53 protein-coding genes (2 of these 53 running past the window's edge) are annotated in these 57,671 nt (G+C 58.3%); 19 read left to right on the top strand and 34 right to left on the bottom strand.

What is annotated here, in order from left to right:
* Nucleotides 1–562, top strand: the 3' portion of a protein-coding gene (gene rapZ, locus BW43_RS16770) for an RNase adapter RapZ (RefSeq protein WP_032886275.1). It extends 296 nt beyond the left edge of the window; the window shows 562 of its 858 coding nt (coding positions 297–858); its start codon lies off the left edge, out of view; its stop codon occupies nucleotides 560–562.
* 16 nt (nucleotides 563–578) lie between these two features.
* On the top strand, nucleotides 579–851 hold the full coding sequence (locus tag BW43_RS16775) for an HPr family phosphocarrier protein (RefSeq protein ID WP_032886274.1): 273 nt from the start codon (nucleotides 579–581) through the stop codon (nucleotides 849–851).
* A gap of 37 nt (nucleotides 852–888) precedes the next feature.
* Here the strand turns inward: BW43_RS16775 and BW43_RS16780 are convergent, their stop codons facing one another.
* The 6 genes from BW43_RS16780 to pmbA form a co-directional block, all read right to left on the bottom strand.
* Nucleotides 889–1,782, bottom strand: a complete 894-nt coding sequence (locus BW43_RS16780; RefSeq protein ID WP_032886273.1) for a ZIP family metal transporter — start codon at nucleotides 1,780–1,782, stop codon at nucleotides 889–891.
* Nucleotides 1,783–1,815: 33 nt separating this feature from the next.
* A complete protein-coding gene (locus BW43_RS16785; RefSeq protein ID WP_032886272.1) occupies nucleotides 1,816–2,427 on the bottom strand; it encodes a superoxide dismutase in 612 nt (203 codons plus the stop codon).
* A 1-nt stretch (nucleotide 2,428) separates the two neighbouring features.
* Nucleotides 2,429–2,857 (bottom strand): hypothetical protein, encoded by a 429-nt coding sequence (locus tag BW43_RS16790; protein WP_032886271.1) that lies wholly within the window; start codon nucleotides 2,855–2,857, stop codon nucleotides 2,429–2,431.
* A 27-nt stretch (nucleotides 2,858–2,884) separates the two neighbouring features.
* Nucleotides 2,885–4,261 carry an aspartate ammonia-lyase gene (locus BW43_RS16795; protein WP_032886270.1) on the bottom strand — a complete coding sequence of 459 codons (1,377 nt, stop codon included), beginning with the start codon at nucleotides 4,259–4,261 and terminating at the stop codon, nucleotides 2,885–2,887.
* Nucleotides 4,254–4,649 (bottom strand): hypothetical protein, encoded by a 396-nt coding sequence (locus BW43_RS16800; RefSeq protein ID WP_032886269.1) that lies wholly within the window; start codon nucleotides 4,647–4,649, stop codon nucleotides 4,254–4,256. The genes BW43_RS16795 and BW43_RS16800 overlap by 8 nt, the downstream gene beginning before the upstream one ends.
* Before the next feature lie 141 nt (nucleotides 4,650–4,790).
* Nucleotides 4,791–6,137, bottom strand: a complete 1,347-nt coding sequence (gene pmbA / locus BW43_RS16805) for a metalloprotease PmbA (RefSeq protein WP_032886268.1) — start codon at nucleotides 6,135–6,137, stop codon at nucleotides 4,791–4,793.
* 108 nt (nucleotides 6,138–6,245) lie between these two features.
* On the opposite strand from pmbA, the gene yjgA reads away from it, so the two are divergent.
* Nucleotides 6,246–6,767: a ribosome biogenesis factor YjgA gene (gene yjgA, locus BW43_RS16810; RefSeq protein WP_017138246.1), complete on the top strand. Its 522-nt coding sequence runs from the start codon at nucleotides 6,246–6,248 to the stop codon at nucleotides 6,765–6,767.
* Between the two features lie 45 nt (nucleotides 6,768–6,812).
* Here the strand turns inward: yjgA and tldD are convergent, their stop codons facing one another.
* The 8 genes from tldD to mreB all read right to left on the bottom strand — a co-directional run bounded on the left by tldD (nucleotide 6,813) and on the right by mreB (nucleotide 18,037).
* A complete protein-coding gene (gene tldD / locus BW43_RS16815; protein WP_032886267.1) occupies nucleotides 6,813–8,255 on the bottom strand; it encodes a metalloprotease TldD in 1,443 nt (480 codons plus the stop codon).
* A gap of 16 nt (nucleotides 8,256–8,271) precedes the next feature.
* A complete protein-coding gene (locus tag BW43_RS16820; protein ID WP_032886266.1) occupies nucleotides 8,272–9,120 on the bottom strand; it encodes a carbon-nitrogen hydrolase family protein in 849 nt (282 codons plus the stop codon).
* Between the two features lie 63 nt (nucleotides 9,121–9,183).
* Nucleotides 9,184–12,999 (bottom strand): YhdP family protein, encoded by a 3,816-nt coding sequence (locus tag BW43_RS16825; RefSeq protein ID WP_032886265.1) that lies wholly within the window; start codon nucleotides 12,997–12,999, stop codon nucleotides 9,184–9,186.
* A gap of 76 nt (nucleotides 13,000–13,075) precedes the next feature.
* Nucleotides 13,076–14,533 carry a ribonuclease G gene (gene rng / locus BW43_RS16830; protein WP_032886264.1) on the bottom strand — a complete coding sequence of 486 codons (1,458 nt, stop codon included), beginning with the start codon at nucleotides 14,531–14,533 and terminating at the stop codon, nucleotides 13,076–13,078.
* 70 nt (nucleotides 14,534–14,603) lie between these two features.
* Nucleotides 14,604–15,200 (bottom strand): nucleoside triphosphate pyrophosphatase, encoded by a 597-nt coding sequence (locus tag BW43_RS16835; RefSeq protein WP_032886263.1) that lies wholly within the window; start codon nucleotides 15,198–15,200, stop codon nucleotides 14,604–14,606.
* A gap of 51 nt (nucleotides 15,201–15,251) precedes the next feature.
* Nucleotides 15,252–15,740, bottom strand: a complete 489-nt coding sequence (gene mreD, locus BW43_RS16840; protein WP_032886262.1) for a rod shape-determining protein MreD — start codon at nucleotides 15,738–15,740, stop codon at nucleotides 15,252–15,254.
* Entirely contained in the window at nucleotides 15,740–16,861 is a 1,122-nt protein-coding gene (mreC, locus tag BW43_RS16845; protein ID WP_081797680.1) for a rod shape-determining protein MreC, read from the bottom strand. The genes mreD and mreC overlap by 1 nt, the downstream gene beginning before the upstream one ends.
* 138 nt (nucleotides 16,862–16,999) lie before the next feature.
* Nucleotides 17,000–18,037, bottom strand: a complete 1,038-nt coding sequence (mreB, locus tag BW43_RS16850; RefSeq protein WP_002555108.1) for a rod shape-determining protein MreB — start codon at nucleotides 18,035–18,037, stop codon at nucleotides 17,000–17,002.
* 210 nt (nucleotides 18,038–18,247) lie between these two features.
* On the opposite strand from mreB, the gene gatC reads away from it, so the two are divergent.
* From gatC to BW43_RS16880, 6 genes are all read left to right on the top strand, one after another.
* The gene (gene gatC, locus BW43_RS16855; RefSeq protein WP_003188556.1) at nucleotides 18,248–18,535 is read left to right on the top strand and encodes an Asp-tRNA(Asn)/Glu-tRNA(Gln) amidotransferase subunit GatC; all 288 of its coding nucleotides are present in this window, start codon (nucleotides 18,248–18,250) and stop codon (nucleotides 18,533–18,535) included.
* A gap of 16 nt (nucleotides 18,536–18,551) precedes the next feature.
* Nucleotides 18,552–20,003 carry an Asp-tRNA(Asn)/Glu-tRNA(Gln) amidotransferase subunit GatA gene (gene gatA / locus BW43_RS16860; protein WP_032886260.1) on the top strand — a complete coding sequence of 484 codons (1,452 nt, stop codon included), beginning with the start codon at nucleotides 18,552–18,554 and terminating at the stop codon, nucleotides 20,001–20,003.
* Nucleotides 20,004–20,013: 10 nt separating this feature from the next.
* Nucleotides 20,014–21,459 carry an Asp-tRNA(Asn)/Glu-tRNA(Gln) amidotransferase subunit GatB gene (gene gatB, locus BW43_RS16865; protein WP_032886259.1) on the top strand — a complete coding sequence of 482 codons (1,446 nt, stop codon included), beginning with the start codon at nucleotides 20,014–20,016 and terminating at the stop codon, nucleotides 21,457–21,459.
* A gap of 159 nt (nucleotides 21,460–21,618) precedes the next feature.
* Complete coding sequence (locus BW43_RS16870) at nucleotides 21,619–21,990, top strand: septal ring lytic transglycosylase RlpA family protein (RefSeq protein WP_032886258.1); 372 nt, start codon at nucleotides 21,619–21,621, stop codon at nucleotides 21,988–21,990.
* A 58-nt stretch (nucleotides 21,991–22,048) separates the two neighbouring features.
* A complete protein-coding gene (locus BW43_RS16875) occupies nucleotides 22,049–23,095 on the top strand; it encodes a calcium/sodium antiporter (protein ID WP_032886257.1) in 1,047 nt (348 codons plus the stop codon).
* Nucleotides 23,092–23,472, top strand: coding sequence for a carboxymuconolactone decarboxylase family protein (locus BW43_RS16880; RefSeq protein WP_032886256.1), 381 nt, complete (start codon nucleotides 23,092–23,094; stop codon nucleotides 23,470–23,472). Before BW43_RS16875 ends, BW43_RS16880 begins: the two co-directional genes overlap by 4 nt.
* Here the strand turns inward: BW43_RS16880 and BW43_RS16885 are convergent.
* The 5 genes from BW43_RS16885 to kdgD form a co-directional block, all read right to left on the bottom strand.
* Entirely contained in the window at nucleotides 23,469–24,410 is a 942-nt protein-coding gene (locus BW43_RS16885) for an AEC family transporter (protein ID WP_032886255.1), read from the bottom strand. The genes BW43_RS16880 and BW43_RS16885 overlap by 4 nt on opposite strands.
* 191 nt (nucleotides 24,411–24,601) lie before the next feature.
* Nucleotides 24,602–26,155, bottom strand: a complete 1,554-nt coding sequence (garD, locus tag BW43_RS16890; RefSeq protein WP_032886254.1) for a galactarate dehydratase — start codon at nucleotides 26,153–26,155, stop codon at nucleotides 24,602–24,604.
* Nucleotides 26,156–26,166: 11 nt separating this feature from the next.
* Nucleotides 26,167–27,531 (bottom strand): MFS transporter, encoded by a 1,365-nt coding sequence (locus BW43_RS16895; RefSeq protein ID WP_032886253.1) that lies wholly within the window; start codon nucleotides 27,529–27,531, stop codon nucleotides 26,167–26,169.
* 97 nt (nucleotides 27,532–27,628) lie between these two features.
* Complete coding sequence (locus BW43_RS16900) at nucleotides 27,629–29,074, bottom strand: aldehyde dehydrogenase family protein (protein ID WP_032886252.1); 1,446 nt, start codon at nucleotides 29,072–29,074, stop codon at nucleotides 27,629–27,631.
* Nucleotides 29,075–29,128: 54 nt separating this feature from the next.
* A complete protein-coding gene (gene kdgD, locus BW43_RS16905) occupies nucleotides 29,129–30,040 on the bottom strand; it encodes a 5-dehydro-4-deoxyglucarate dehydratase (protein ID WP_032886251.1) in 912 nt (303 codons plus the stop codon).
* Nucleotides 30,041–30,274: 234 nt separating this feature from the next.
* On the opposite strand from kdgD, the gene BW43_RS16910 reads away from it, so the two are divergent.
* Together BW43_RS16910 and BW43_RS16915 are read left to right on the top strand one after the other, a co-directional pair.
* Nucleotides 30,275–31,429, top strand: a complete 1,155-nt coding sequence (locus BW43_RS16910) for a hypothetical protein (RefSeq protein WP_032886250.1) — start codon at nucleotides 30,275–30,277, stop codon at nucleotides 31,427–31,429.
* A 276-nt stretch (nucleotides 31,430–31,705) separates the two neighbouring features.
* Nucleotides 31,706–31,948, top strand: coding sequence for a hypothetical protein (locus BW43_RS16915; RefSeq protein ID WP_032886249.1), 243 nt, complete (start codon nucleotides 31,706–31,708; stop codon nucleotides 31,946–31,948).
* An 80-nt stretch (nucleotides 31,949–32,028) separates the two neighbouring features.
* On the opposite strand, the gene BW43_RS16920 is transcribed toward BW43_RS16915, so the two are convergent.
* The 8 genes from BW43_RS16920 to rplM all read right to left on the bottom strand — a co-directional run bounded on the left by BW43_RS16920 (nucleotide 32,029) and on the right by rplM (nucleotide 37,821).
* Entirely contained in the window at nucleotides 32,029–32,775 is a 747-nt protein-coding gene (locus tag BW43_RS16920; protein ID WP_032886248.1) for a FadR/GntR family transcriptional regulator, read from the bottom strand.
* A gap of 157 nt (nucleotides 32,776–32,932) precedes the next feature.
* Nucleotides 32,933–33,352 carry a ClpXP protease specificity-enhancing factor gene (locus BW43_RS16925; RefSeq protein ID WP_032886247.1) on the bottom strand — a complete coding sequence of 140 codons (420 nt, stop codon included), beginning with the start codon at nucleotides 33,350–33,352 and terminating at the stop codon, nucleotides 32,933–32,935.
* A 17-nt stretch (nucleotides 33,353–33,369) separates the two neighbouring features.
* Nucleotides 33,370–33,987: a glutathione S-transferase N-terminal domain-containing protein gene (locus tag BW43_RS16930; protein WP_032886246.1), complete on the bottom strand. Its 618-nt coding sequence runs from the start codon at nucleotides 33,985–33,987 to the stop codon at nucleotides 33,370–33,372.
* Nucleotides 33,988–34,135: 148 nt separating this feature from the next.
* A complete protein-coding gene (locus tag BW43_RS16935) occupies nucleotides 34,136–34,915 on the bottom strand; it encodes a cytochrome c1 (RefSeq protein ID WP_032886245.1) in 780 nt (259 codons plus the stop codon).
* Complete coding sequence (locus BW43_RS16940) at nucleotides 34,915–36,126, bottom strand: cytochrome bc complex cytochrome b subunit (protein WP_032886244.1); 1,212 nt, start codon at nucleotides 36,124–36,126, stop codon at nucleotides 34,915–34,917. Before BW43_RS16940 ends, BW43_RS16935 begins: the two co-directional genes overlap by 1 nt.
* Entirely contained in the window at nucleotides 36,126–36,719 is a 594-nt protein-coding gene (gene petA, locus BW43_RS16945; protein ID WP_032886243.1) for a ubiquinol-cytochrome c reductase iron-sulfur subunit, read from the bottom strand. Before petA ends, BW43_RS16940 begins: the two co-directional genes overlap by 1 nt.
* Before the next feature lie 266 nt (nucleotides 36,720–36,985).
* Nucleotides 36,986–37,378, bottom strand: a complete 393-nt coding sequence (rpsI, locus tag BW43_RS16950; RefSeq protein ID WP_003216038.1) for a 30S ribosomal protein S9 — start codon at nucleotides 37,376–37,378, stop codon at nucleotides 36,986–36,988.
* Between the two features lie 14 nt (nucleotides 37,379–37,392).
* Nucleotides 37,393–37,821 (bottom strand): 50S ribosomal protein L13, encoded by a 429-nt coding sequence (gene rplM, locus BW43_RS16955; RefSeq protein WP_003171742.1) that lies wholly within the window; start codon nucleotides 37,819–37,821, stop codon nucleotides 37,393–37,395.
* 248 nt (nucleotides 37,822–38,069) lie between these two features.
* Between rplM and BW43_RS16960 the strand changes: the two genes are divergently transcribed.
* The gene (locus BW43_RS16960; RefSeq protein WP_032886242.1) at nucleotides 38,070–39,110 is read left to right on the top strand and encodes an NADP(H)-dependent aldo-keto reductase; all 1,041 of its coding nucleotides are present in this window, start codon (nucleotides 38,070–38,072) and stop codon (nucleotides 39,108–39,110) included.
* Nucleotides 39,111–39,215: 105 nt separating this feature from the next.
* Here the strand turns inward: BW43_RS16960 and BW43_RS16965 are convergent, their stop codons facing one another.
* A complete protein-coding gene (locus tag BW43_RS16965; RefSeq protein WP_032886241.1) occupies nucleotides 39,216–40,352 on the bottom strand; it encodes an acyl-CoA dehydrogenase family protein in 1,137 nt (378 codons plus the stop codon).
* Between the two features lie 220 nt (nucleotides 40,353–40,572).
* Between BW43_RS16965 and BW43_RS16970 the strand changes: the two genes are divergently transcribed.
* Entirely contained in the window at nucleotides 40,573–41,493 is a 921-nt protein-coding gene (locus BW43_RS16970) for a GlxA family transcriptional regulator (protein WP_177326430.1), read from the top strand.
* A gap of 112 nt (nucleotides 41,494–41,605) precedes the next feature.
* On the opposite strand, the gene zapE is transcribed toward BW43_RS16970, so the two are convergent.
* The 3 genes from zapE to BW43_RS16985 form a co-directional block, all read right to left on the bottom strand.
* Nucleotides 41,606–42,700, bottom strand: a complete 1,095-nt coding sequence (gene zapE / locus BW43_RS16975; protein WP_032886239.1) for a cell division protein ZapE — start codon at nucleotides 42,698–42,700, stop codon at nucleotides 41,606–41,608.
* A gap of 79 nt (nucleotides 42,701–42,779) precedes the next feature.
* Nucleotides 42,780–44,135 (bottom strand): tryptophan--tRNA ligase, encoded by a 1,356-nt coding sequence (locus BW43_RS16980; protein WP_032886238.1) that lies wholly within the window; start codon nucleotides 44,133–44,135, stop codon nucleotides 42,780–42,782.
* A 24-nt stretch (nucleotides 44,136–44,159) separates the two neighbouring features.
* Nucleotides 44,160–44,789 carry an alpha/beta hydrolase gene (locus tag BW43_RS16985; RefSeq protein ID WP_032886237.1) on the bottom strand — a complete coding sequence of 210 codons (630 nt, stop codon included), beginning with the start codon at nucleotides 44,787–44,789 and terminating at the stop codon, nucleotides 44,160–44,162.
* A gap of 147 nt (nucleotides 44,790–44,936) precedes the next feature.
* Here BW43_RS16985 and BW43_RS16990 point away from each other — a divergent pair, with 147 nt between their 5' ends.
* Nucleotides 44,937–45,374 (top strand): YhcB family protein, encoded by a 438-nt coding sequence (locus BW43_RS16990; protein WP_032886236.1) that lies wholly within the window; start codon nucleotides 44,937–44,939, stop codon nucleotides 45,372–45,374.
* 167 nt (nucleotides 45,375–45,541) lie between these two features.
* On the opposite strand, the gene BW43_RS16995 is transcribed toward BW43_RS16990, so the two are convergent.
* From BW43_RS16995 to BW43_RS17005, 3 genes are all read right to left on the bottom strand, one after another.
* On the bottom strand, nucleotides 45,542–47,266 hold the full coding sequence (locus BW43_RS16995) for an ABC transporter ATP-binding protein/permease (RefSeq protein WP_032886235.1): 1,725 nt from the start codon (nucleotides 47,264–47,266) through the stop codon (nucleotides 45,542–45,544).
* Between the two features lie 97 nt (nucleotides 47,267–47,363).
* On the bottom strand, nucleotides 47,364–47,924 hold the full coding sequence (locus BW43_RS17000; RefSeq protein ID WP_003171731.1) for a response regulator transcription factor: 561 nt from the start codon (nucleotides 47,922–47,924) through the stop codon (nucleotides 47,364–47,366).
* Nucleotides 47,917–49,179: an ATP-binding protein gene (locus tag BW43_RS17005; protein ID WP_032886234.1), complete on the bottom strand. Its 1,263-nt coding sequence runs from the start codon at nucleotides 49,177–49,179 to the stop codon at nucleotides 47,917–47,919. Before BW43_RS17005 ends, BW43_RS17000 begins: the two co-directional genes overlap by 8 nt.
* A 396-nt stretch (nucleotides 49,180–49,575) precedes the next feature.
* Between BW43_RS17005 and BW43_RS17010 the strand changes: the two genes are divergently transcribed.
* From BW43_RS17010 to BW43_RS17030, 5 genes are all read left to right on the top strand, one after another.
* Nucleotides 49,576–50,280: an SIMPL domain-containing protein gene (locus tag BW43_RS17010; protein ID WP_032886233.1), complete on the top strand. Its 705-nt coding sequence runs from the start codon at nucleotides 49,576–49,578 to the stop codon at nucleotides 50,278–50,280.
* Nucleotides 50,281–51,164: 884 nt separating this feature from the next.
* Nucleotides 51,165–53,666, top strand: a complete 2,502-nt coding sequence (locus BW43_RS17015; protein ID WP_256226268.1) for a hypothetical protein — start codon at nucleotides 51,165–51,167, stop codon at nucleotides 53,664–53,666.
* Nucleotides 53,667–53,777: 111 nt separating this feature from the next.
* Nucleotides 53,778–55,379 (top strand): ABC transporter substrate-binding protein, encoded by a 1,602-nt coding sequence (locus BW43_RS17020; RefSeq protein ID WP_032886232.1) that lies wholly within the window; start codon nucleotides 53,778–53,780, stop codon nucleotides 55,377–55,379.
* A gap of 258 nt (nucleotides 55,380–55,637) precedes the next feature.
* Nucleotides 55,638–57,266, top strand: a complete 1,629-nt coding sequence (locus BW43_RS17025; protein ID WP_032886231.1) for an ABC transporter substrate-binding protein — start codon at nucleotides 55,638–55,640, stop codon at nucleotides 57,264–57,266.
* Between the two features lie 355 nt (nucleotides 57,267–57,621).
* A protein-coding gene (locus tag BW43_RS17030; protein WP_371260713.1) for an ABC transporter substrate-binding protein crosses the window boundary here: on the top strand, nucleotides 57,622–57,671 show its beginning. It continues 1,504 nt past the right edge of the window; 50 of the gene's 1,554 nt are visible here — the first part of the coding sequence; its start codon is at nucleotides 57,622–57,624; its stop codon lies beyond the right edge, outside the window.

Raw genomic sequence — 57,671 nt, 5'->3', positions numbered from 1 at the left:
ACGCTTCTCCGAAACCCGTCGACGCCACCCCCTCAGCAGCCCTCACCGTTCTCTGGCTGAAGCCATCGAGGACGAAACCAAGTTGCTGGGGCCGATCATTGACCTCGCCGACCTTAAGATCAACACCACCGGCCTTAACCTTTACCAGCTGCGCGATGCCATCAAACTGCGCCTGCTGAACCAGCCGGAGCCTGGCACGGCGTTTCTCGTCGAGTCTTTTGGCTTCAAACGTGGCATGCCGGTGGATGCCGATCTGGTGTTCGACGTGCGCTGCCTGCCCAACCCCTACTGGAAGCCAGAGTTACGCGACCAATCAGGGCTGGACCTACCTGTGGCTGAGTACCTAGCCGCACAGCCGGATGTGGAGGAGATGTTCCAGGACATTTCCAGCTATCTGCTGAAGTGGCTGCCGCGCTTTGCCGCGAGCAACCGGGCCTATGTCACTATTGCCATTGGATGCACCGGCGGTCATCACCGTTCGGTATACCTGACCGAGCGCTTGGGCCAAGCACTGCAACAAACCCTCAAGAACGTCCAGGTTCGCCACCGCGACCTTAGCTGAAAGGAACACCTGCGCGATGCCCGCTCTGGAAATTGAAATCATCAACAAGTTGGGCTTGCACGCCCGCGCCTCGGCCAAGTTTGTCGGAGTAGCCGGGCAGTTCCCCTGCCAGATCAGGGCTGGACGCACACCTGAAAGCATGGTCGACGGCAAAAGCATCATGGCGATGATGATGCTGGCGGCCGGCAAAGGCACCAAAATTCATTTGAAGACCGAAGGCGAGCAAGACCAGGAAGCGATGGAAGCTCTGGTGGCGTTGATCAACAACTACTTTGATGAGGGTGAGTAACCTCACCCTTTGACACAAACGTGAAGCCGCAACGGCTTCACCCCAATGCGGTATCCATCGCCATCATCAAGCAAAATCCAATGCAGAGCCCCAAGCTGGCGAGCTTTTCGTGGCCATTGCGCCGCGACTCCGGGATCACCTCATGGGTCACTACCAACAGCATCGCCCCGGCAGCCAGCGCCAGCCCCAAAGGCAACAACACCTCGGCCAGGCTCACCAGCCAAGCGCAGAGCACGGCAAACACCGGTTCCACCAAGCCTGAAGCAGCACCAATCAGGAATGCCTTGGCCCGCGACATCCCTGCCCCGGCCAACACCAACGCAATCACAAGACCTTCGGGCACATCCTGCAAGGCGATGCCCATGGCCAAGCTGTCGGCATCCGGCATGCCGCCGCCGGCAGAGACGCCAACCGCCATGCCTTCCGGAATGTTGTGAGCAATGATAGCGAACACGAATAGCCAGATGCGCGGCGGTATCACCGGCTTGTCCGGTGTGCCCACCAGCATTTCCGGACTCGCGCCGGAGACCCTGCGGTCAACCAGATAGAGCCCGAACGCTCCCAACATAATGCCGAAACTGATCAGCCCGCTCGCGCCCCAGGACGTAAGCCCCAGGCTTTCTGCAGCAGCGATACCCGGTACCACCAGTGAAAAGGCGGTTGCAGCCAGCATCACGCCAGCCCCAAAGCCCAGCAAGGTATCGCTCACGGCCACCGGCATCCGCCGAATCACCAATACCGGAACCGCGCCCAGCGCAGTACCGAGCGCGCAGATCGCCCCGCCCTGCAAAGCACGCAGGATGCGCGGTTCAAGGTCCAGCCAGGCCAGCCCGTGGGCCACCAGCAATGCAGTACCTGCCAGTAGCAGTAGCGAGCCAAGCGCATAGCGAAACAGTCGCACGCTGCCGATCGCCAGTGTATCAGTGCCCATAGTCGGCCTTAGATCTTGTTATAGAGGTAAATGTCAGGCCATAGCAGCCTGATAGCGTGCGGCAACTTCTGGCCAGTTAATAACACTGTAGAAGGCATTGATGTATTCCGGGCGGCGGTTCTGGTAGCGCAAATAGTAAGCATGCTCCCATACGTCCAGGCCGAGGATCGGCGTGTTGCCGCTCATCAGCGGGCTGTCTTGGTTACCGCTGCTTTCCACGACCAAGGTCTTTTGCGGCGTAACGCTCAGCCAAGCCCAGCCGCTGCCGAAGCGGGTCAATGCGGCTTTGGTGAAGGCCTCCTTGAAACTATCAAAACCTCCAACTTGCTCGTCAATTGCCTTGCCCAATGCGCCCTCTGGCTTACCGCCCCCTTGAGGTGACATCACCGCCCAGAACAGCGAGTGGTTAGCGTGGCCGCCACCTTGGTTGATCACGGCTGCGCGAAGCTTTTCCGGTAGTTGCTGCACGCTGGACACCAGTTTTTCCACCGGCCAGCCGGCGAACTCAGTGCCCTCGACGGCGGCATTAAGGTTGTTGATGTAGGTCTGGTGATGCTTGGTGTAATGAATTTCCATGGTTTGCGCATCAATATGCGGCTCCAGGGCATCGTAGGCGTAAGGCAAGGCAGGCAAGGTATAGGTCATATCAATGTGCTCCGTATTGAGGCGTAGTCGGTTGCGCCGCAGTACCGCCCAGTAAGCGATGGGTGCGCGGGTACTCGCCGTGATCGCTGATGAAATTCAACAGTTCGACGTAAGTCTTGCTGCTCTGGCGCAGGGCCGCCTCCCGCAGCTGCGGGCTCAGGCGCGCGTCCTGCATGGTCTGCAGCAAGCGCTGGTGAATGGCGCAAAGGTATTCGGCGCTTTCCTCAGGCTGATTCAAGTGCAGGTGCAGGTCAGCCAGGTTGTGATGGGAAATGACGCAAGCCGCCACTGCTTCGTCGGCATTCGCCCAGCGTTCGAACAACACCTGGGCCAAGGCCAGGGCTTGCAAATAGGCCTCGCGAGCGTCAACCAACTCGCCTTGCATAAAGCAGCGATTGGCCCGTTCGATCGTGCGCTTCCAGTGCTCCATGGTGAGCCTCCAAAGCAGAGTCGGTGATTAAACGCCGCCAGCCGTGAGCTTTTCCGGATCCAGCAGGATTTCCAGTTGGCTGCGCGGCAAGTCGGTGTGCTCAAGGGCGACATCAATCACTGGACGGCCTTGCTGATAGGCCTTCTTGGCGATTTCAGCAGCCTTTTGGTATCCAATGATCGGGTTGAGTGCAGTAACCAGTATCGGGTTGCGCGACAGTGCTTCCTTGAGCTTGGCTTCATTGACCTTGAAGCTGGCGATGGCTTTGTCCGCCAGCAGGCGGCTGGAGTTGGCCAGCAGTTCGAGGCTGCTGAGCAGGTTATGGGCGATGATAGGCAGCATCACGTTCAGCTCGAAGTTGCCGGATTGGCCAGCGACGGTAATCACCGTGTCATTGCCAATGACTTGTGCAGCCACCATGGCAGTCGCTTCAGGGATTACAGGGTTGACCTTGCCGGGCATGATCGAAGACCCCGGCTGCAGGCCTTCCAGCTCGATCTCACCCAGGCCGGCAAGTGGACCGGAGTTCATCCAGCGCAGGTCATTGGCGATTTTCATCAGCGATACGGCGGTGGCTTTCAGTTGGCCGGACACCGCCACGGCTGTGTCCTGGGAACCAATCAGCGCAAACAGGTTTTTACCCGGAGTGAATTTCACATCCGTCAGGCTGCTTAGTTGCTGACTGAAACGCGCCGCGAATTCCGGATGGGCGTTGATCCCAGTGCCCACCGCCGTTCCGCCTTGCGCGAGGGCCTGCAGGCTTGGCAGCAAGTCCTGCAGATGACCGATATTGGCTTTGAGTTGCTGCGCCCAACCATCGAGTACCTGACTCATACGGACCGGCATGGCGTCCATCAGGTGCGTGCGGCCTGTCTTGATGAACGGGTGAACTTCTTTGGCTTTCTGCTCGATCACCTGCACCAGGTGAAGAAGCGCCGGAAGCGTTTGCTCGTGCAATACCAGCGCCGCGCTGACGTGAATAGTGGTCGGGATAATGTCGTTGCTGCTTTGGCCGCAGTTGACGTGATCGTTCGGGTTCACCGCTTCGCCCAGCAAACGGCTGGCGAGGGTCGCGATCACTTCGTTGGCGTTCATGTTGGAGCTGGTACCAGAGCCGGTCTGGAAGATATCCACCGGGAAGTGCTGCATGAAGTCGCCTTCCAGCAACCCTTGGGCAGCATCAACGATGGCCTTGCCCTGCCCTTCGCTGATTTGCTTGAGGTCGACGTTGACCTTGGCGGCAGCAGCCTTGGCAAGGATCAAGGCGCGAATAAACTCTGCCGGCATACGTTGGTGGCTGATAGGGAAGTTGTTCACTGCGCGCTGGGTCTGTGCGCCATACAAGGCCTCGGCAGGCACTTGCAGTTCGCCCATGCTGTCGCGTTCGATACGGGTGTTACTCATCGTTAGATCCTTGCACCAGGTCGGAGTGGGAGATTGATGGCAGCAATTCGCACGTCGCCAATTGCCAGGCAAAGGTCTGCCAGCGCTTGAGGCGGCAGGCACAGTGGGAGAGTTTTTCCAAGTCGCGCAGAGGGCGCCAAGCCTGATCCAGGCAAGTGGAACGCCAATGCCAAGGCAAGGCGATATCACTGGCGGTATCGATTAACAGGCGGAATGACGTTTCAGCGATCGTCCACGGATGAGTCGCAGTGCAGCACGCCAGGTATCGACCCTCATTTAGGTAATGTTCGATCAGGCGAGGTTCATTAGGATCGAGGCCGCAGCGAATCTGACGACTCATCCAGCGCCAGCTTTCCAGGTACGGATCCTCATGCAGGACAGAACTCATGATCCACGCTCATTCGATAATGATATTTATTATTAAATGATATTGAGAATCAAAGCAACGGCAGCATTGTGATCGCCCTGAATTCCAAGCACAAAAAAAGCGCGCTATCCGTGGGATAGCGCGCTTCTCAGAGAGGATCGATCAGCTGCCGGCGACAGTCATCCGCTCGATCAACACCGACCCGGTGCGAATATTGCTGCGCAGTTCCAGATCGTTACCCACGGCAACGATCTGCTTGAACATGTCACGCATATTGCCGGCAATCGTCACTTCCTGAACCGCGAACTGAATCTCGCCATTTTCCACCCAGAAACCCGCCGCGCCGCGGGAGTAATCGCCGGTGACCATGTTCAGGCCGTGCCCCATCAATTCGGTTACCAGCAGGCCACGTCCCATACGCCGCAACAGCGCTGCCTGATCTTCATCGCCATGGGTCACGAACAGGTTATGTACGCCGCCGGAGTTGGCAGTGCTGGGCAGGCCGAGTTTGCGACCTGAGTAAGTACCCAGTACGTAAGACACCAACTCACCGTTCTCGACGAACGGCTTGGCGTACGTGGCCAGGCCATCGCCATCGAACGCCGAGCTGCCCATGGCGCGCATCAAGTGCGGACGCTCATCAATGGTCAACCAATCGGGGAAGAGCTTCTGGCCAATGGCGCCTTCAAGGAACGACGACTTGCGATACAGATTGCCGCCCGAAATCGCGCCAAGGAAACTGCCAAACAAACCGCCCGCCAACTCCGCTGAAAACAGCACCGGCACTTCGCAGGTTGGCACCGGACGGGCGCCCAGGCGGCTAGCGGCACGTTGTGCGGCACGCTGACCAATGCTGACCGGGTCGGCCAGCAGTTCACCCTGACGGCTCACGTCATACCAGTAATCACGCTGCATCTGGCCATTGGCCTCGGCGATCATCACGCAGCTCAAGCTATGACGGGTGGATGCATATCCCCCGATAAACCCGTGGCTGTTGCCATAAACACGACAGCCTTGGTGAGTATTCAACGTGGTGCCATCGGCGTTCTTGATGCGGGCATCAGCATCAAACGCAGCGGCTTCACAGGTCAGCGCCAGCTCAATGGCCTGCTCGGGCGTAATGTCCCAGGCATGGAAAAGATCGAAATCCTTCAAGTCCTTGGCCATCAGCGCTTTGTCTGCCAGACCTGAGCTTTCATCTTCGGAAGTGTGCTTGGCAATCGCCAACGCGGCGGCCACAGTCTCGCGAATGGCTTCCGGGCCACTGGCGGAGGTACTGGCCGACCCTTTGCGCTGCCCAGAATACAAGGTGATGCCAAAGCCCTGGTCGCGGTTGAATTCAACAGTTTCCACTTCCCGCTGACGTACCGACGTCGACAGACCCTGCTCCAGCGAGACCGCAACTTCACAGGCACTGGCCCCCTGGCGCTTAGCCTCGGCAAGGATCTGCTCGACTTGTTCCTGCAGGGCCGGTAACGCTTGCGGACCGACGCTTTGGGCTGCACTCATGGTTTTCTCCACTCAAATTCTGCTTTCGGTTAAGGCCATCGAGCGACCGGGCCGGACAAGCGGCCCCCGACTGGTTATCATGGCGGCGTTTCTTTGCGGACTGCCACCATGGTTGATTCTTACGACGACTCCCTCGATGGGGAGAAAAGCAAAACCCAGGTCAAACGTGAGCTGCATGCTCTGGTTGACCTTGGCGAGCGCCTTACAACGCTCAAGAAAGACTTGATTGCAAAACTGCCACTGACCGACGAGATGCGCCGGGCGCTTGCTGACGCACCCAAGCACACTGCGAATATCGCGCGTAAACGGCACATCATGTTTATCGGCAAGCTGATGCGCGATCAGGACACTGACGCCATTCTGGCCTTGCTTGATCAAACCGATGCCTCCACTCGCCAGTACAACGAACGTTTCCATAATCTGGAACGTTGGCGTGACCGCCTGATCTCGGGCGATGACGCAGTGCTGGAGAAATTCGTGCTGGACTACCCGGATGCGGACCGCCAACAACTGCGCTCCCTGATCCGTCAGGCCCAGCATGAGCAGGCGCATAACAAGGCGCCCGCCACCAGCCGTAAAATCTTCAAATACATCCGTGAGCTGGACGAGACTCAACGCGGACTGCGTTGATGCCCTTCCCCGGGTGGCGGTCTTCGCCACCCGAAGCTCCATCCCTTACGACCCCGTGCCACCCACGGTGATCGCATCAATTTTCAGGGTTGGCTGGCCGACACCGACCGGTACTGACTGCCCATCTTTCCCGCACACGCCGACGCCGCTGTCCAGCGCCAAGTCGTTGCCGACCATCGACACCTTGCTCATGGCTTCCGGGCCATTGCCAATCAACGTTGCCCCTTTGACCGGCGCGGTAATCTTGCCGTCTTCGATCAGGTATGCCTCGCTGGTGGAGAACACGAATTTGCCACTGGTGATATCCACTTGGCCGCCGCCGAGGTTGGCGCAGTAGATACCGCGTTTAACCGAGGCGATGATTTCCGCCGGATCGCTTTCGCCACCGAGCATGTAGGTGTTGGTCATGCGGGGCATCGGCAGGTGCGCGTAGGACTCACGGCGGCCGTTACCGGTGCGCGCCACGCCCATCAGGCGGGCATTGAGTTTGTCTTGCATGTAGCCCTTGAGCACACCGTTTTCAATCAGGGTGGTGCATTCAGTGGGCGTGCCTTCGTCATCGACGCTCAGCGAACCACGGCGACCAGCCAAGGTTCCGTCATCGACAATGGTGCAGAGCTTGGACGCAACCATCTCGCCCATACGCCCGCTGTAGGCAGAGCTGCCCTTGCGGTTGAAGTCACCTTCCAGGCCGTGGCCCACGGCTTCGTGGAGCAATACCCCTGACCAGCCAGAACCCAGCACCACCGGCAGCGTACCCGCCGGGGCCGGAATAGCTTCCAGGTTCACCAACGCCTGGCGCAGCGCTTCACGGGCATAGCCCATCGCGCGGTCTTCAGTAAGGAAATAACGGTAGTCAGTACGCCCGCCGCCGCCATGCCCACCGCGCTCGCGGCGACCGTTCTGTTCGACGATCACACTGACATTGAAGCGCACCAAAGGCCGTACATCCGCCGCCAGGCCGCCGTCGGTGGATGCCACCAGGATGCGCTCCCACACACCGGCCATGCTCACGGTGACCTGCTGGATACGTGGATCCAGGGCGCGGGTAGCCGCGTCGATGCGCTTGAGCAAATCAACCTTTTCCGCCCGGCTGATCACTTCCAAAGGGTTGTCCGGCGCGTATAGCTGGGCAACGTCCTGAGTACTGAACGCTTGCACCGTGCCATTTTGGCCAGCCCGGGAGATAGAACGCGCTGCACGTGCGGCAAGACCCAAGGCCTCCAAAGTGATTGCGTTGCTGTAGGCAAAACCGGTCTTTTCACCGGATTGCGCGCGCACGCCGACACCTTGGTCGAGGTTGAAACTACCTTCCTTGACGATGCCATCTTCCAGCGCCCAGGACTCGGAAATCTGGCCCTGGAAATACAGGTCAGCGGCGTCGATTCCTGGCCCGGCAAGATCGCCCAACACGGTTTGCAAGCTTTCGATGGTCACGCCACCGGGTGCCAGGAGGTGTTCACTGACTGAGGACAACAACTCGCTCATAGGTTTGGCCTTAAATTCATCGTTCTGAAGCAGGTCGCTGCGCGCCCTGCGAGAAAAAGCGCCGATGGTTGACCACCGGCATGCGCGCCCGTATCGACGCCTGTTCACTACTATCGCGCTCGGCCAGCAACACCGCTTCGCCTTGATCCTGTTGTGTCAGCACACGCCCCCATGGGTCGACAATCGCTGCATGACCATAGGTTTCCCGTGGCCCCGGATGCACGCCGCCCTGGGCCGCCGCCAGCACATAGCACTGGGTTTCGATGGCCCGTGCGCGTATCAGCACGTCCCAGTGCGCGGCACCGGTTACAGCGGTAAAGGCCGAGGGCGCAGTGATCAATTCAGCCCCCGCCGCCCGCAACTCGCTGTACAGCTCAGGAAAGCGAAGGTCGTAACACACCGTCAGGCCCAAACGGCCGACCGGTGTATCCGCCACCACCACGTTACTCCCGAAAGCATAGTCGTCGGACTCCCGATAGCGACCCCGGGCATCCGCCACATCCACGTCAAACAAATGCAGCTTGTCGTACCGAGCAACGATTTCGCCATGATCATCGATCAACAGCGAGCAGGCATTGGATTTGGAGTTCGGTTGGTCCTTGGGCGGCAACGGCAATGTGCCGGCCACTATCCATAAGGTGAGGTCGCGGGCGGTCTGTTTCAACCACGGCAGGATCGGACCTTCGCCCAGAGCCTCAGCCCGACCGATGTCCGCCACGTCGCGGCGGCCCATTGCGGCGAAGTTTTCCGGCAGCACCGCCAGCTTCGCGCCGCCCGCCGCCGCTTTTTCCAACAAACGCCGAGCCTGTGCCAGATTGGCCAACACATCGCTCTGGCTGACCATTTGAATTACCGCAAAGGACATGAGCCGACACTCCGTAATGGGCATGCACCAAAAAAAGAGAGCCCCATGCTACTCCGCAGGCCCTCAGTTTGGTTTTTCAAATGGCTTGTCGAAGGTGATTTTTGGATCCTTCCACGGTCCTTCCACCTTGTATTGGACGCTGGCAAAACGCGAAACCCGATCACCAATCAGCTTGTCGATCAGGAACAAAGCCCCACCAATGGCAGGTGCACCGACGATCAGTGCAGCGATCGGCAGGTTGTTGGTCACAGGCAACGTCACCAACAACTTGGCATCGACGCGGTCAGCTACCAAGTCCAAGGTACCGTTCAGTTCCAAGTTGCTCGACGGCCCGGTCATAGTGATCGGCTCCCGCGTGACGAACACACCGTTGCTCGCCGCCAACAGGCCTTTGACTCGGTCATAGCTCAAGCCTTTGCCGAGCAGGTCGGAGAAATCCAGCCGCAGGCGTCGCCCGATGGAGTTGAAGTTGAGCAGACCGAACACCCGCAGCGCCTGGGCGCCACCTTCTACTTCAACAAACTGACCTTTTCGGAACGCTGCATCCAGGCTACCGGAGAAGCGCTTTGGCCCGACCCATGCCGGCGAACCAGGCCAACGCCCATCCACATCCAGATGGAAGTCTTCGCTGGTTACAGTGGGTGCATAGCCCCAGCCCTTGAGTACATCGGCGATATTTTTACCGTCCAGGCGGCCTTTGTACCAACTGCTGCTGCCCCCTGGAGCGCCTTCCCATCCGCCAGCGCCTTTGAGCTGCATGCCCTTCAGACCCAGGTCCAGATCGCTGAAAGCCAAGCCTTTAGTAGTTGGACGGATTTTTAGCGACCACGCGCCCAGCAGCTCTGGCCCCTGGAACAGTTGCGCAATGGCGATATCCAGAGCCGGAATATCCTTTGGGTCGATGCTGCCCAACGGGTCGGGGGCGTTTTCATCGGCCTGCACCGTCGGGTCCACCGCCGGTAGTTTTACGTATTGCAGGTTGACCCCAATCGGCGCGACCTTACTATCAGGCAAGGTCACACTGCCCTTGGCCTGCTGACTGTCGAACTGCAAGCCCCAGGCAACGGGTTTTCGGTCCAACTGCAGATTGACCTGATCGAACTGAGTACCTAAACCGGTGAGCTTGCCTATCTTGAAGTCGGCACCGCTTAGCAGTTGCTTGGCACTGCCACCCGGATCGTTGCCGGCATACTGGCTCACCAGTTTTTTCCACGGATCGATGTCGAGCTCCGAAAGCACTCCACGAATGCGCAAGCCCTTGGCAGCGGGCAGCACTGCATCGCCATCGCCGAGGAACAACTCGCCACGGCCATCATTGAATTTGTCCGGCGGCGCAGCAAAGGTAAAGTTGGCCAGCTCACCGTAATCAAACCAGTAGCGTCGTTCGGCGCCCTGCAAGGTCATGCGGAATACGCTGTCACGCCCCTGGCTCGCTGGCATGCCGAACGGTGCAGGCAAGTCCACCGCAACACCCTTGAGATTGGAGCTGACCATCAACTGGCTGTCGGCACCGTCCAGGTTGAGCTGCAACTGATACGGAATATCACCGGAAACCGGCAACGGCTGGCTGATTTTCAACCACTCTGTCAGCCGCTTGACCGTCACCTGGCCCCTGGCGGTTACACGGGTGCTGATATTGCCCGGTTTGCCATCGGCAAAGATTTGCGCGGAGATCGGCCGGTCAAACGCCTGGGCCGTGATGTTCTCGCCACTGAGGCCCTTGGCGCTGTCGAAGCGGAAATTGCCCTTGAGTTGAGTCAGGTCCAGGGGTGGTTCAGCCAGTTGCAGGCGTGCCTTGTCGGTCTGGAAATCCACTACGATCTTGGGCTCGATGCCTTTAACAAGCGGAACATCCAGGTCCAACTTGCCTTGCAGGTCGCCTTCGCCTTTCCAGCCGGCAAAGGTGGAAGCGGTACCAATCGGCGCTTCTTGAAGGATCTTCAGCCCATCCCCCAGGCCGCCGGCAAAACCACCTGTCAGCAGCAGGTGACTTTCCTTGCCGGACGGTGCGTGGGGAATATTGACGTACACGTCCTTGACCTTGGTATCCAACAACTGGCCCTTGCTGGCCAGGATGCGCACACCAGTCTCTTCGACAAACACCTCACCCTTGACCTTGCTCACATGAGGCCAGCCCGGCTGGAACGCTAACTCGGCGTCATGCACCTTGAAGAACAGGCTGATATTGCGCGAAGCCGGCAACGCGTCGTGATTCAACGAACCCTGATACTGGAAAAAACCTTGATCCACCGCCCCCTTGAGAATCGCCGTGCGCAGCCATTCATCAAGGGCTGGGCTCAGCACCGCAGGCAGGTACTTTGGAGTGAAACGCCCATCGCCGTCGACCATACCGACCCGCAGGTCCATGTAGTCTTCCTGGCTATGGTCGAAATGCAGGCGGATCAGGAAGTCCGCAGCGATCTTGCCTTCTTCTCCCAGCACCTTGATATACGGGGCGATGAGGGTGAAGCCTTCTTTATCCAGCTTCCAGGTCAGGCGCGCATTGGCCTGAAGATATTGCCAGGGCTTGGCGAAGATCGGATCGAGGTGCAGGGAAAAATCCTTGCTGTCCATGCGCAACTCGCCACCGCCCAAGTCGCCGCTGATACTGCCAGACACGTTTCGCGCGGCCGGTGCTCCGAAATAGGCGTCAAACCCGACCCGCTCAAGGTTGGCAGCAAAACTGACTTTTTGATCGGTCGTATCCTGAGGACGGAAATCCACCAGCACGTTGCGCAACAGGCCGATGGCCTTCAGATGCTCGACGGTCTTGGCGAAGCCTTCCGGCAGCGGCGCCAGAGCGTTCAGCAATGGCGTGATAGGGGTCAGGTCGAGGCGGTCAGCCTGCAGCTTCCAGACTTCCTGGTCCTTATCGGTGGCCAGAGTCTGTTGCAATTGCAGGCGCGACTCCCAGCGAGTTTCACCCAGGTTCATCGCCAGGGAATCAAACAGCACCTTAAGTCCCGTATCACTGCGTTGCAGGTAAGCCGTGAGGGCCAGGTTTTCGATGAGCACTGGCTTGCGTTCTGCGTAGCGGCCTTTCACTTGTGGAGAGTTGAGGCGCACCACCGCGCTCTGCACAGTACCTTTGCCCCAGTTCAGCCAGAATTCACCGCCGGCTTTGAACTGCGTGAGTGTCCACTGCTGAGTCAGCTTGGCCGGAATCCACTTGGCCCAGTCGCTTTGCGGCAGGCTGAGATAGGCCTGAACCTCGGCATCCTTCCATTGGCTGGCGCGAATGCGGCTGCGCAGGCTGAGCGCCATAGGCTGCCCGTCTGGCAGGGTCAGGCGTGCGTCCAGACGTTGACGGGTGATGCCGGTGTGCAGACTCAGCCCCACGTAGGTCAACGTGACCGGTGCCTGATCGAACGGTTGCAAAGTGAGCTGACTGTCGAGCAAGGACACGCGCTTTACCATCTGCATGCGCTTGAGCAATTGCTCCGGATCCAGCGGCTGCTCGTCCTGAACCGGCATGCCCTGAAGCGCCCAATGACCGTCCTTGTCTTCCTTGGCGCTCAGTTGCAGGCCGCTGACCTGCAAGTGCGCCAGGCGCACCTCACGTGCCATCAGGCTGTCCCAGATAGCCGGCACCACTTCGACCTGGTCAAGACGCAAGGCATTGCTGCCCTCGCCGACCATCACGTCATGGGCCAGCAACACCGGGGCAAAACCGCTCCAGCGCCCTTCCAGGCTGCCGATGTGCAGCGGCACGCCCAACGCCGCCTGGGCCTTGGCTTCGACTTCGGCACGGTATTCGGCTACCAGGGGGGTCAATTCACGACCCAAGCTCACATACACCGCCGCCAAAACCAGCAGCAAGGCGCACAGACCCAGGCCCCAGCGGGTCAAAGCGGCAAAAAAGCGTATCAGACGCTCCATGTCAGGCGACCCTCAAGGCAGTAGGCGGACGGCAGATCAAGGTCTGCCGGTCTCGAAGAAAGAACGCGAATGGGGATCAGAGCAGCACCACGTCGTATTGTTCCTGGGAATACATGGTTTCAACCTGGAAACGAATCGTGCGCCCAATAAATCCTTCCAGCTCGGCAACGTTGCCGGACTCTTCGTCCAGCAGCCGGTCGACCACTTTCTGATTGGCAAGCACTCTATAACCTTCGGCCTGATAGGCCCGCGCCTCTCGTAAGATTTCCCGGAAAATCTCGTAGCAAACCGTTTCGGGGGTCTTTAACTTACCCCGTCCCTGGCAACTGCTGCACGGTTCGCATAGCACCTGCTCAAGGCTTTCACGGGTGCGCTTGCGCGTCATCTGCACGAGGCCCAGCTCGGTAATACCGATGATATTGGTCTTGGCGTGATCGCGCTCGAGCTGCTTCTCCAGGGTGCGCAGCACCTGACGCTGGTGGTCTTCATCTTCCATGTCGATAAAGTCGATGATGATGATGCCGCCCAGGTTGCGCAGGCGCAGTTGGCGCGCAATCGCAGTAGCGGCCTCAAGGTTGGTCTTGAAGATGGTCTCTTCGAGATTGCGATGGCCAACGAAAGCGCCAGTGTTGACATCAATGGTGGTCATAGCTTCCGCCGGGTCCACCACGAGATAGCCCCCGGACTTGAGCGGCACCTTGCGCTCCAGGGCCTTTTGGATTTCGTCTTCGACGCCATACAGGTCGAAGATCGGCCGCTCGCCAGGGTAGTGTTCCAAGCGGTCAGCAATTTCCGGCATCAACTCGGCAACAAATTGCGTGGTTCGCTGGAAGGTTTCCCGCGAGTCGATACGAATTTTCTCGATCTTGGGGCTGACCAGGTCGCGCAACGTGCGCAGCGCCAGGCCCAGGTCTTCATAGATGACGCTTGGCGCACCGATGGTTTTGATCTGTGCGCCGATCTGATCCCACAGACGCCGCAGGTAGCGGATGTCCATTAGGATTTCATCAGCACCCGCGCCTTCAGCGGCAGTACGCAGAATAAAACCGCCCGCCTCTTTGATGCCTTCGGCGGCCACACAGTCGCTGACCACCTTTTTCAGGCGCTCGCGCTCAGCCTCATCTTCGATCTTCAGCGAAATGCCGACGTGGGCAGTACGCGGCATGTACACCAGGTAACGCGACGGAATCGACAGCTGGGTGGTCAGGCGTGCGCCCTTGGAACCGATGGGGTCCTTGGTGACTTGCACCACCAGGCTCTGCCCTTCATGTACCAGGGCGCTGATGCTTTCTACCGCTGGCCCTTCGCGCAGGGAAATTTCCGACGCGTGGATAAACGCAGCGCGGTCCAGGCCTATGTCGACAAAAGCCGCCTGCATGCCCGGCAACACCCGCACTACTTTGCCTTTATAGATATTGCCCACGATCCCGCGTTTCTGGGTGCGCTCAACGTGCACTTCTTGCAGAACACCGTTCTCTACCACCGCCACGCGCGATTCCATCGGCGTGATATTGATCAGAATCTCTTCACTCATGGCTGGGTCTCGTTCAGGCGTTTTCACAATAGTGACCGATCGCTTAAGGCTGGGCGCTGATGCAAGGCGTTTAGCGCACGGTAAGGTTTTGCCAACAGGGTATGCCGAATTGGTCGAGCAGTTGCGCGGTTTCGCACACCGGCAGCCCTACTACGGCGGAATAACTGCCATTGAGGCCCGCGACAAACACCGAGCCAAGCCCTTGAATAGCATAGCCGCCCGCCTTGTCCTGGGGTTCGCCACTGTGCCAGTAGGCTGTCGCTTGTTCGACAGTGATCCCACAAAAACGTACACGACTGCTTACACATTGGGTTTCGCAGCGCTGGCCATCGGTGAGCGCGATGGCGGTGAGCACCTCATGCTCACGTCCAGACAAGGCCATCAACATCGCCAGGGCATCGGCCTGGTCTACCGGCTTACCGAGGATCTGACCGTCCACGATCACTGCCGTGTCGGCACCCAGCACACAAGCACCCAATGGATGATCAAGCGCAGCAAATCCGGCCAACGCCTTGCCGCGCGCAAGACGCTCGACGTAGGCAACAGCTGATTCATTGGTAAGAGGAGTTTCATCGATAGCGGCGCTGACCACGGTGAAAGGCACACCGATCTGGGTCAGCAATTCACGCCGTCTTGGGGAGCCCGAGGCCAGATAAAGCGAATTCATTGCAGACTCTCCCTGTGGGGTTCGATAACCAGGCAGAGCCTCGCAATCCATTCAGTTGATTTTATAGCGTCGACGTAACCCACGCAGACCGAAACTGATCCAGGGCCACAACAGAGCACTGACCAAAGCTGGCAAAACCAGCGCCAGGGTCGGCTGACGGTTACCGGTCAAGGCACTGAGCCACAGTTGTACCAACTGCGCCAGACCGAAGATCACCAAAATCACCAGGCACTGCTGCCACATCGGGAACATGCGCAAACGCTGCTGCAACGACAGCACCAGAAAGGTGATGAGGGTCAGGATCAACGCGTTCTGGCCCAGCAAGGTGCCATATAGCACATCTTCCGCCAAGCCCAGGAACATGGCTGTGACCATGCCCACTTTATGCGGCAGGTTCAGTGACCAGAAGGCCAGCAGCAATGCCAGCCAGAGCGGTCGCAAGATTTCCATGAATTGCGGCAGCGGTGAAACGCTGAGCAGCAGTCCAATGGCGAACGTCAACCAAACGATCCAGCCATTGCTCGAATGAGTACTGGCCATTATTCCTCCCTCTGCCGCGTGGTAGCCGCAGCTGCGGCTGGAGGCTTCGTAGCGGGCGTCGTGGTGGCAGGCGTGCTGACCGGCGGTTTCGCTGCGGCCGGTTTCACCGGATGCGCGTTATGGGCCGCGGGCTTGACCGGCGTGGCCACGGGCGCTGCAACTGCTGGAGTTGCCGCCGGAACAACGGGAGTCGCCGCTGCGGGCTTGGGTACGGTCGCGGGAATCACCGGCGCCGTGCCGTTTTTCTTGTCTTCCGCTTCCTGGGCCTGGGCGGCGTCGTTGGCGCGCTCTTCCGGGGTGCGGTTATCGCTGAACACCAGCAGCAGGTAGCGGCTGCGGTTCAAGGCGGCAGTGGGCACGGCGCGTACAATGGCGAAGGGCTGACCGGAATCGTGGATCACTTCCTTAACTGTCGCTACCGGGTAACCCGCGGGGAACCGCTGACCCAGACCGGAGCTGACCAACAGGTCGCCTTCCTTGATGTCGGCGGTGTCGGCGACGTGACGCAGTTCCAGGCGCTCGGGGTTGCCGGTGCCGCTGGCAATCGCGCGCAAGCCGTTACGGTTCACTTGCACCGGAATGCTGTGGGTCGTGTCCGTCAGCAGCAGAACCCGCGATGTGTAGGGCATCAGCTCTACTACTTGCCCCATGAGGCCACGGGCATCCAGTACCGGCTGCCCGAGGACCACACCGTCGCGCTCACCCTTGTTGATGATGATGCGGTGAGTAAAGGGATTCGGGTCCATGCCGATCAACTCGGCCACTTCGACCTTCTCGTTGACCAGTGCCGAAGAATTGAGCAGCTCGCGCAGCCGAACGTTCTGCTCCGTGAGGGCCGCGAGCTTTTGCATGCGCCCCTGCAAAAGCAGGTTTTCAGTCTTGAGTTTTTCGTTTTCGGCGACGAGCTCGGTGCGGCTGCCAAATTGGCTGGACACGCCCTGGAACAGACGTTGCGGCAGGTCGGTGATCCAGTAAGTCTGCATCAACACCAGCGACATCTGGCTACGCACCGGCTTGAGCAGTGAGAAGCGGGCATCGACCACCATCAGCGCGACCGAAAGCACGACCAGCACCAATAAGCGCACGCCCAATGAGGGGCCTTTGGCGAAAAGCGGTTTAATAAGCCGCTCCTCCCAGGCAAATGTTCTCTTTATTCATACGGCATCTAACCGGCCTGGATGCAGATTGAAGAAGATAAACGCCGACAGGCAGCACTGAGAAGTGCTGCCTGCGGGCGAAACATGGCGCAACCAACGAGCTTATTCGCTGGAAAGCAGGTCCATGGTGTGTTTATCCATCATTTCCAGTGCACGACCACCGCCACGCGCAACGCAGGTCAGCGGGTCTTCGGCGACGATCACCGGCAGGCCGGTTTCCTGGGCCAGCAACTTGTCGAGGTCACGCAACAGGGCGCCACCACCGGTCAGCACCAGGCCTCGCTCGGCGATATCGGAAGCCAGCTCCGGCGGCGATTGCTCCAGGGCGCTCTTCACAGCCTGAACGATGGTGGCCAGGGACTCTTGCAGAGCTTCCAGCACTTCATTGGAGTTCAGGGTGAAAGCACGTGGAACGCCTTCGGCCAGGTTGCGACCGCGAACATCGACTTCGCGAACTTCGCCGCCCGGGTAAGCGGTACCGATTTCCTGCTTGATGCGCTCGGCGGTGGATTCGCCGATCAGGCTGCCGTAGTTACGACGAACGTAAGTGATGATCGCTTCGTCGAAACGGTCGCCGCCTACGCGTACGGATTCGGCATACACCACACCGTTCAGGGAAATCAGGGCGATCTCGGTAGTACCACCACCGATATCCACCACCATCGAACCGCGAGCTTCTTCAACCGGCAGGCCGGCACCGATCGCAGCAGCCATTGGCTCTTCGATCAGGAATACTTCGCGGGCACCGGCGCCAAGGGCCGATTCACGGATGGCACGACGCTCAACCTGGGTGGACTTGCATGGAACGCAGATCAGCACACGAGGGCTAGGCTGCAGGAAACTGTTTTCGTGAACCTTGTTGATGAAGTACTGCAGCATCTTCTCGCAGACACTGAAGTCGGCGATCACGCCGTCTTTCATCGGACGAATGGCAGCAATATTGCCTGGTGTACGGCCGAGCATGCGCTTGGCCTCGGTGCCAACGGCAACGACACTTTTCTGATTACCATGGGTCCGAATGGCCACAACCGATGGCTCATTCAGAACGATACCGCGCTCGCGCACGTAAATAAGGGTGTTGGCAGTGCCCAGGTCAATGGAAAGATCGCTGGAAAACATGCCACGCAGTTTCTTGAACATGGGGAAAGGACCCTAGGCAACGCGTGGGTAAAAAAGTGCGGCAAACTCTAACAACGACAGGGATTTTGGGCAAGGCGCCAATGTGCTAAATTGGCCGACTTTCTGTGCACCAACCCCCACAATCGCGGCCTTATGACCGTAGAAATGCGGTAGTGTTCCGACAATCTAACACACGGACAGCCTCCGTTCTGTTTTCCACAGGAGATTCCCATGGCGCTTGAACGCTCCGACGTGGAAAAAATCGCGCATCTGGCCTCGCTTGGCCTCAATGACGCCGATCTTCCACAGACCACCGCAGCCCTGAACAGCATTCTCGGGCTGGTTGACCAAATGCAGGCCGTAAACACCGACGGCATCGAGCCCCTGGCTCACCCGCTGGAAGCGAGCCAGCGCCTGCGCGCAGACGTCGTGACCGAGCGCAATAATCGCGAGGCCTACCAGTCCATCGCGCCAGCGGTCGAAAACGGCCTGTACCTGGTTCCGAAAGTCATCGACTAAAGGGAAAGAGCCTGCAATGCATCACATGACTCTGGCCGAGATCGCCCGCGGTCTCGCCGACAAAACGTTTTCTTCCGAAGAGCTGACCAAGACCTTGCTGGCGCGTATCGCCGAGCTCGATCCCAAGGTCAACAGCTTCATCAGCATCACCGAAGAGCTGGCCCTGAGCCAGGCCAAGGCCGCCGACGTACGTCGCGCCAACGGTGAAAATGGCGCGCTGCTGGGCGCACCTATCGCCCACAAAGACCTGTTCTGCACCCAGGGTATTCGCACCAGTTGCGGCTCGAAGATGCTCGACAACTTTAAAGCGCCTTACGACGCCACCGTGGTATCCAAGCTGGCCGCTGCTGGGGCCGTGACCCTGGGCAAAACCAACATGGACGAATTCGCCATGGGTTCGGCCAACGAGTCGAGCTACTACGGCGCGGTGAAAAACCCGTGGAACCTGGAACACGTGCCGGGCGGTTCGTCCGGTGGTTCCGCCGCCGCCGTTGCCGCGCGCCTCCTCCCGGCCGCCACGGCCACTGACACCGGCGGCTCCATTCGCCAACCAGCCGCCTTCACCAACCTCACCGGTTTGAAGCCGACTTACGGTCGCGTTTCCCGTTGGGGCATGATCGCCTACGCATCCAGCCTCGATCAGGGCGGCCCTCTGGCCCGCACCGCCGAAGACTGCGCGATTTTGTTACAAGGCATGGCTGGCTTTGATCCGCAGGACTCCACAAGCATCGATGAGCCAGTCCCGGACTACAGCAGCAGCCTGAATACCTCGCTCAAAGGCCTGCGCATCGGCGTGCCGAAGGAGTACTTCAGCGCCGGTCTCGACCCGCGTATCGCCGAATTGGTGCACAACAGCGTCAAGACGCTGGAAGGCCTGGGCGCCGTGATCAAGGAAATCAGCCTGCCGAACAACCAGCACGCCATTCCTGCGTACTACGTGATCGCGCCGGCGGAAGCTTCGTCCAACCTGTCGCGTTTCGACGGCGTGCGCTTCGGCTACCGCTGCGAAAACCCGAAGGACCTGACCGACCTGTACAAACGCTCCCGTGGCGAAGGTTTCGGCGCCGAAGTTCAACGCCGCATTATGGTCGGTGCCTACGCCCTGTCGGCCGGCTACTACGACGCGTACTACCTCAAGGCGCAAAAAATCCGTCGCCTGATCAAGAACGACTTCATGGCTGCCTTTGAAGAAGTCGACGTGATCCTCGGCCCAACCACGCCGAACCCGGCCTGGAAGATCGGCGCCAAGACCGGCGACCCGATTGCCGAGTACCTGGAAGACCTCTACACCATCACCGCCAACCTCGCGGGCTTGCCGGGCTTGTCCATGCCCGCCGGCTTCGTCGATGGCCTGCCGGTGGGCGTGCAACTGCTCGCGCCGTACTTCCAAGAAGGCCGCCTGCTCAATGTGGCGCACCAGTACCAGTTGAACACCGACTGGCACACTCGCACCCCTAACGGCTTCTGAGGAGAACACTATGCAATGGGAAGTTGTGATCGGGCTGGAGATTCATACCCAGCTCGCCACCCAATCGAAGATTTTCTCCGGTAGCGCCACCACGTTCGGCTCCGAGCCCAACACCCAGGCGAGCCTGGTAGACCTGGGCATGCCCGGCGTATTGCCGGTGCTGAACCAGGAAGCGGTACGCATGGCGGTGATGTTCGGCCTGGCGATTGACGCCGAGATCGGTCAGCACAACGTGTTCGCGCGCAAAAACTACTTCTACCCGGACCTGCCCAAGGGCTACCAGATCAGCCAGATGGAACTGCCAATTGTCGGCAAGGGCTACCTGGACATCCCGCTGGAAGACGGCACCATCAAGCGTGTCGGCGTGACCCGTGCGCACCTTGAAGAAGACGCCGGCAAGAGCCTGCATGAAGAATTCAACGGCGCCACCGGGATCGACCTGAACCGCGCCGGCACTCCGCTACTGGAGATCGTGTCCGAGCCGGACATGCGCAGCGCCAAGGAAGCCGTGGCCTACGTCAAGACCATCCACGCGCTGGTCCGCTACCTGGGCATCTGCGACGGCAACATGGCAGAAGGCTCACTGCGCTGTGACTGCAACGTGTCGGTGCGGCCAAAAGGCCAGGCCGAGTACGGCACCCGCTGCGAGATCAAGAACGTCAACTCGTTCCGCTTCATCGAGAAGGCGATCAACACCGAAGTACGTCGCCAGATCGAACTGATCGAAGACGGCGGCAAGGTGATCCAGCAGACCCGCCTGTACGACCCGAACAAAGACGAAACCCGCGCCATGCGCAGCAAAGAGGAAGCCAACGACTACCGTTACTTCCCCGATCCGGACCTGTTGCCGGTGGTGCTTGAGGATTCGTTCCTCAATGACATCCGCGCAACCCTGCCGGAGTTGCCTCCGCAAAAACGCGAGCGCTTCCAGGAGCAGTTCGGCCTGTCGGTCTACGATGCCAGCGTATTGGCGTCCAGCCGCGAGCAAGCCGACTACTTCGAAAAAGTCGTGAGCATTGCCGGTGACGCCAAGCTGGCGGCCAACTGGGTGATGGTTGAGCTGGGCAGCCTGCTGAACAAGCAGGGCCTGGAAATCGACGAAGCCCCGGTGACCGCCGAGCAGTTGGGCGGCATGCTGCTGCGCATCAAGGACAACACCATCTCCGGCAAAATCGCCAAGACCGTGTTTGAAGCCATGGCGAGCGGTGAAGGCAGCGCCGACGAGATCATCGAGAAGCGCGGTCTGAAGCAAGTCACCGACAGCGGCGCAATCTCGGCGGTGCTGGATGAGATGCTGGCGGCCAACGCCGAACAGGTCGAGCAATACCGAGCGGCAGACGAAGCCAAGCGCGGCAAGATGTTCGGCTTCTTTGTCGGCCAGGCCATGAAAGCCTCCAAAGGCAAGGCCAACCCGCAACAGGTGAACGAACTGCTGAAAAGCAAGCTCGAAGGCTGAATGCGATGAATGGTCCGGGTGAGAATTCACGCTTAACTCGGACCCGCGGTGGGAGGGGGCTTGCCCCCGATGGCGGAGTGTCAGTCATTACTGTTTTGACTGAATCACCGCTATCGGCGACGAGCCCCCTCCCATATTTGTGATGGGGGCACCTTGATAATGAAGCGTCTATTAGGCCTATGCGCCCTGTTTTCACTACTGGCCGGCTGCGCCAGCGGCCTCATCAACCCCAACGGCTACGACGAAACCGGCACCGCCTCCTATTACGGAGCCCGGCACCATGGCAAGAAAACAGCCAGCGGTGAACCTTTCAACCAGAACGCCCTGACCGCCGCCCACCGGCAATTGCCCTTCGGCACCCAGGTCAAGGTCACTAATCTCGACAACGACAAATCCGTCGTTGTGCGCATCAATGATCGCGGCCCGCATACCCGCGGGCGCTTGATTGATCTTTCACGCAAGGCTGCCGAGCAACTGGGTATGCTGAGCAGCGGCACTGCACGGGTTCGCGTGCAAGCCCTGAGCAACTGAAGACGGAGCCCTGGCCATTTTCGGATTAACCGCCCTCTCGCCCTGGAGCCTGCTCGAACTGATCAGCGGGCTTGTGCTGCTGATCATCGGCGCCGAAATCCTGGTGCGCGCCGCGGTGCGCCTGGCGGCCAGCCTCAAAGTGCGACCGTTAATCATCGGCCTGACGATCGTGGCCTTCGGCAGCAGCGCGCCACAGATGACCGTCAGCCTGCAGGCCACCCTGGCCGGCAATACCGACATCGCCGTGGGCAGCGTAATCGGCAGCAGCATCTTCAACATCCTGGTGACCCTTGGCCTGTCGGCGCTGATCATCCCCTTGCGAGTCTCGCGTCAGTTGGTACGCCTGGATATACCGGTAATGATCCTCGCCGGCCTGCTGGTGTTTACCCTTGCAGCCAATGAAGAACTGACGCCGCTCGATGGTCTTCTGCTGCTGATTGCGTTGATGGCCTACCTTGGCGTGCTGCACTACCAGACCCGACACTCGCGGCGTCCACGCACGCTGGATACCGTGACCCAGGCGCCCTGGCTGAGCAGCGTATTGCTGATGCTCGGCGGTTTTCTGATCCTGGTGCTAGCCGGCCACCTGCTGCTCGGTGCGGCGGTGGACGTGGCCAGCGACCTGGGTTTGTCGGAACGCATCATCGGCCTGACGCTTATCGGCGTCGGTACCTCGCTGCCGTGCCTCGCGACCTCACTGATTGCCGCCCTGCGCGGCCAGCGAGAAATTGCCGTGGGCAACGTGATCGGCAGCAACCTGTTCAACCTGCTGGGCGTGTTGGGTCTAACCGCGCTGCTGGCGCCATCGCCACTGTCGGTGTCGCCCAACGCCCTGGATTTCGACCTGCCGGTGATGCTCGGCGTGGTGGTGCTGTGCCTGCCGGTGTTTTATACCGGCTACCGCGTCACCCGCGCCGAAGGTCTGGTATTGCTGGGCCTGTACCTGGCGTATGGGCTGCACGTGATGTCGTTTACCACCGGCATGCCCCTGGCCAACAAGCTTGAACAATTGATGCTGTATTACGTCCTGCCAGCGCTGGTGGTGATCCTGATATTCACCTCGCTGCGCGCCTGGCGCCGCCAACACAAGAGGGAATCGAAATGACCGATCAGAAAAAGCCCGGGGTTGAGATGCGTCGCCAGGTCATGGGCGATGTATTCGTCGACCGCGCCCTGGGCAACGCCACCGACTTCACCCAGCCGCTGCAGGATTTCGTCAATGAACATGCGTGGGGCAGTGTGTGGAACCGCGAAGGTTTGCCGCTGAAGACGCGCAGCCTGATCACCCTCGCCGCCCTCACCGCGCTCAAGTGCCCGCAGGAGCTCAAAGGCCATGTGCGTGGCGCGTTGAACAACGGCTGTACTGTGGAGGAAATTCGCGAAGCGCTGCTGCATTGCGCGGTGTATGCCGGTGTACCGGCTGCGATTGATGCGTTCCGCGCGGCCCAGGAAGTGATCGACAGCTACCAGAAGGAAGGCTAGATCCAGCCACCCGCCTGCAATACGAAAATCCCAATATTCGTGGTCACTGCCGCCATCAGCGTAGTGATCACGATAATCGCCGCCGCCAGCTCATGATTCCCCTCGGCCGCCCTGGCCATCACGAAACTTGCAGCGGCCGTCGGCGCGCCGAAGTACAGGAACAGAATCCCCAACTCCGGACCGCGAAAGCCCAGCAGCCACGCGCCCAAGGTCGCGACAACCGGCAGCCAGACCATCTTCATCAAGCTCGCGCTTAGCGCCATATTGCCGCTCTTGCGCAACGCCGCCAGTGACAAAGTGCCGCCAATGCAAATCAAGGCCAGCGGCAAGGTGGTATCCGCCAGGTACTGCATGGATTTTTCCAGCCAGCCCGGCAGGCCAATCTGAAAAAACGCGAACGGCGCCGCCACGATGACGCTGATGATCAGCGGGTTGGCCACCACACTTTTACAGATACTCCACGGGTCGGACTTGATCACCGGGCTGTACACCGCCAGCACGATGGTCGACAGGGTGTTGTAGAACAGGATGACCAGCGCCGCGAGAATCGCGCCGAGGGAAATGCCGTAGTCGCCGTACATGCTGGCGGCCAGGGCCAGGCCGATCACCCCGTTATTGCCGCGAAACGCGCCCTGGGTGTAGATGCCCCGGTCTTCACGCTTGCAGCGAAAAATCGCCCAACCCCAAGCCAGGGCAAAGCTCGCCAGCGTGGCGACGGCAAAATAGATCAGCAAACCCGGTTTGAGCGCCGAGTGCAGGTCGGCATGCAGAATGCCCAGGAACAGCAACGCCGGCATGGTGACGTTGAACACCAGGGACGAAGCCGTGTGGATAAAGTTGTCGTTGATCCAGTTGATGCGCTTGAGCAGCACACCCAGGAACAGCATGGCAAATACCGGCGCGGTAATGGTGAGGGTGGTGAGAAAGATAGCCAGCATGCCGGGGAGAACCTTGGTGAGCGTCGTTAGGTGGCTAATGATAAGCCATACAGCCCAACGGCGCCCGGTAGACCGCTATCGGAGGCAAGTCGAATCGTCGCACCGCCCCTCCTACACTAGACCGCATTCCTACAGGATAAATGCGGTCAAACTGTGGGAGGGGCCTCGCCCCCGATGCAGGCGACTCGGTCTCAGGTAATCGGCGCCGGGTTAAACAACGTGATGTCGTTATGCAGCTTGTGATGCTCCGCCCAGGTCTTTTTCTTACCGCTGGCCACATCCAGATAGAAGTGGAACAACTCCCAACCCAGCTCCTCGATACTCGCACGCCCGGTAGCGATGCGCCCGGCGTCGATATCGATGAGGTCCGGCCAGCGCTGCGCCAGCTCCGTACGGGTCGACACCTTCACCACCGGCGCCATTGCCAGCCCGTACGGCGTGCCACGCCCGGTGGTAAACACATGCAGGTTCATCCCCGCCGCCAATTGCAGCGTACCGCAGACAAAGTCGCTGGCCGGCGTCGCACAAAAAATCAGGCCCTTGCTCTTGAAGCGCTCACCCGGACCCAGCACGCCGTTGATCGCGCTGCTGCCGGACTTGACGATGGAACCCAGGGACTTCTCGACAATATTCGACAACCCGCCCTTCTTGTTGCCCGGCGTGGTATTGGCGCTGCGATCTGCTTCGCCTTTGGCCAAGTAACGGTCGTACCAGTCCATTTCCCTGACCAACTCCTCGGCAACTTCCTTTGTTTGCGCACGAGAAGTCAGCAGGTAGATGGCATCGCGGACTTCGGTCACTTCGGAAAACATAACCGTCGCCCCAGCCCGCAACAACAAGTCAGAGGCGTAACCCAGCGCGGGGTTGGCGGTGATGCCGGAAAACGCATCACTGCCGCCGCACTGCATACCCAGGATCAGTTCGGATGCCGGCACGGTTTCCCGGCGGCGCTGGTCGAGCTTCTTCAGGCGGACTTCGGCCAAGTCCATGATCTGCTCGATCATCTCGGTAAAGCCGTGGCTGGAATCCTGCAACCGATACAGCCACGGCTCGCTCAGGTCGACCGAGCTGTCGTTGTCGTGCATCACCTGCCCGGCCTGCAATTTCTCGCACCCCAGGCTGATCACCAGGGCTTCGCCGCCCAGGTTCGGGTTGCGCGCCAGGTTGCGTACGGTACGGATCGGGATGTACGCATCTGTCGCCGTGATCGCCACCCCGCAGCCGTAGCTGTGGGTCAGCGCCACTACGTCATCGACGTGTGGGTACTTGGGCAGCAATTCGTCCTTGATGCGCTTGACCGCATGGTCCAGCACCCCGGTCACACACTGCACCGTGGTGGTGATGCCAAGGATGTTACGCGTGCCCACAGTACCGTCGGCGTTGCGATAGCCCTCGAAGGTAAACCCCTCCAGCGGTGCCTGGGTTTCGGGTACCTCGGTGGACAGCGGCAAGCTGTCCAACGGTGGCGCGGTCGGCATGCGCAGTTGATCTTCCTGGACCCAACTGCCGCGCGGAATCGGCGCCAGGGCGTAACCGATGGTCTGGCCGTAGCGAATAATCTGACCGCCTTCGGGGATGTCTTCCAGGGTCACTTTGTGGCTCTGGGGGATGAAATCCACGGTCACCAGGCCGTCCGGAAACTCGGTACCGGCCGGTACGCCCTGGTCATTGACCACGATCACTACGTTGTCGCGCTCGTGCAAACGAATGGAACGCGGCGAGTCGGCATGTTCAATCAACTGCATCACGGGGCCCCTCAGGAATGCGCTTCGGTTAGGTTGGTCAACTCTGGCCCCTTGGTTGGCGGCTCTTTGAGTACTACACGTTTGATCGGACCGACGATGACCAGATAGCTGAACACCGCCACCAGCGCGTTGGCGCCGACGAACACCAGGGCCCATTTAAAGGAACCGGTGGTGCTGATGATGTAGCCGATCACGATAGGCGTGGTGATAGAAGCCAGGTTACCGAAGGTGTTGAACAAGCCACCACTGAGACCGGCGATTTGTTTCGGCGAGGTGTCGGACACCACCGCCCAACCCAGTGCGCCAACGCCTTTGCCAAAGAAGGCCAAGGCCATGAAGCCCACCACCATCCATTCAACGTCAACGTAGTTACACGCGATGATGCTACTGGAGACCAGCAAGCCCGCAATGATCGGCGCCTTGCGGGCGAACGTCAGCGAATGGCCTTTGCGCAGCAGGTAGTCGGAAATGACCCCACCCAACACGCCACCGATAAACCCGCAGATCGCCGGCAACGAGGCGATGAAACCGGCCTTGAGGATGGTCATGCCACGGTCCTGCACCAGGTACACCGGGAACCAGGTCAGGAAGAAGTAAGTGATGCCATTGATGCAGTACTGTCCCAGGTACACGCCTAACATCATGCGGTTGGTCAGCAACTGGCGGATGTAATCCCACTTCGGCCCGTCGGTTTTCTTACCCTTGCCTTTGTCCTGATCCATATCGACCATCGCGCCATTGGCAGCGATGTGGTTGAGCTCAGCTTCGTTGATCATCGGGTGCTGGCGCGGGCTGTGGATCACTTTCAGCCAGATCAGCGAGAACACGATGCCGATCACGCCCATCACGATAAACACGTGCTGCCAGCCAAAGCGGTAGACGATCCAGCCCATCAGCGGCGCGAACAACACCGTGGCGAAGTACTGCGCCGAGTTGAAGATCGCCGAGGCCGTACCGCGCTCGGCGGTGGGGAACCAGGCCGCCACAATCCGAGCGTTACCCGGGAAGGAAGGCGCTTCGGCCAGGCCCACCATAAAGCGCAGCATGAACAGCGCAACAACCGCGGTGGATACACCGAACTCACCGACATAGCCTTGCAGCACGGTGAACAGTGACCAGGTGAAGATGCTCAGGGCGTAGACTTTTTTCGAGCCGAATCGGTCCAGCAGCCAGCCACCGGGAATTTGCCCGGCCACGTAGGCCCAACCGAATGCAGAGAAGATATAACCGAGGGTGACCGCGTCGATGCCGAGGTCTTTCTGCAGGCTGGAGCCCGCGATGGCGATGGTGGCCCGGTCGGCGTAGTTGATCGTGGTCACCAGGAACAGCATGAGCAGGATCAAATAGCGGACGTGAGTCGGCTTGGTCGCTTGCATGTAGAAGTACTCCCACTAATTATTTTTTTTGCGGGTAATAGTTTTGTGTTTTTAGCGTGGGAGCCGGCAGGCGTCCGGCCCCCACTGGATCAGCGTCTTACGAGCCGATGTAGCTGGTTTTCACCACTGTGTAGAACTCTTGTGCATAGCGACCTTGCTCCCGCGAGCCATAGGACGAGCCTTTCCGGCCACCGAACGGAACGTGGTAATCCACGCCTGCCGTGGGCAGGTTGACCATCACCATCCCAGCCTGGGAGTGGCGCTTGAAGTGGTTGGCGTATTTCAACGATGTGGTCGCAATGCCCGCCGACAAACCGAATTCGGTGTCGTTGGCCATGGCCAGTGCTGCCTCGTAGTCCGCCACACGCACAACGTTTGCCACTGGACCGAAAATTTCTTCACGGCTGATGCGCATGGCGGCTTCGCTGTCGGCAAACAGCGTCGGCGCCAAGTAGTAACCCTCGGTGTCACACGTCACCAGGCCGCCACCGCTGACCAGCCGCGCGCCTTCGCTTTGGCCGATGTCGATGTATTTCAGGTCCTGATCCAACTGAGCCTGGGAAACCACCGGACCGATGTCGGTACCGCTTTTCAACGCGTGGCCAACCTTGATCGACTTCATGCGCTCAGCCATGGCCGCGACGAACTGGTCGTGAATACCAGCGGTGACGATCAAACGGCTGGACGCGGTGCAACGCTGGCCAGTGGAGTAGAACGCGCTCTGTACCGACAGCTCGACAGCTTGCTTGAGGTCGGCGTCGTCGAGAATGATCTGCGGATTCTTGCCGCCCATTTCCAACTGCACTTTGGCCTGGCGCGACACGCAGCTGACGGCGATCTGACGGCCCACACCGACGGAGCCGGTGAAGCTGATGCCGTCGACTTTCGGACTGTTGACCAGCACGTCGCCTACCACGCGGCCGCTGCCCATCACCAGATTGAACACACCGGCAGGGAAACCGGCGCGGGAGATAATTTCTGCGAGGGCCCAGGCGCAGCCCGGTACCAGTTCGGCCGGCTTGATGACTACGCAGTTGCCGTAAGCAAGCGCCGGGGCGATCTTCCATGCAGGAATGGCGATCGGGAAGTTCCACGGCGTGATCAGGCCGACCACACCGAGCGCTTCACGGGTGACTTCAACGTTGACACCCGGGCGTACCGACGGCACGTAGTCGCCGGACAAACGCAGGCACTCACCGGCGAAGAACTTGAAAATGTTACCGGCGCGGGTCACTTCGCCGATGGCTTCAGGCAAGGTCTTGCCCTCTTCCCGGGCCAGCAGGGTGCCGAGCTCTTCACGGCGCGCGAGGATTTCGCTGCCAACTTTATCCAACGCATCATGACGCGCCTGGATACCGGACGTGGACCACGCCGGAAATGCTGCGCGGGCGGCGTCGATGGCAGCGTTGACTTGAGTGACGTCAGCCTTGGCGTATTCACCAATGACATCAGACAACTCCGAGGGATTGAGGTTGGTGCAGTAGTCGGCGCCGGTTACCCATTGGCCGTTGATGTAGTTTTCGTAACGTTGGACTTGGGACACGAATCTTCTCCTGACGCAAAAGGCCGCTGATTACTCAGCGGCCTTGTGAATGGGTTATTGCGGACCTTGCTTGTCGATCAGCGCGGCCAGGGCTTCGTATTCTTCCGGCAGCAAGTCGGTCAGCGGCGTACGCACTGGGCCTGCGTCATAGCCAGCGATTTTTGCGCCTGCCTTGACGATACTCACGGCATAGCCGGACTTGCGGTTACGGATGTCCAGGTAAGGCAGGAAGAAGTCGTCGATGATCTTGGCGACGGTGGCGTGATCATCCTTGGCAATAGCGTGATAGAAGTCCATCGCGGTTTTCGGGATGAAGTTGAACACCGCCGAGGAGTACACCGGCACGCCCAGAGCCTTGTAGGCAGCGGCGTAAACCTCTGCAGTCGGCAGGCCGCCGAGGTAGCTGAAACGATCGCCCAGACGACGGCGGATCGACACCATCAACTCGATATCGCCCAGGCCATCCTTGTAGCCGATCAGGTTCGGGCAGCGCTCGGCCAAACGCTCCAGCAACGGAGCGGTCAGGCGGCACACGTTACGGTTGTAGACCACCACACCGATTTTCACCGATTTGCACACCGCTTCAACGTGGGCTGCAACGCCGTCCTGACTGGCTTCGGTGAGGTAGTGCGGCAGCAACAACAGACCTTTGGCGCCCAGGCGTTCAGCCTCTTGGGCATATTCGATGGCTTGGCGTGTCGAACCGCCAACACCGGCGAGGATCGGCACGCTGGTGGCGCAAGTATCAACAGCGGTCTTTACCACTTGGGAATATTCGCTGGCCGCCAGGGAGAAAAACTCACCCGTGCCGCCTGCGGCGAACAATGCGGTGGCGCCGTAAGGGGCCAGCCATTCAAGACGCTTGATATAGCCCGCTTGGTGGAAGTCACCCTGGGCGTTGAAATCGGTCACCGGGAAAGACAGCAGACCGTGGGAGAGGATGGACTTCAGCTCTTGTGGATTCATTATTCGAACACCCTGGGTAAAGACTTTCTGTCGAAAGATTGTTGTTGGTTTTGGTGATGTCGTACGTCATCGTACAACTATAAAAAGATTCGTCAACTGCAATTCATCGGCCTTCGGTTTAAACGGTGTTGATACAAGCGTTCTTGACGTAGGAAATTTATCCTCTATGCTCGTCAATGCTGTATATACATACAGCAATCAAGGAAGATTCCTACGACATAGCAAGGAGCTAACATGTCAGGTCTTGATCTCGTAGCACCCGAAAAAACTCAACCGATCCTGCGATTCGAAGGTGGCGAACACACCGCCATCGGCGACGACACACTGTTGCGCTTCAATACGAACGCCCCGGCGATTCCCGCCCGGCAAGTCGAACTGCACCTACCCAATGGGCTGGCACTGACCTACGGCCAAGTGATTGCCCTGGGCGGTGACTTTTATGGCATTCCTGGCAAGCCGATCAGCGATGGCGCCTCCTCTGCCGAGCGCGTGCAACGCTTCACCGCCGCCTTTAACTCGCTGGCAGTGTTGCCGGCCTCACGGGATGAAGCAGGAAAGATTCTCGCGGTGATGCAAAAGGAAATCAGCGCGGTCAATCAAGCCATCAAAGATGGCAAACAACCCCATGAAGCCTATGACGCGCTGGGTGATACGTTGTCCGAGGAATGGAACCGAATCACCGGGGGCGGCAGTACGGTATCGGCGCTGGTTCCGCTGGGCCGTTACCTGAAACTGGCGGCGGACAACGCCGATCACTTCGGCGAATGGGCGCTATCGGCCTACCTGGCGGGGCATACGGCAGCGTTGCAACAGGCCGTGATAGCGCATCAAACCGGTACCGATCAGGCACTGGAACTGGCGTATGCCATGAACAGTTTTGCTGACCACTTCTTGACCGATCTGTTTTCCGCCGGCCACTTGCGGGTGCCACGCAAGCAACTGGCGGCGGTGGTCACGCCGGGAGAGTTGGGCTCGCTGATCAGTCGCTTCATGCACGATGAAGACAGCAAATTCGGGCTGAAGGTGCGCAATGCCATGGGTGATGAGTGGCACGCCTATGGAGATAAGCGCTATTTCGATACCGTTGACGCAAACAATCGAGCACAGGTCAAACGCGCCGTTCAGGCATCCGCAGACGAGATCTTTGAGACCTTCATCAGTGGTATCGCGCCCTCCCCGGCCAACTTCAAGGCTCCACTGTATGTGCCGGATTTGAACGCAGCACAGAACCCGGCAAATAACTTTTCGCCATTGTTCAAGATGGAGGGTGACAAAGTGCTGCGCCGCAAGGACGTGAATGACCTGAACGACAAGCATTGGACCAATGATTGGTGGGGGTGGAGTACGTATTTGTTGCTTAAGGACTACAAGCCGAGTCCTCAGACCTAGACAGTACCGCTTGTCGATACTGTGATTTCTAACAGTTATGCACAGTTCATACACGAGGGATAACAAACCTCAGGGGCTAAGGCATTAGCTCCTGAGGCGATTCGCTGTAGCTCTCCTGATACCTGAAGTCGCCGCATCAGGACGTCGCCATGCCCCATTACGAATATGCCGACAACGGAACTGACACCACGAACATCAAGAGGTCGTAACGTGGCGCAGGTTCCAGTCCGTGCTTGATTCTGCTTCTAGAACTCACACTGAGAAGAGAGGTGCTTCATGAAAACCACTGATGAAATTTTCGGCCTACTGGCATCCGGTTTCGAAGCCAGTCGGGATGAAAAAGATCAAGACTTTGATCCCGATAGGCCTTTGGCTGAGCTGATCGCTGACAAGAAAGAAAGGCTTCGGGTGATCAACTCGTCAATGACGGAGCTTCATTTACAACTGCCTGACGACGTGGCCGAGAAACCAACACTGGACGAATTGGCTGCCTATATCCAATCAAGGCAACAGTCATAGAAAAACGCTGAATGGCACATCGTCACGCTAGACACCCTGATCACCAAGCCGCCCAGTGATACCAACCAGCGGCGGTTTGATCAGCCTGCCCTTTCAGCCTCTTCATGGGCATGGCGCAGCCGTTCACGGCTGTTAGTCAGGTGCAAACGCATCGCCGCCCGCGCCGCATCTGAGTCCTGGCGGGCAATCGCCTCGTAAATCTCTTCGTGCTCACGGCTCAGGCGCCCCATGTAATGCTGTTGATCATCATGGGCCAGGCGCGCCGAATTCAAGCGGGTACGTGGAATGATGCTGGTGCCCAGGTGCGTCATGATGTCGGTGAAGTAACGGTTGCCGGTGGAGAGTGCGATTTCCAGGTGAAATGCGAAGTCTGAGGCGACGGCATCGCCGGCGTGCGCGGCGCTTTCATTCAACGCATCGAGTGCTGCACGCATCGCAGCCAACTGCTCTTCGCTACGACGCAGGGCCGCCAGGCCGGCAGACTCCACTTCCAGGCTGATACGCAACTCCAGAATCGCCAACACATCGCGCAGGGTCACGACCGTGGCGGGATCAATCCGGAAACCGCTGGGGCTCGGCGTGTCCAGCACGAAAGTGCCGATACCATGACGGGTTTCCACCTGCCCCGCCGCCTGCAAACGTGAGATGGCTTCGCGCACTACGGTGCGACTGACGCCATGGGCTTCCATGATCGCGGACTCCGTGGGCAGCTTGTCGCCCCGTTTGAGTTCACCGTCACGGATCTGCTCAGACAGCACCGTGACCAATTCCTGGGCAAGGCTGCGGCGCTTGCGGGGAAGACGAGGGGCGGTGCTGGCGTTTTCCATGTGGAATCATCTATCTCGGTTGAGTAAAGAGGCATCATAGCCCATGGCGGTTGTACGATCACCGTTCAGTCGCGACTTTCACTTATATCCTTCACGCAAAAAAATGCCCCGACACAAATCGAGGCATTTTTCAGGCACACCCGAAGGCAAACGCCGATTACTTCACCACTTTCAGGCTAGGCCGGCCGCTAGGACGCGGTGGCTCGGCATCTGGTGGTGGCAGATCATCACCTTCTTCGCTTTCGATCGATTCGTCGTCCTCGAAAGGTGACTCCAGATCAAACACCATGCCCTGACCATTTTCCCGAGCATAAATCCCAAGAATGGCGCCAATCGGCACGTAGAGCGTGTGCGGTACACCGCCAAAACGCCCTTCGAAACTGACCGCCTCATTGTCCATGTGCAGGTGGCGCACGGCACTCGGCGATACATTGAGCACAATCTGCCCGTCACTGGCAAAACCCTGCGGTACCTGAACCGCAGGAAATTCGGAATTGACCAGCATGTGCGGGGTGCAATCGTTATCCACAATCCACTCGTAGAGCGCGCGGACCAGGTAAGGTCGACTGGAGTTCATCAACGGCTCCTTAAGCCTTAGCGCATATCGCGTTCGACACCAGACAGACTTGCCTGGAAAGCCTCACGCGCAAACTGGCGCTCCATGTAATCAAGCAGCGGCTTGGCCGGCCGCGGCAGTTCAATACCGAGAATCGGCAAACGCCAGAGTATCGGTAATAGGCAGCAATCCACCAAACTTTGTTCCTCGCTGAGGAAAAAAGGTTTATCGGCGAACAACGGCGAAACGCCGGTCAGGCTCTCGCGCAATTCCTTACGCGCCACGACACGGGCCGCCTCTTTGCTGCGCGAATCCAGAATCACATCCACCAGCCCACACCAGTCGCGCTGGATCCGATGGATCAGCAGGCGACTGTTGGCACGCGCCACCGGATATACCGGCAGCAAAGGCGGATGAGGATAACGCTCATCCAGGTATTCCATCACCACGGTCGACTCCCACAACGCCAGGTCACGATCGACCAGGGTGGGCAAGCTGCCGTAAGGGTTCACTTCGATCAGTTTTGGCGGATGACGGCCCGCCTCCACACTGATGATCTCGGCGCTGACACCCTTCTCTGCGAGCACGATACGTACTCGGTGGGAATAGTGGTCGGCGGGGTCGGAGTAACAGGCCAACCGATTGGTCACGCCCATGGCGGTCCTCCTCGCTTGTTGAAATTATCGGAAGCTCAAAAACGAGCGCGCCCAGAGAGCATCTCTGTAACGGCGGGTTAACCCGTTCGCTACGTATTCAGAGATGCCGCTGGGCGCGCAAGATTAACAGCAATTGCTTACGGTTGGATCAATGCACATCCTTCCAGTATTCGCGTTTGAGCAGATAGGCGAATACGAAGAAGAAAGCCAGGTACAGCAAGACGTAAGTACCGATGCGCTGGTGCTGCAGTTTTACCGGGTTGGCCGAGTAGGCCAGGAAGGTCACGAGGTTCTTGACCTTCTCGTCGAACTGCTCGTCAGTCAGCGAACCGGGGGTTTCGATCTTCAGTTGATCGCACGCTTCATGAGTCAAAGGCGTACCGGTCAACGGATCATATTGCTTCTTACCGTCTTCAACGACCTGGATCTGCTTGCATCCTACCACTTGCTTGCCCTGAAGGCCGACCAGAACGTTAGGCATGCCGACGTTCGGGAATACTCGGTTGTTCACGCCATAAGGCCGGGCCGGATCTTCGTAGAACGACTTCAGGTAGCCGTACAGCCAGTCGGTGCCGCGCACACGGGCCACCAGGGTCAGATCAGGCGGTGCGGCGCCGAACCAGGCCTTGGCGTCCGCAGGTTGCATACCGATATTCATGTGGTCGCCAATCTTGGCACCGGTGAACACCAGCTTATCCAACATCAGTTCGTGGGGAATGCCCAAATCATCGGCAACCCGCTCGTACCGCTGGAACTTGGCACTGTGACAGCCCATGCAATAGTTGGCGAACGTACGCGCGCCGTCTTGCATGGCAGCCTTGTCAGACACGTCGATATCGACTTTTTCCAGCTCCGGACCACCGTGCTCGGCAGCGAAGGACAGTAGCGGCAGCGCCGCAAGCATCAATGCAACGAATAATTTTTTCATCAGCCAGTCACCCTTTCCGGAACCGGTTTGGTCTTCTCAAGCCGGGTATAGAACGGCATCAGAATGAAGTAGGCGAAGTACAGGAAGGTGCAGACCTGCGACAGCAACGTACGTTCAGGAGTTGGCGCCAATACGCCCAACACACCCAGGATCACGAACGAAATGCAGAACACCCACAACCAGATCTTGCTCAGCCAGCCTTTGTAGCGCATGGATTTGACCGGACTTCGATCGAGCCAAGGCAACACGAACAGCACGGCAATGGCTGCACCCATGGCGATGACGCCCATGAGCTTGTCGGGGATGGCCCGCAAGATTGCGTAGAACGGCGTGAAATACCAAACCGGGGCAATGTGCTCAGGTGTCTTGAAAGCGTTGGCCTGTTCGAAGTTCGGCTTCTCCAGGAAATAACCGCCCATCTCCGGGAAAAAGAACACGATCGAGCAGAACACGAACAAGAACACGACCACGCCGACGATGTCTTTCACGGTGTAGTACGGGTGGAATGGGATGCCATCCAGCGGGATGCCGTTCTCGTCCTTGTGCTTCTTGATGTCCACGCCGTCCGGGTTGTTAGAGCCAACTTCGTGCAACGCCAAGATGTGCAGAACCACCAAGCCTAGGATCACGATAGGCAAGGCCACCACGTGCAAGGCAAAGAAGCGGTTCAGGGTGATACCGGAGATCAGGTAGTCACCACGAATCCACTGGGTTAGATCGTTGCCGATAACCGGGATCGCGCCGAACAGCGAGATAATCACCTGGGCGCCCCAGTACGACATCTGCCCCCAAGGTAACAGGTAACCCATGAAGGCTTCGGCCATCAGCGCCAAGTAGATCAGCATGCCGAAGACCCACACTAACTCGCGGGGTTTCTGGTACGAACCGTAGAGCAGGCCGCGGAACATATGCAGGTACACGACGATGAAGAACATCGACGCGCCCACGGCATGCAGCAATCGAAGGATCGCGCCATGGTTGACGTCACGCATGATGCCTTCAACGGAAGCAAATGCCTCCTCCGCTGACGGGGTGTAACTCATCGTCAGCCATACACCGGTCACGATCTGGTTGACCAGCACCAGAAGGGCCAGGGAGCCGAAGAAGTAGAAGAAGTTGAAGTTTTTTGGCGCGTAGTACTTGCTGAGATGGTCTTCCCACATCTTAGTGGCGGGGAAGCGCGCATCTACCCAATCCATGAACTTGCTCATCACGCGTTCTCCTTATCGAGGCCAATGACAATAAGGTCGTCAGTTTCGTAGGTATGCGGAGGCACGGGCAGGTTCAAAGGAGCAGGCTGGGACTTGTAGACACGACCGGCGAGGTCGTAGTGAGAACCGTGGCACGGGCAGAAATAGCCGCCGACCCAGTCCTTCCCCAGATCTGCCGGGGCTACTTCCGGGCGGAAGGTGGGCGAGCACCCCAGATGGGTACATAGACCAACCAGTAGCAGAATCTCTGGTTTGATCGAGCGCACTTCGTTTTTGGCGTAGGCGGGTTGGTCGGAATTCTCAGATTTTGGGTCAGACAACTGGCCTTCGATCTTTTTCAGATTCCCCAGGATTTCCTCAGTACGACGAACGATGAAGACTGGCTGGCCGCGCCACTCAGCAATCATCTGCTGGCCTGGCTCGATCTTGCTGACATTCACCTTCACCGGTGCACCTGCGGCTTTCGCCTTGGCACTGGGAAACCATGACCCCACGAACGGGACCGCAGCCCCCACCGCTCCTGCAGCACCCACCACGGATGTGGCTGCTACTAAGAAGCGACGCCGGCCTGCATTCACGCCGTCATTGCTCATTCAGTCCTCTCCCATCAGCTTTTTGGCCTGTTAAATCAGGCGTCTACTAAGTATTGAATCTTTACTTATAAAAATTTTGTCGGATGGTAATGAAAAGCCCCACGTATGACAAGGGAATTGCCCGAGGCTCTGCCTCCAGGCCTTGTAGTATAGGGGGTCTACGGATGTGGCAAGTTGTCACGGCGAAAAATCTAGATAAATCGCAGGCAATAAAAAACGCCCAGCTCCGTGAGGAGGCTGGGCGTTTTTGTGGAACGTAAAGCGAATTAACGCTTCGAGTACTGCGGACGCTTACGCGCTTTACGCAGACCGACTTTCTTACGTTCAACTTCACGAGCATCGCGAGTAACGAAGCCAGCTTTGCGCAGAGCGCCACGCAGGGTTTCGTCGTACTGCATCAGAGCGCGAGTGATACCGTGGCGAATTGCGCCAGCTTGACCACTTACACCGCCACCGATAACGGTGACATAGATGTCGAACTTCTCAACAGTCTCGGTCAGTTCCAGCGGCTGACGAACTACCATGCGGGCAGTTTCGCGACCGAAGAAATTTTCCAGAGTGCGGTTGTTGATCGAGATGTTGCCAGTGCCCGGACGCAGGAAAACGCGTGCGGTTGCGGTTTTGCGACGGCCAGTGCCGTAATTTTGAGTCGCCGACATAATGAACTATTCCGTTAAAACTTCAGTTCTTGGGGCTGCTGAGCAGCATGAGGGTGTACAGCGCCCGCATAGACTTTCAGCTTGCGAAACATATCGCGACCCAGTGGGCCCTTAGGCAGCATACCTTTGACCGCGATTTCGATCGGGGCTTCAGGCTTCTTGGAGATCAGGCCTTCGAAGTTCGAAGACTTGATACCGCCTGGGAAACCGGAGTGACGGTAGTACATTTTGTCTTGCGCTTTGTTGCCGGTAACACGTACCTGCTCAGCGTTGATGATCACGATGTAGTCACCGGTATCAACGTGAGGGGTGTACTCAGGCTTGTGCTTGCCACGCAGACGGCTGGCGACTTCAGTGGCCAGACGACCCAGGGTCTGACCAGCGGCGTCGACGACAAACCAGTCGCGCTGAACTGTTTCCGGTTTTGCAGTAAAAGTTGTCATTCTTTAATAGCCTCAGGGGCCGCCCTGTAAATTAGACGGCGGATCTTACTGAATAGTGCGTACTTTGACAAGTCAAAGGCAGCCGGATACAGACGCTATCGGGGGCTCGGGTCGGCGCGTCCGTTCAACGGCAAGATTCTTCGGCAGGCGGCGCATCACTTCCACTGCAGAAAGAGGTGGGCAATTATGCAGATTGCGAAAAAAAATTCAACCTGCTTTTATGATTGTTTTCCCCGAAGGAGTACCCGATGGATTATCGACAGCTGGGCCGTACGGATCTGAACGTGAGCGCGATAGCCTTGGGCACCATGACCTGGGGCGAGCAAAACAGCGAGGCAGAGGCCTTCGCGCAGATCGAGCGAGCCAAGGCCGCGGGGATCAACTTCCTCGACACGGCCGAAATGTATCCGGTGCCGCCCAAGGCCGACACCTATGCCACCACCGAGCGTTATATCGGTAATTACTTCAAAAGCCGTGGCGACCGTGCCGACTGGATCCTCGCCAGCAAGATCGCCGGCCCCGGCAACACCATCGACTACATCCGCGATGGCCACCTGCGCCACAACCGCAAGCACATCGTCGACGCCTTGGACGCCAGCCTCAAGCGCCTGCAAACAGACTGGATCGACCTCTATCAATTGCACTGGCCAGAGCGCAGCACCAATTTCTTCGGCCAACTGAGCTACAAGCACAAGGACGAAGACGACCTCACCCCACTGGAAGAAACCCTCGAAGCGCTGGACGAACAGGTAAAAGCCGGCAAGATTCGCCACATCGGCCTGTCCAATGAAACCCCATGGGGCACCATGAAATTCCTCGCTTTGGCCGAAGCCCGTGGCTGGCCCCGTGCAGTGTCGATCCAGAATCCCTACAACCTGCTCAACCGCAGCTTTGAAGTGGGCCTGGCGGAAGTCGCCATTCGTGAACAGTGCGGCCTGCTGGCCTACTCGCCCCTGGCATTCGGCATGCTCAGCGGTAAATACGAAGGTGGTGCACGCCCGGCGAAAGCGCGTCTGACGGAATACAGCCGTTTCAGCCGTTACTTCAACCCGCAGTCGGAAGCGGCTTGCAGCCGATATGTTGCACTGGCTCGGGAGCATGGCCTGGACCCGGCGCAGATGGCGTTGGCGTTCGTGACCCAGCAACCGTTCGTGACCAGCAACATTATTGGCGCAACGTCGCTGGAGCAACTGGACAGCAACATCGCCAGTGCTGATCTGACGCTGTCGAAGGAAGTACTGGAAGGGATTGAGGCGATTCAGAAGGATCATCCGAATCCTGCGCCTTGACTGATCTGTAGACCGCTATCGGGGGCAAGCCCCCTCCCACATTGGCATGCACTCCACATGTGGGAGCGGGCTCGCCCCCGATGACGCTCCAAGACCAGCAAAAAATCAAAGCGCCCGCGCAATGATCTCCTTCATGATCTCATTGGTTCCCGCATAAATCCGCTGCACCCGAGCATCCGCCCAGGCTCGTGCAATCGGGTACTCCCACATAAAGCCGTAACCGCCGTGCAACTGCACGCATTCGTCGAGCACCTTGCATTGCAGGTCAGTGGCCCAGTACTTAGCCATCGCAGCTGTAGGCACATCCAGCTTGCCCTCCAGGTGCAGCGCCATGCATTTATCGACAAACACTCTGCCGATCTGAATCTCAGTCGCCATCTCCGCTAACTTGAACCGCGGGTTCTGGAAATCGGCAATCGCTTTGCCGAACGCTTTGCGTTCACGGGTGTACTCCAGCGTCCATTGCAACGCCGCTTCGGCTGAGGTGATCGCGCCGATGGCCACGGTCAATCGCTCCTGGGGCAGTTCCTGCATCAAGTAGGCGAAGCCCATACCCGCCTGGCCCAACAAGTTTTCCTTGGGCACCCGCACGTCCTGGAAGAAAAGCTCCGAGGTGTCCTGGGCCTTCATGCCGACCTTCTCCAGGCGCTTACCCTTGGCGAAGCCGTGCGTGTCAGCCTCCACCAGAAACAGGCTGGTCCCCTTCGCGCCGGCCTTGGGATCGGTCTTGGCCACGACGATTACCAGCTCAGCCAGATAGCCGTTGGTGATAAAGGTCTTGGAGCCGTTGATCACATACTCGTCGCCATCCAGCACGGCGGTGGTCTTGACCCCTTGCAGGTCGGAACCGGCGCCCGGCTCGGTCATTGCGATGGCGGTGACCATCTCGCCGGAGATCAATTTGGGCAGGTATTTGTGCTTCAGCGCCTCACTGCCGTAATGCAGGATATAAGGCGCGACGATGTCCGAATGCAGAGAGAAACCAATACCGGTCAGGCCCAGCCGACTGATCTCCTCAATCACCACCGCACTGTAGAGAAAGTCCGCACCCAACCCGCCATACGCCTCTGGAAGATGAGAGCACAGCATCCCCGCCTCCCCTGCCTTGCTCCATAGAGTGCGGTCGATATACCCCTGTTTTTCCCATTGCCCATGGAACGGCGCGGCGTCTTTTTCGAGGAAGGTGCGCACGCTCTCGCGAAAGAGTTCGTGCTCCGGGCTGAACAAAGTTCTGGGAATCATGGGTCACCTGCGTGGATTGTCGGACAAAAACAAGCCCACAGAGCCTATGCCGCGAAAGCATGACAGGACACTGGACACATGCGACAAAAAATAAGACGATCCAGCCGTCTGGTGACCACTTTCCCCTATAAGAATAAATGAAATTATGTCTAACCAAATCTCCACGCCCCTGAGGCGCGTCAGCATTTTGGCCATTGATCGGGTATTCGCTTCGACCCTCATGCAAGCCAAGGATTTCTTCCACCTCGCAAGCCTGCGTTATGGCAAACAGCAAGGCCTGGGCCTGACGCCGGCGTTTGAAACACGCCTGGTGAGCCCGGATGGGCAATCGGTGCGCAGCTTCAGCGATGTGATCATGCCCGTGGACGGCGGCCTCGAAGACGCCGACATCATCGTATTACCGGCCTTCTGGGATGACTTCGACGCCCTGTGCACCCGCTACCCCCAAGTGCTGCCGTGGCTGCGTGATCAACACGCTCGCGGCGCCGTGCTCTGTGGCGAAGCCACCGGGGTGTTCTGGCTGGCCGAAGCTGGACTGCTCGATGGCAAGGAGGCGACCACCTACTGGCGCTTCTTCAATGCATTCAGCGAACGCTTTCCCAAGGTCCAGCTCAACCAGGACAAGCACCTCACCGACGCCGACAACCTGTATTGCGCCGGTGGCACTACCTCGGCGTGCGACCTGTATATCTACCTGATCGAACGCTTCTGCGGCGCCAACATCGCCCAGGCCGTGGCCCGTGACATTCTCTACGAAGTGCAGCGCAGCTACTCGCCGGGGCGTATCGGCTTTGGTGGGCAGAAGCTGCACCAGGACGTGATCATCCTGCAGATCCAGCATTGGCTCGAAGAGCATTTTGCCGACAAATTCCGCTTCGAAGACGTCGCCCGGGAACACGGCATGAGCATCCGCAACTTCATGCGGCGCTTCCAGACCGCCACCGGCGATAAGCCGCTGCATTACCTGCAACGACTGCGTATCGAGACGGCCAAGGGCCTACTCTCGGGCAGTCGCAAAAGCATCAAGACCATCAGTTATGAGGTGGGTTACGACGATGCGAGTTTCTTTGCGCGGTTGTTCAGGCAACACACGGAGTTGTCACCAAACCAATATCGCCAGCAGTTCCAGCAGGCCGCGTAAGCAAATGCGGGAGGGGGCTTGCTCCCGATAGCGGCGGATCAGTCAGTGCATCTGTTACTGAAAGACCGCTATCGAGGGCAAGCCCCCTCCCGCATTTTTTACTGTGTCGGTCTTAGGGTTTGTGCCCGCGCGACAGGAACTCGTGGGACTGCATCTCAAGCAAGCGACTCAGTGTGCGCTGGAACTCAAAGTTCAAGCGGCCGCCGGTATACAGGTCCTTGAGCTCGACTTCCGCCGAGATGATCAGCTTCACGTTACGGTCGTAGAACTCATCGACCATGTTGATAAAACGGCGCGCGATGTCGTCGGTGGTGACGCTCATCTGTTCCACGCCGCTCAAGATCACCGCGTGGAAAATCTTGCCCAGTTCGATGTAGTCGTTCTGGCTACGCGGACCGTCGCACAACTGGCGGAATTCGAACCAGGCCACGTCATCGCAAGTACGCAGCGCGATGATTTCGCGGTTCTCGATCATCAGCTTGTCGTTTTCCACCGCCTGAGTGCATTCCGGCGTCAGCGCGCGAAAGCTTTTGCGCAGGCTTTCGTGGGCGGCTTCATTCAGCGGGAAGTGGAACAGCTCCGCTTGCTCCAGATGGCGCAGGCGGTAGTCAACACCGCTGTCGACGTTGACGATCTCGGTGTTCTGCTTGATCAACGCGATGGCTGGCAGGAAGCGCGCACGTTGCAGGCCGTCTTTGTACAAGCCGTCCGGCACGATGTTCGAGGTGGCGACCAGGGTCACGCCGTTCTTGAACAGCTCTTCCATCAGGGTGCCAAGGATCATGGCGTCGGTGATATCGGAGACGAAGAATTCATCGAAGCAGATCACCCGCGCTTCATCGGAGAAGCGCTTGGCGATGATGGTCAGCGGGTTTTTCTCACCCGGCAGGGTCTTCATCTCTTCGTGCACACGCTTCATGAAGCGGTGGAAGTGGGTGCGGACCTTTTCCTTGAACGGCAGCGCTTCGAAGAAGGTGTCGACCAGATAGGTCTTGCCACGGCCCACGCCGCCCCAGAAATACAGGCCTTTGACCGGCGCATGGTCTTTCTTGCCAAACAGCTTGCTGAGCATCCCTGGCTTGCTTTGCGAGGCCGCAACCAGGTCGTCGTACAGACGTTGCAAATGACGCACCGCCGTTTCCTGGGCCGCGTCATGGAAGAACTCAGGGCGTTTCAGATCAGCTTGATATCGTTCTAGGGGCGTCATAATTTCGTTAGCAAGGCAACAAAAACGGGCCGTCACTGTAACGACGGCCCTGGATAATGGCAATCAACCCTTGGTCGGGTTAATCCTCGATTGGGGTCAACGCGATGCGCAACGCTTGGATGGCGGCATCGCGGGTCGCGCTGTCGGCGAACTGAGCGCTGTCGGCCACGGCCGCGCCGTCCAGCCAAACGCTGAAGCCCAAGGCTTCAGGACGCACGTCCAGCATCACGCCACTTTGCAGCTGCTTGGTCACTGCGCCAGCGGCTTTACCGTCGGCAAAGTTGCGCGACAGCAGCAGTTGCTCGCCATCGGCAGCCAACAGGCGGAAGCGGAAGCTGCCGTCGTCTTCGCGAAAGCTCACAAAGCGCGCTGCTTTTGCGGCTTTCTTCTTGGCGCTGACCGGAGCAGCAGTCTGCTCTACGAATGAACGCAAGCCAACCGCCTCACGCAACTCGGCGAGGAAAGGTGCGGCCACGGCACGGGCCTTCTTGGCGCCGACCAGCAGCAGGTCTTCCATGTCCGACGGGCGCGACATCAGTTGATGATAGCGTTCGCGGGCTTCGCCCAGTTGGCCGTCCAACAGCTGGAACAGACGGCTCTTGGCCTCGCCCCAGCCCAGGCCTTGCAGCAGCTCGCCGCGGAACTCTTCTTCCTGGGCCTTGCTGGCAAACGCCTGATAGAGGGTGAACAGGTGCGAGTTGTCCGGGTCCTTGGCTTCGCCGGGTGCGCGCGAATCGGTGACGATCCGCGAGATGGCGTCTTTCATGTCCTTGGCGCTGGTGAACAACGGGATGGTGTTGTCGTAGCTCTTGGACATCTTGCGGCCGTCCAGGCCCGGCAAGGTGGCGACGCTTTCTTCGATCAACGCCTCGGGCATGGTGAAGAATTCTTTGCCGTTGCCGAACAGGTGGTTGAACCGCTGGCCGATGTCGCGGGCCATTTCCACGTGCTGGATCTGGTCACGGCCGACCGGCACTTTGTGCGCGTTGAACATCAGGATGTCGGCCGCCATCAGCACCGGATAGCTGTACAAGCCCATGGTGATGCCCGCGTCCGGGTCTTCGCCGGTTTCCACGTTCTTGTCCACCGAGGCCTTGTAGGCGTGGGCGCGGTTGAGCAGGCCCTTGGCGGCGACGCAGGTCAGCAGCCAGGTGAGCTCGGGGATCTCTGGAATGTCGGACTGCCGGTAGAAGGTCACTCGATCCACATCCAGGCCACCGGCCAGCCAGGTCGCAGCGATTTCCATACGCGAGCGCTGGATGCGCTGCGGGTCATCGCATTTGATCAGGGCGTGGTAGTCGGCCAGGAAGTAGAAGGAATCGGCGTTGGCGTCCTGGCTGGCCAGGATCGCCGGGCGGATCGCACCGGCGTAGTTGCCCAGGTGCGGCGTGCCAGTGGTGGTGATGCCGGTGAGGATACGGGTACGAGTCGTCATGGGTAATCGCTTATCAGACTGCTATCAATTCGAGAGGCGCGGCAGTACCAGATCCTTGAGATCGGTCAGCTTGCCATGAAAAAAGTGTCCGCATTCTGCCACTTTCAGCAGCTCATGGGGGCGATTCAGAGCCGCGGACCAGTCGTAGACGAGTTGCGGCTCGACCACTTCGTCGGTTTCCGGCTGGATCAGGGTCAACGGGCAGCCTTGGGGCAGTACATCCGTGTCGCTCAGGCGCATCACAGCGGCAGCGACCATAAACAGGTGTGCGAGTTTTTCGCCCTTGGCTTCCAGGCGACCACCGAGGCTGGCTGCCACATAACCACCGAAGGAAAAACCAAGTAAGGTCATCGGCAGTCCGGGATGTTTTTCCCGCAGCCAGGTAGCGGCCGCTTCAGCATCGTCGACTTCGCCAGTGGCCATGTCGTGGGTACCGGCACTCGCACCGACGCCACGGTAATTAAAACGCAGCGTAATCAAACCGGCGTCGCGGGCGGTACGTTGCAGGGTCGAAACGACTTTATTGAGCATGGTCCCGCCCTGCACCGGATTAGGGTGGCAGATCAGCGCCAGGCCACGTGGCTCGGGGTGATCCAGGTACAGGGCTTCCAATTGGCCTACCGGGCCATCGATCAAAACGGGGGTTTCACGCATGAGCAAGGAATGAACTCCGTGACCTCTCAAAGGGTCGACTCGTCTAGCTAAAAGTCTGTGCATGGCATCATTGCGAGCTTAATCGCGGTATACAGCGCAGGTTTGAGCCGTTAACGTAAAGCAAAGCCGTTTATAGAGGAAGGACTCGTGGAACACTCGCTCTTAGTTTGGTTGTTGCCGACTCTTGCCCTGGTTGCCGGTGTCGCCATTGGATTCCTGGTTGCTCGCCTGCTGCCGAATGCCGCGCCTAACCGCACGCAGCGTCAGTTGGATGACATTCAGGAACGTTTTGACAGTTATCAGAACGAGGTTGTTACCCACTTCAACAGCACCGCAAACCTGGTCAAGAAGCTCACTCAGAGCTATCAGGAAGTACAGGATCATCTCGCCGATGGCGCCAATCGCCTCGCCCTCGACGACATCACTCGTCAGCGTCTGCTGGCTGCGCTGCATTCCGATGCACCGCAAACTCCGCGGGAACGCCTGACCCCACCTCGGGAAAACCAGGAGCCACCACGGGACTACGCGCCAAAAACGCCAAACGCCCCAGGGATGTTGGATGAGCATTACGGCTTGAAGAAGTAAGTTATTTTCAAGCAATAAAAAAAGCCCGGTTGATCGATGATCAACCGGGCTTTTTGTTGGCCCTCGCCCTTGTGGGAGGAGGCTTGCCCCCGATGGCGTTAGATCAGTTGATACATGTGCAGACTGACACACAGCTATCGGGGGCGAGCCCCCTCCCGCATTGGTTTTCAGGCCACGGGCTGTTCTTGAAGCCACCCTGCCTCGATGCGCACATGCCGCCCATGGAAGCGCTTGAGGCTGCTGCGGTGGCCGACACTGACAATGCTCAGCCCCGGCAACTCATCAATCAGCGCCTTATACAGCGTCGCCTCATCCTCTTCATCCATCGCCGAAGTCGCTTCGTCCATGTACAGCCATTGCGGCGCGAACAGCAAGGCCCGGGCAAAGGCCAGGCGTTGCTGCTCGCCCGGTGAAAGCATGCGTTGCCAGTGGTTGGCCTCGTCCAAACGCGTGACCAGGTGCGGCAGGCGGCAGGTTAGCAGGACCTGTGCATAACGTTCTGCCGGGTAGGTGCTGTCGTCCTGTGGATAACTCAACACGGATTTCAACGTACCAATCGGCAGGTAGGGCTTCTGCGGAAGGAACAGATAACGCGCCGCCGGCATGCGAATGCTGCCGTAACCCTCCAGCCACAGATGGCCCATCGCGCGCAGCAAGGTGCTTTTGCCGCTGCCGGAACGGCCGCTGAGCATCAGGCGCTGGCCTGGTTCAACAATCATGTTGGCATCGGTCAGCAAGTGGCGACCATCGCTCAGGTTCATGCCCAAGCCCTGCACTACCAGACGCTCGCCCTCCGCGCTGACCTCTATGGCTGCCGGGCGTTGCTCGTTTTCACTCATGGCTTGCTGGAAGCTCAGTAGACGGTCACTGGTAGCACGCCAGGCGGCCAAGTCGGTGTAAGCGCTGATAAACCAGCTGAAGTTACTTTGCACGTTGCCGAACGCCGAGTTGATTTGCATGAGCTCACCCAGTTCGATCTTGCCGGCAAAGTAGCGAGGCGCGGCCACGACAAATGCAAAGACAATCGCAATCTGCTCATAGCCGGCGGTGAAGAATGTCAGGCGCTTGGACACCTTCATGATGTCCCAGAAGTTGTGCCAGACCTTGCCGAAACGCGCGCTCAAGCGCTGGTTCTCGTTGGGCTCGCCGTTGTACAGGGCAATGCTCTCGGCATTCTCGCGCACCCGCACCATGGAGAAACGCAAGTCAGCTTCGAAACGTTGTTGTTGGTTGCTCAAGCCAATCAAGCGGCGACCGATCAGATGGGTCAACCAACTGCCGACACCGGCGTAAACCAGCGCACACCAGAACATGTAGCCGGGGATGGTGATGCCGAACACCTCAATGCTACCCGACACGCCCCAAAGGATGACGGAGAACGACACGAGGCTGACGACATTGCGCAGCAGCCCGAGACCAAGACTTAACGTGTTCGAGGTGAAGCTATTGAGGTCTTCCGAAATACGCTGGTCCGGGTTATCGGTGTAACCGCCCTGCTCCAGCTGGTAGTAGTTTTTTTGGCTTAGCCAGCGCGCAAAATGCTTTTCAGTGAGCCACGCCCGCCAGCGAATGGTCAGCATCTGCGTCAGGTAAAGACGGTACACCGCGGCGAGAATGGCCACCGCTGCGATGCCGCAGAAATAGCCGATCTGCTGCCAGAAAGCGGCGGTGTCTTTGTTCTCGAGGGCGTTGTAGAAGTCCTTGTACCAGTGGTTGAGCCACACGGAAATCGCCACGCTAAACAGCGACAGGGCGATCACCGCTGCCAGCAACAACCAGGCCTTACCTTTCTCTTCACTGTGCCAATAGGGCGTGATCATCGCCCAGGTTCGCCGAAAAAATTGCCCACGCACAGCGTCGTTGACCGCAGAGTACTCAGCGTTCTGATTCATCGTTCAGGCTCGTAGGAAAGAAGGCAGGCGTTTGAACCGATCATAGTTGATCGGTTCAGGGCTCCGTGCGGCCTGAAGCGGGTTGTTCAGCCTAGGTTCAGCGTCGTACCGGACGTTTCTGCAGCTTGCGTTGCAGGGTGCGGCGGTGCATGCCTAGGGCGCGGGCGGTAGCGGAGATGTTGCCTTCGTGCTCGGTCAGGACACGCTGAATGTGCTCCCACTGCAGGCGGTCCACCGACATCGGGTTTTCCGGTACCAGGGTGTCGAGGTCGGCATGCTCGGAGAGTAAGGCGGCCAGCACATCGTCGGCGTCCGCCGGTTTGCACAGGTAATTGCAGGCGCCGCGCTTGATGGCCTCGACGGCGGTGGCGATGCTGGAGTAACCGGTGAGAATCACCACGCGCATTTCCGGGTCGAGTTCCAGCAGCTTGGGCAGCAGCACCAGACCGGAGTCGCCGTCCATCTTCAGGTCGAGCGCGGCGTAGTCCGGCAAATCGGCCTGTGCGATGGTCAGGCCTTCTTCAGCCGAACCTGCGGTGCTCACACGAAAGCCGCGACGGCTCATGGCGCGCGCCATCACGCGGGTAAAGGTAGCGTCGTCATCTACCAGCAGCAGGTGCGGCAGTTCTTCGCCTTCGACTTGGATCTCGTCACTCATCGATATCTCCTCGTGCAACACGGGGCAGGCGCAGCTCGGTGAGCGTGCCGCCTTCCTCATGACTATAGAGCTTCACTGAGCCACCCGCGCGGGTCACGCTGGCCTTGCTCAAAAACAGGCCCAAGCCGAAGCCTTTGCCCTTGGTGGTAAAGAAAGGTTTGCCGATCTGCTCGGCAATAGCCAGCGGCACGCCGGCGCCGTGGTCACGAATGCTGATGGTCACGTTTTCTGCGTCCCAATCCAACTGCACGCCAAGGCCTTCCGGGCAGGCGTCGGCGGCATTGTTCAGCAGATTGAGCAGCGCCTGAGTCAGATCCGGCGGCGGCGCCATGCGCGGTACTGTGCCCTGCCCCAGCAGACTGAAACGATAACTGGCTTCGGGACGCATCAGGTGCCAGCGGTTGAGCGCTTCGTCGAGCCACTGTGTCACGTCCTGCATCTCCACCGCCAGGCGGCGATTGGCTTCGGCGGCGCGCACCAATTGCTGCAAAGTCTGCTTGCACTGCTTGACCTGCTCGCGCAATACGCCGAGGTCTTCTTGCAGCGCAGGATCGGGGTGGTCCTGAACCATTTCGTTAAGCAGCACGCTCATGGTGGCCAGCGGCGTACCCAACTCGTGGGCGGCTCCGGCGGCCTGGGTGGCAACGGCCAGCAGTTGCTGGTCGCGCAGGCCTTCTTCACGGCGAATGGCGCGCAGTTCTTCCTGGCGGCGCAGTTCTTCGGCCATGCGCGCGGCGAAGAAGGTAATGACGGCGGCAGACAGGGCAAAACTCAGCCACATCCCATAGATCTGCAGGTTTTCCCGGGCAATTGGGAACGTTTGCAGCGGGTAGAACTGTGCCAGCAGCAAGGTGTAGAGGGTCAGGGCGATACCCGACAGCACCACCGAGTAGCGCCACGGCAACGTCACGGCGGCGATGGTCAACGGCACCAGGTAATAAGACACGAACGGGTTGGTGGAGCCACCGGAGAAATACAGCAACACACTGTGGATAAACAGATCGCAGGCCAGTTGCAGCGCGTATTCAAGTTCGGTCACCGGCCATGTAGTGCGCAAGCGGATGGCAGTGAACACGCACAGCACGATAGAGAAACCAAGGGTCACGCCCAGTTGTAGCCAAGGCAGCGGCAGCAGGTCGAACCAATAGGCAAGCCCGACCGAACCGGCCTGCGCGGCCAGTACCAGGGTACGAATGAACGTCAGGCGCCAGAGATTCTGGCGGGTGGCGGAAGTCAGTTTTACGGCGGCGAGCATGAGCTCTCCCGGTGAGCGCAGCGGGTAGATCGCATCGAGTATAACCAAGACACGACGATGGCAGGGTGCGTGCGGCAAACCGCCACAGCACCTTCGCACACATATTCTGCGGCATTCATTCAGGAACCGCTGTGAACGACGGACCACCCAAGGCGCATTTCCCACGCGTCACTCAGGCGGTGCCCATGACTGTACTTGATCACAGCAGGACCGAGGGCTGGTTGCGGAAGTTCTGAAATAGAACCTCAGCTACAGGCCCACCGCTTCCACCCGGCAAGGCGCAGTCGCTGAGCCTGGCAAACGGCCCTTCTACAATTTGTTTGTATTGTGTAAACCCGAAGAACCCCACGTCGCCGTCTACAGTCATACCGAACACGAATATCCCAAGGAGCTTCCATGTCTCGTTTCAATCGCAGTGCAGCCGTTCTCACCCTCAGCGCGCTGGCCAGCCTTCCGGCGCTGGCCGCCGATGAGCTGCATTACAACCAGATCTCTCTGCGTGCCGAAGTCAGCCAGGAAGTGGCCCGCGACAAGATGATCGTTACGCTCTACACCGAGTCCCAGAACAGTGACCCGGCCAAACTCGCCGCCACTATCACCACCGCCATGAACACAGCGCTGGGCCAGGCTCGTGAAGTCAAGGCTGTGACTCTGCGCCAGGGCAGCCGCAACAGCTACCCGATCTACGACAACAAGACCCAGAAAATTACCGGCTGGCGTGAACGTGCCGAACTGCGTCTGGAAAGCGCAGACTTCCCGGCACTGTCCAAACTCACAGGCGAGCTGCTGAGCACCCTGAAAATGGACAGCATGGATTTCGCCATCGCCGACAGCACCCGCAAGGCCAGCGAAGACGCCCTGCTCAAGGACGCGGTGGCTGCCTTCAAAGCGCGCGCGCAACTGGCCACCGACGCCCTGGGCGGCAAGGGTTACAAAATCGTCAACCTGAACTTCAACACCAATGGTTATCCACAAACCTACGCACGCGGCGCGATGATGATGAAAGCTGCCGAGATGGATTCTGCACCGACGCCCGAAGTCGAGGCCGGTACCAGCCAGGTCAACATGAGCGCCGATGGGGTGATCGAAGTCTTGCAGTAACCGTTTCAATTCATAAAAACGGCGCAGCCTGATGGCTGCGCTTTTTTTTTGCCTGTCATTCCATCAATGCAATAACGCCCAGCGGCGCCCGCCAAACAAACCACACTTTAATAGGGTCACCGCTATCAAAGAGGGCGATGCCGATACAGCTGCCCCCGAACGAAGCAGACCTATACTTAAAAATAAATTGCACATAAAACTCCAACATAAAAATTGAACCGTTACCTTGTGGGCTGCCACTTAGTTAAGCCAACCACTTCTAACCCACTGCTTAACTAATCGAACACACCAACAGGAACCAATCACACAACTTTTATGCTTCGGCGCAAAACACGAAAACCGTAAATTTCAATTACAACACAACTCCATTCAGGCACAGGGCAACCAGGCACCGACAAGAAGTCGGAACAAAAACTTATGCCTGATAGATCGACATAGAAAACACTATTCGAGCGCTCATAAGGATGATGGGATTGCGAGAGTTAACCCAATGGAAACGACGCGAAACATGATCTAACCAGCATCAAAATACCGGCAGTTGAAAACAATAGTCACACCGAAGCTATTGCTTGGCGACGGACGATTAACACTATGACATCCACGAGTAAAATGAGCCTTTAATGAACATACATTCAGCGTCCCCACTTCCACCTGCACATCGCCATCATGCTCATTCAATCAGCGCTCCCCCCTCTTCACAGAATATAACTGAGAGCGGAAGGGGCACCTCGCGCCATACGACGAGTCCGGCCACGCCCAGCAATCCTGAAGCAGCTGTCCAAACAAGAGTGATTTATGGGTCAGACACTTTATCTGCGCCTTCGGCTGGCTACACCCTGCAAGAACGCAAGCAGCGCATCAATGATTACGCTTTTCGAGTCATGATGCTGACTGAAAAAATACCCAGCATCAATCAGGGTGAAAGAAGCGTTAACTTCCAGAATGCCCGACTGTTCATGGAGCCCGCCGGCTACTTCAGCGGTGGTTTATTGGCCGCGGGGTACGACCCTCATGAAAAATTCACAGTGACGTTCTCTTCCTACACGGGAATGGGAAAGCCGGAAAACCTGAGCAGCAGGTCGGAGCGCACCTACTTTGCATGGGAAATTGCAGCTGGTGCTTTAGCGCACGATAAAGTGCAACGGGGCGGCCCGGTCAACTTCAACGAAATGGATATAGCGGCGAAGGATAAAAGAAAGATCGACCAACTGGAGTCGGTAGGTAAAACCCTTCAAAATCATTGGGAAAATGAAGTATCCAAACCCATGCGCGATCCTTCGGGCCCACTGGCGGCCATCTCTGGAGAAGCGGACGCGTATGTTGTAAAGGGAACATTGCAAAGCCTGCGCAGTGATATAGGGAGCTTTAACAAGTTAAGCCCTCAAGGGCAACAAGCGGTCGCGCGCACCCTGGACAACAACTCGCAAGTCATCATTCCAAACGTATACGGCTATCCAATGTCAGGATATGCCTTTATTGCGTACACCCCTTATGATGGAAATTATGAACACCGGCCCAACCAAGGGTTAATGATTGACATCAAGAATGGTTCTGTCCATGAGTTACATGGTGATGCAGCTTTTGCAAGCTGGGCTAAAGACAACCACTCTAACTTACTGAGAAGTTTTAATACCCGAGACATACAAGGAGGCAAGGATTCGCACTGGCCAAGTGCGGCCTATGTGCTTGATACGTTAATCTCAGGAGCCAATGCCCACTTCCCTGGTTATCACAACTTCCTTTCAGATGAGGAGATACCGGCGGCGCAACTATTTAACTACACCCGAGCCCGAGGCGGTGATTATCGGTTGAAGTTTGGCACCTTGAACAATGGCGTGGCCTCTCACTATCAAGCGGTGAATGCCAAGAATGCGTTATGGTCCGACCAGACTGAAGTCTTTGGTTCCTCGCAGCAGGACTGGAAGTCTGCGAAAGACTTCTGGGGTAATACATTCGGGTACGTCCCTGTCATTGGTAACACGGGCAACATCGTATTCGGCGTCCATGATGGCCTCTACGGTATGACGGCAGAAGATCGTGTGGGAGGCAATGCAGCAGCGGTCATATCAAGCCTGCAATTGGCCCATGAACTTGCTCCAGGCGCTGTAGAGTCCGGACTGAGTGACACCCTAAAGGGTACTGGCCTTCCGAGTGCCGAAAATTACACCTGGAAGCGAAACTCGCAGACACACGACTTTGAGTTCGTGAACGCTCCCAAGCCCCCAAAAAATACCGATGACATCAGCGTTCCAACTAAAGGACTGCCTGGCAACCGGCTGCGCCCCAGCCAAGCGGGGAACATCAGCCAGCACGCGGTGCCGGACGGCGAGCAACTGATCAAAAACACTGCACCCAACGCCAAGGGTATTTATCAGATCAAGGATGCGAGCACAGGCGCCGACCGGTGGCTCATCCGCTACGCCGACGCAACCGGCACCAGCAAGGTGTACGAGATCCGGGAGGATTTCAAACTGAGCAACAACTATGTGCAGATCATTGACCGCGAAACCAGACTGCCAGTGACGACTGTCCACTCTTCGGGCAATGGCGAATGGGTGTCGGCCAAAGGAAACGGCGGTATCAGGTTGCCCTGGGGGCGCAGCATCTCACCCCCACAAATCGAGGAAATAAAGCCCACACCGTCCTTTGCCAATCATTTCCTCAATACCGACGGCAAACAGATGGAAGGTTCCGCAAGAGTCGATGAATTCTTGAAAATCAAAGCGGGAACCAACTACGACTTCGCCACTACCAATTTCGAGGTCAGCGGAAGCCGCCCCAGAGCGAATTTCAAGGTGTTTTGGAACATCGACGAGACTGGATTTTCCGTTGAATCGGGTGAAAAGGCACAGCTCACGGAACACAGCTCCAGCGAATACTCACCCAACTTTGTTTTGGATATAAACCGCAATCCCTACAGCGTCACCTCGACCGAAAATGGGCTAACCGAGACCCTGCAACTGGACGCCACGGCGGGTTCGGCCGAAAGCATCAGGCAAGCGAGGCTCAGGCAGTTTGAGAGCGCAATTGCTGATGCGGACCTACGTGCGCGCATTTCCGAAGTAGCCCATCAAGGCTCAATAGCCCCGGCCACCATTGAATTGAACGGCAGTTCGGTACTGCAGGATGGCTACTACTTTGGCGCTGACGACACCCAGTTCCACATCAATCACGACGTGTCTAATGGCGGGTCCGATAGCGTGACGACGGTCCGGATCACCTCCAAAGGGCACCTCTCCAACCCGGAAAAAGATATCAACCGTGTTCCGGGTGTGGAGGTGATCATCAAGAGAACGTTCACGATCCGGGAAGGCAATGATCTGGATAGTTTATTCACGATCGACAAAGACGCCCCCACTCACATCGAAGTAGTGGTCGCCCCATAGCCGAAGCCTGGCTACAACGCCCCCTTACATGACGCCCCTGAACGGCGGTAACCTCGGTCACCGCCGTTTTCATTTGGCTACGGTTACATGCCTGCCACTTCAGGGGTCTCCATGGAAAGAATCGCCTTAAAACCGCTCCTCCTCGCCGCCGGCCTGCTGGCGTTCATGCCAATGGCCCAGGCCGCCAGCACCCTGGTCTATTGCTCCGAAGCGAGCCCCGCCGGATTCGATCCCAGCCAGTACACCAGCGGCACTGATTTTGATGCTTCCGCCGAAACCGTGTTCAACCGTCTGACCCAATTCAAGCGCGGTGGCACCGAAGTCGAACCCGGTCTGGCAACAAGCTGGGATGTGTCCAGCGATGGCCTGACGTATACCTTCCACCTGCGCGATGGCGTCAAGTTCCACACCACCGATTTCTTCACGCCCACCCGTGACTTCAATGCCGAAGACGTGCTGTTCACTTTCAACCGTCTGCTCGATTCCGACAGTCCGTTTCGCAAGGCCTACCCTTCCGAATCGCCGTACTTCACTGACATGGGCCTGAACACCACGATCAAAAGCGTCGAAAAACTCGACGAACATACCGTGCGTTTCAACCTGAACAATGTCGATGCGTCCTTCGTGCAAAACCTGGCCATGAGCTTTGCCTCGGTGCAGTCCGCCGAGTACGCCGCGCAATTGCTCAAGCAAGGCGCAGCCTCGGACATCAATCAGAAGCCGGTGGGCACCGGACCATTTGTGTTCAAGCGCTACCAAAAGGACTCGCAGATTCGCTACGTGGCCAATAAACAGTATTGGAAACCCGAGGACGTAAAGCTCGATAACCTGGTGTTCGCCATCACCCCGGATGCCGCGTCGCGCCTGCAAAAACTCAAGGCCGGCGAATGCCAGGTCAGCGGTTACCCGCGCCCCGCCGATATCGAAGTGATGAAACAAGACCCGAATTTGCGCGTGCTGCAGCAAGCCGGGTTCAACCTGGGCTTCCTGGCGTACAACGTGACCCACCCGCCACTGGACCAGCTCAAGGTGCGCCAAGCCCTGGACATGGCGATCGACAAGCCGGCGATCATCAAGGCCGTGTACCAGAGCGCCGGGCAATTGGCGCAGAACGCACTGCCACCGGCGCAGTGGTCTTATGACCCCACCATCAAGGACGCCCCTTACGATCCCACCAAAGCCAAGGCGCTACTTAAAGAAGCAGGGGTTGCACCCGGTACCACCATCAACCTGTGGGCGATGACCGTACAACGCGCGTCCAACCCGAATGCGCGCATGTCGGCGCAGATGATCCAGCAGGATTGGGAAAAAGTGGGCATCAAGGCCAATATCGTCAGTTATGAATGGGGCGAGTACATCAAGCGCGCCAAAAATGGCGAGCACGACGCGATGATTTACGGCTGGACCGGTGACAACGGCGACCCGGATAACTGGCTCGGCGTGCTCTACAGTTGTGCCGCGGTGAAGGGCAGCAACTACGCCAAATGGTGTAACCCGGCCTATGACAAGCTGGTGCAGCAAGCAAAGGTCAGCAGTGACCGTGAGCAGCGCATCAAGTGGTATCAACAGGCGCAAAAAATTCTTAAAGAACAAGTACCTATAACGCCTATTGCAAACTCGACGGTTTTCCAACCCCTGCGCAAAGAAGTCAAAGACTTCAAGATCAGCCCGTTTGGCCTGACGCCCTTCTACGGCGTGAGTCTAGATAAGTAACAGCGACGCCCCAACCAAGTGCGCTAGACGCCTTGGTTGGGCTTTTTTGGTGCGCCCTGCGCACCGAAAAAACCCTCAAAACAGATACAAATATGTCAAAACTTTCATAATTGCGACATTCCTGTACGTTCGTACCACTCTTTCCCGCCTGCAACGGTTCAGCATCTTGCAATGGGTATGGCGCCTGCATAAGTATCCGCAGGCCGACTCACGAGGTCGCCCTCACCACCAAAAATGACAACAAATCATGAGGCCAACATGCTTAAACACGCAGTCATTCCGTTAATTGTTAGCGCTGGCCTTATGGCCGCAGCCCCTTTCGCCCAAGCGGCGACTAACCTGGTGTTCTGCTCCGAAGGGAGCCCGGCCGGTTTCGATCCAGGCCAGTACACCACCGGAACAGACTTCGATGCTTCGGCCGAAACCATGTTCAACCGTCTGAGCCAGTTCGAACGTGGCGGCACCGCTGTTGTTCCTGGCCTCGCCACCAGCTGGGACGTATCCCCGGATGGCCTGACGTACACTTTCCACCTTCGCGAAGGCGTCAAGTTCCACACCACCCCGTACTTCAAGCCCACTCGTGAATTCTCGGCTGACGACGTACTGTTCACCTTCAACCGAATGATCAACAAAGACGATCCATTCCGTAAGGCCTACCCCACTGAGTTTCCGTACTTCACGGACATGGGTATGGACACCAACATCAAGAACATCGAGAAAGTCGACGCCCACACCGTCAAGTTCACCCTTGGCACCGTGGACGCCGCTTTTATCCAAAACCTGGCGATGAGCTTCGCGTCGATCCAGTCGGCCGAATATGCCGCCCAGTTGCTGAAGAACGGTACGCCTCAGGACATCAACCAGAAGCCAATCGGCACTGGCCCGTTCGTGTTCAAGAGCTACCAGAAAGACTCGAACATTCGTTACACCGGCAACAAGGACTACTGGAAACCTGAAGACGTGAAGATCGACAACCTGATCTTCGCTATCACCACCGACCCGTCGGTGCGTATCCAGAAGCTCAAGAAAAACGAATGCCAGATCACCCTCTTCCCGCGTCCGGCCGACCTCAAGGCGCTGGGCGAAGACAAGGACCTGAAACTGCCGAACCAGGCCGGTTTCAACCTGGGTTATGTCGCCTACAACGTCATGGACAAGGTCAAGGGCAGCGACCAGCCCAACCCACTGGCTGACCTGCGCGTACGCCAGGCGCTGGACATGTCGGTCAATAAGCAGCAGATCATCGACTCCGTTTACCAGGGCGCCGGCCAACTGGCCGTCAACGCCATGCCGCCGACTCAATGGTCCTACGACACCACCATCAAGGACGCCGCCTACAACCCCGAGAAAGCCAAGGCGCTGCTCAAGGAAGCGGGCGTCAAGGAAGGTACCGAAATCGTGCTGTGGGCCATGCCGGTTCAGCGTCCGTACAACCCGAACGCCAAACTGATGGCTGAAATGCTGCAGAACGACTGGTCCAAGATCGGCCTGAAGGTCAAGATCACCAGCTACGAGTGGGGCGAGTACATCAAGCGTTCCAAGGGCGGCGAGAACCAGGCCATGATCATTGGCTGGAGCGGCGACAATGGTGACCCGGACAACTGGCTGAACGTGCTGTTTGGCTGCGATTCCCTGTCCGGCAACAACTTCTCCAAGTGGTGCGACAAGAAATTCGACGGCGTCGTGAAAGAAGCCAAGGCCACATCGGATGTCGCCAAACGCACCGAGCTGTATAAGCAGGCGCAACATATCCTCAAAGATGCAGTCCCGATGACACCTATCGCGCACTCGACGGTGTATCAACCCATGCGCAACACCGTGCAGGACTTCAAGATCAGCCCGTTTGGCTTGAACTCCTTCTACGGCGTGAGCGTCAGCGGCAAGTAAGGATCATTGACGGCGACGTTTCGTAACGTCGCCGTTATTACATCCGCCTGGCCCTTAGGAAATTGACCACGTTCGCAGCCGATGCTTCCTACAGCAACGAACTGCGAAACGGGACTCCGTTGCCTACAGGGTCAATCCAATTTGGCGCATTTACTGTGAAGTCCGCGACCCATAACGTCGTAGGACAGCAGAAGCTCCGACTTGGGAAAGGCACTTGCTGTGTGTGGGATCAGTGATGTCTCCCAGGCTTTGCGCCTGGGTGATTGCTCGCTGATGACAACTACAAACAAGGATCGGGATCGTCATGCGCCATACCACCGTTCTATCCGCCATTTTTGGCACCAGCCTGCTGGCCATGGCCACCATGGGCCACGCCGCCGACAAGAAGAGCCTGGTGTTCTGCTC

The organism is Pseudomonas sp. RIT357 (assembly GCF_000632245.1).
Lineage (GTDB): Bacteria > Pseudomonadota > Gammaproteobacteria > Pseudomonadales > Pseudomonadaceae > Aquipseudomonas > Aquipseudomonas sivasensis.
The sequence above is the reverse complement of the archived record's forward strand: the minus strand, read 5'-3'. Positions and strand labels throughout refer to the sequence as shown.

Coding starts and splice junctions, on each gene's coding strand:
- BW43_RS16775 (WP_032886274.1), top strand. CDS start 579: ATGCCCGCTCTGGAAATTGAAATCATCAACAAGTTGGGCTTGCACGCC.
- BW43_RS16780 (WP_032886273.1), bottom strand. CDS start 1,782: ATGGGCACTGATACACTGGCGATCGGCAGCGTGCGACTGTTTCGCTAT.
- BW43_RS16785 (WP_032886272.1), bottom strand. CDS start 2,427: ATGACCTATACCTTGCCTGCCTTGCCTTACGCCTACGATGCCCTGGAG.
- BW43_RS16790 (WP_032886271.1), bottom strand. CDS start 2,857: ATGGAGCACTGGAAGCGCACGATCGAACGGGCCAATCGCTGCTTTATG.
- BW43_RS16795 (WP_032886270.1), bottom strand. CDS start 4,261: ATGAGTAACACCCGTATCGAACGCGACAGCATGGGCGAACTGCAAGTG.
- BW43_RS16800 (WP_032886269.1), bottom strand. CDS start 4,649: ATGAGTTCTGTCCTGCATGAGGATCCGTACCTGGAAAGCTGGCGCTGG.
- pmbA (WP_032886268.1), bottom strand. CDS start 6,137: ATGAGTGCAGCCCAAAGCGTCGGTCCGCAAGCGTTACCGGCCCTGCAG.
- yjgA (WP_017138246.1), top strand. CDS start 6,246: ATGGTTGATTCTTACGACGACTCCCTCGATGGGGAGAAAAGCAAAACC.
- tldD (WP_032886267.1), bottom strand. CDS start 8,255: ATGAGCGAGTTGTTGTCCTCAGTCAGTGAACACCTCCTGGCACCCGGT.
- BW43_RS16820 (WP_032886266.1), bottom strand. CDS start 9,120: ATGTCCTTTGCGGTAATTCAAATGGTCAGCCAGAGCGATGTGTTGGCC.
- BW43_RS16825 (WP_032886265.1), bottom strand. CDS start 12,999: ATGGAGCGTCTGATACGCTTTTTTGCCGCTTTGACCCGCTGGGGCCTG.
- rng (WP_032886264.1), bottom strand. CDS start 14,533: ATGAGTGAAGAGATTCTGATCAATATCACGCCGATGGAATCGCGCGTG.
- BW43_RS16835 (WP_032886263.1), bottom strand. CDS start 15,200: ATGAATTCGCTTTATCTGGCCTCGGGCTCCCCAAGACGGCGTGAATTG.
- mreD (WP_032886262.1), bottom strand. CDS start 15,740: ATGGCCAGTACTCATTCGAGCAATGGCTGGATCGTTTGGTTGACGTTC.
- mreB (WP_002555108.1), bottom strand. CDS start 18,037: ATGTTCAAGAAACTGCGTGGCATGTTTTCCAGCGATCTTTCCATTGAC.
- gatC (WP_003188556.1), top strand. CDS start 18,248: ATGGCGCTTGAACGCTCCGACGTGGAAAAAATCGCGCATCTGGCCTCG.
- gatA (WP_032886260.1), top strand. CDS start 18,552: ATGCATCACATGACTCTGGCCGAGATCGCCCGCGGTCTCGCCGACAAA.
- gatB (WP_032886259.1), top strand. CDS start 20,014: ATGCAATGGGAAGTTGTGATCGGGCTGGAGATTCATACCCAGCTCGCC.
- BW43_RS16870 (WP_032886258.1), top strand. CDS start 21,619: ATGAAGCGTCTATTAGGCCTATGCGCCCTGTTTTCACTACTGGCCGGC.
- BW43_RS16880 (WP_032886256.1), top strand. CDS start 23,092: ATGACCGATCAGAAAAAGCCCGGGGTTGAGATGCGTCGCCAGGTCATG.
- BW43_RS16885 (WP_032886255.1), bottom strand. CDS start 24,410: ATGCTGGCTATCTTTCTCACCACCCTCACCATTACCGCGCCGGTATTT.
- garD (WP_032886254.1), bottom strand. CDS start 26,155: ATGCAGTTGATTGAACATGCCGACTCGCCGCGTTCCATTCGTTTGCAC.
- BW43_RS16895 (WP_032886253.1), bottom strand. CDS start 27,531: ATGCAAGCGACCAAGCCGACTCACGTCCGCTATTTGATCCTGCTCATG.
- kdgD (WP_032886251.1), bottom strand. CDS start 30,040: ATGAATCCACAAGAGCTGAAGTCCATCCTCTCCCACGGTCTGCTGTCT.
- BW43_RS16910 (WP_032886250.1), top strand. CDS start 30,275: ATGTCAGGTCTTGATCTCGTAGCACCCGAAAAAACTCAACCGATCCTG.
- BW43_RS16915 (WP_032886249.1), top strand. CDS start 31,706: ATGAAAACCACTGATGAAATTTTCGGCCTACTGGCATCCGGTTTCGAA.
- BW43_RS16920 (WP_032886248.1), bottom strand. CDS start 32,775: ATGGAAAACGCCAGCACCGCCCCTCGTCTTCCCCGCAAGCGCCGCAGC.
- BW43_RS16925 (WP_032886247.1), bottom strand. CDS start 33,352: ATGAACTCCAGTCGACCTTACCTGGTCCGCGCGCTCTACGAGTGGATT.
- BW43_RS16930 (WP_032886246.1), bottom strand. CDS start 33,987: ATGGGCGTGACCAATCGGTTGGCCTGTTACTCCGACCCCGCCGACCAC.
- BW43_RS16935 (WP_032886245.1), bottom strand. CDS start 34,915: ATGAAAAAATTATTCGTTGCATTGATGCTTGCGGCGCTGCCGCTACTG.
- BW43_RS16940 (WP_032886244.1), bottom strand. CDS start 36,126: ATGAGCAAGTTCATGGATTGGGTAGATGCGCGCTTCCCCGCCACTAAG.
- petA (WP_032886243.1), bottom strand. CDS start 36,719: ATGAGCAATGACGGCGTGAATGCAGGCCGGCGTCGCTTCTTAGTAGCA.
- rpsI (WP_003216038.1), bottom strand. CDS start 37,378: ATGTCGGCGACTCAAAATTACGGCACTGGCCGTCGCAAAACCGCAACC.
- rplM (WP_003171742.1), bottom strand. CDS start 37,821: ATGACAACTTTTACTGCAAAACCGGAAACAGTTCAGCGCGACTGGTTT.
- BW43_RS16960 (WP_032886242.1), top strand. CDS start 38,070: ATGGATTATCGACAGCTGGGCCGTACGGATCTGAACGTGAGCGCGATA.
- BW43_RS16965 (WP_032886241.1), bottom strand. CDS start 40,352: ATGATTCCCAGAACTTTGTTCAGCCCGGAGCACGAACTCTTTCGCGAG.
- BW43_RS16970 (WP_177326430.1), top strand. CDS start 40,573: ATGCAAGCCAAGGATTTCTTCCACCTCGCAAGCCTGCGTTATGGCAAA.
- zapE (WP_032886239.1), bottom strand. CDS start 42,700: ATGACGCCCCTAGAACGATATCAAGCTGATCTGAAACGCCCTGAGTTC.
- BW43_RS16980 (WP_032886238.1), bottom strand. CDS start 44,135: ATGACGACTCGTACCCGTATCCTCACCGGCATCACCACCACTGGCACG.
- BW43_RS16985 (WP_032886237.1), bottom strand. CDS start 44,789: ATGCGTGAAACCCCCGTTTTGATCGATGGCCCGGTAGGCCAATTGGAA.
- BW43_RS16995 (WP_032886235.1), bottom strand. CDS start 47,266: ATGAATCAGAACGCTGAGTACTCTGCGGTCAACGACGCTGTGCGTGGG.
- BW43_RS17000 (WP_003171731.1), bottom strand. CDS start 47,924: ATGAGTGACGAGATCCAAGTCGAAGGCGAAGAACTGCCGCACCTGCTG.
- BW43_RS17005 (WP_032886234.1), bottom strand. CDS start 49,179: ATGCTCGCCGCCGTAAAACTGACTTCCGCCACCCGCCAGAATCTCTGG.
- BW43_RS17010 (WP_032886233.1), top strand. CDS start 49,576: ATGTCTCGTTTCAATCGCAGTGCAGCCGTTCTCACCCTCAGCGCGCTG.
- BW43_RS17015 (WP_256226268.1), top strand. CDS start 51,165: ATGCTGACTGAAAAAATACCCAGCATCAATCAGGGTGAAAGAAGCGTT.
- BW43_RS17020 (WP_032886232.1), top strand. CDS start 53,778: ATGGAAAGAATCGCCTTAAAACCGCTCCTCCTCGCCGCCGGCCTGCTG.
- BW43_RS17025 (WP_032886231.1), top strand. CDS start 55,638: ATGCTTAAACACGCAGTCATTCCGTTAATTGTTAGCGCTGGCCTTATG.